This window comes from Ferrimicrobium sp. (genome assembly GCF_027364955.1).
GTDB lineage: Bacteria > Actinomycetota > Acidimicrobiia > Acidimicrobiales > Acidimicrobiaceae > Ferrimicrobium.
Genome location: NZ_DAHXOI010000004.1, coordinates 57,672 through 115,342, shown reverse-complemented (window position 1 = coordinate 115,342; position 57,671 = coordinate 57,672). Strand labels below are relative to the sequence as shown.

Below are 57,671 nucleotides of genomic sequence, written 5' to 3'. Positions count from 1 at the left end.
CGAGTGATGCCTCCCTCCGCCTGGACCTCATAGACCACATCGGCCCCACTTAACCCACTCTGCGGTCGAGCACCAGGGTCATTACCCACTTTGATAGCAAGAGCAGGGCGCTGCGGAACTTGCCCATTGGGTGCCGGCAGATCCGTCAGTGGACATCGCGCGCTAGTGGAGGTCGTCGTCGCGGGCGGTGTTGATTGCACCGTCTTCGATGTCCTGACCGACTTATCCTTTGCAGGAACCCTTGCGTTTGGGCTGGTCCGCAACGAATCGAGGGTTACAGCGCCAATCACAATGACAACGATGGCAAGAACACCAAGAACCTTGATGAGTCTGACTCGTCTCTGTTGTCGCCCTTTTCGTCTTTTGGCACGCGCATGCTGAGCCATCCCACCTCCCCTAGTGGCACACCTCGTCGATGCCCGGCCTAACCACTCCGAGCGATGCCGACCAGGTCACCAAATTTCACCCAGCCTAGCTCGTAGCAGCCATCGGTGACCCTCGCGACGGCATCAAGAGATGCCACCCCATGTCGTAGCCACTGACTCAATGCATACGAAGCTGAATCCCCCACGTGAAGGACAAATGCCCCGCTGATCGGGATTGGCTGGTCGCGCAAGACTGCTCCGATCGAGTAACGTGAGCGCTCCACGAGCATGGGCTGCTCGAGGTACCCCTGCCAACCATCAATATCCTCTTCCATCAAGAGCTCGAGCTGCACCTCTTGCTCAACACCCACACCGATCACTCGCGCACCGACTCGATGCGCCATCATCGTCAAGTTTCTCACAATAGCGCGAACTGCACTCGAGGTCACCATCTCACTGACCAGGCGTCGATCCAACTTGACCCACTCGGGCTCGAGCGCTACGAGGAGCGAGAGTCCACCGTAACCAACGCCTGCATTGTCGAGCGCAATTTCGACACCGAGCCCTCGAAGCGGCCGGAGAGAATCGGCCAGTCCCTCTGGATCCCGGATGATACTCTCCTCAGAAATCTCGATGATCAGTCGGTCACTCCAAGGTGCGACGAGATCCTGCACCGCCGCAGTACCAACGATCGACGGAGATATGTTGACACTCAATCTCGCCTCTGTCTCTTCGGCGCCAAAGCGTTGAAGGAGCCGACTGAGCGTACAGAGCTCCAAGGTGACATCCAGCCCAAGGGCACCAGCACGAGCGAAAAGCTCCTTCGAGCCGACCCGCGGACTACGGGTCAGCCCCTCAATGGCCAGCAGCTGTGCCGAGTGGCAGGAGTTCACTGGCTCGAGCACTGTCGTCAGCTCCTCAGGTGCTGCCAACGTTCGACGAACCTCGGCCTCCCAGTCCCACTCACCAGTGCGGGCAATATCTATCTGCTTGACCATCACGACGCCTCCACGCCCTGTCGCTCTTGATCGCCACTAAGCAGGCGTTCAAGCCGCACAACACCAAGGACACGCCTGGTATGGTCGGTCACCACAAGGGGATCAAAGCGCGTCTCTACTCCCCTTGCCAAGCCCCTTCGCAGACACTCCCGGATGGATGAGCCACACGCAACCTCTGTGACATTCCTAACATGCTCGACTCCATCTGTTCCCCTCGACCAGAGGAATAGCGGTCGACCATAGTGATCGACGCCGATACCGTACGGCTGGTCAGGAAAACTCGTGCTACCGAGCGCTGTCGCAACTGACTCTGTGACCTCAGCGAGCTCTCGTCCAAGAGTGACGTTACGCTCCTTGCGGCTCGAGTGCGAAAGCTTCGCTGTGTTCACCCTTGGGAGTCCTGGCCCAGGTCGAGCAATCCAGTAACCCTGCCCAAGATCGATCCCCAGTCGGGAGGTTTCGTCGAACTCAGCCAGCGTTTCGATCCCCTCAGCGACAACCTTGATGCCCCTGGATCGTGCCGCAGCGACAAGAGTCGAGACGACGGCAGCCTTGGTTTCGGAGTGGTCGATATTCCCAATCAAGAATCGATCGATTTTGATCATATCGGGCTCAAGCTCATACATCAGCTCAAGACCTCCATATCCCGCCCCAGCATCGTCAAGGGCGATGCGGGCTCCGAGCGAACGATAGATCGCCAATTGTCGGCGGAGTTGCTTAGTTTCTGAGACGGGAATGTGTTCGGTGAGTTCAATGACGACTCGATGCAGCGGGGCACTGATGAGTGTGCGATGAATCTCCGCCATCCCTAAATAGATAGGTGAGACATTGACGTGGAGCACAAATCCGCGAGGCAAGAAACGCAATACCGCTAGCCCACGCTCGAGCGCAATCGCCTCCAACTCAGCTCCAAGTCCAAGCTCTGACGCCTCAACGAATAACTGTTCGGTAGAGATCGCCCCAGCAAAACGGGCAAGCGCCTCATAGCCAACGACACCACCATCGTCGAGAGAGACGATCGGTTGGGTGACGATCGCAAGGGTTGTCGGATCAGCAAGCGTTGACGTAATGACCTGAGCGAAGGGTATCTCAGCGAGATCGCTGACATCATTGCCTCGCCCCTCTAGCTCCTTCTCCATAACCCACACCTCATCCCATCCGTCATGCTGACCGCTTTTAGCCATTTCGGCAGAAAACACCGCGCCTTTAACATTCGACAAGGCCGTCCATGGGCGCTGTGGGCCAGCTCCCTCTCTGGGTTACCCAGAAACGGGAGACTCCGCGGGCCGTATCGAGCATTGCGGTCACTAGGATCTAGCTGTCGCGGGCGCTTAGCTCAGTTGGTTAGAGCGCAGCCTTCACACGGCTGAGGTCGGAGGTTCGAGTCCTCTAGCGCCCACCAAAAGTCCCTTACGACGATGAGTAGTCCTCATCTCCCAATCCCTACCAACACCAAAGTAGCTGGGCACGTTCGGGGACCTCGAGCACCATGACAGTGGGCCCCAAGGCTATGACGGTGGTCCTCAAGGCTATGACGGTAGCACCGCAACCGTCATACAGGTAGCGAGCCACCATCACACGATCCCGAACAGGTCAAGGGTGATCCGACACTCCTCGCGCCTACCACTAGGCGTCTCGGCACCCACTGGTGTTCGGCGGTGGCCCTAGTTATCAAAGCCCTTCGAGGGATATCCACCGCCATGGAACCTACTCTTGCACGTCCGTCTGGCCAAGGATACTTCACAACGACGAACTCTGGCGCGGCCACAATACTGGAACCTCGTCTGGACAGCAATCGCATCGGCACGCATGGTACGTCAAATCACCTGATCCAACACTCCAGCGATGTTCAGGGCAGAGATGCCGATGCCGTCAGCAATGGTGGATAGCAGCTCCACGGTGCTGACGGCATCGGCATAACCATCGGTCTTTCAGTCGCTGATCATCTCAGACTCTTGATCCTCAGATGGACGCTTGTTGCCGATCGCGAACCCCGTTACTGCCCCCAGAAGACTGACGGCGATGGCTACCACCATAGCAACATGAAGTCCCGACAGAAACGCAGCGTGGGATCCGTTGGTAATCGCCAGCTGCAGAGCAGGCGGAATGTGGGCGATACGTGGCACCGCGCCTTCGGCGACGAGTGGCTTGGCGGCCAGTATCTTCGGCGCTAGCGCACCCGGAACCCCAGCGTGGGTCAATTTTCCAACCAGTGTCGAGCCAACCCGATCAAGCAAGACCGAACCAAGAACAGAGGTCCCAATCACCCCGCCGATCTGGAGTGCCGTTGACTGGACCCCACCGGCAACACCTGCATCCTGTGAAGGAGCGTTGCCAACGATCGCGTCAGAGGTCGCCGTCAATACAAACCCAACACCGAGACCGAGAATGACGAACGGGATCGCCAACAGAAGATAGTTCGACGAGACCTCAAGACTCGTCAGCACCCAAAGCCCACCTGCCGATAGCAACATGCCAATCGTGACCGGAAATCTTGGACCAAAATGATGGTTAAGGACCGCACCAAGGGGAGCTGAGATAACGAACATCGCGGTAAGCGGTAGCAACCGTACTCCTGCCTCGATTGGCGTGTAGCCATGGACCTCTTGCAGATACAACGAGACAAAGAAGATCACGCCATAGAAGGCGAAGAAGTTCAAGATGACGCTGATGGTCGACATCGAGAGTGCGCGGCTCGCAAAGATCCGAAGTGGAACCAATGGGTTGGTGACTTTACCCTCCGCGAAGATAAAGAGCCCGGCGGCGACGATGGCCCCACCAAAGCAGGCAAGTGTCTTCGGATCTGCCCATCCCCAGGTCTGGGTCTTGATGAGCCCAAAAACCAGCAGGAACAACGAGGCAGCCAAGGTGACGATGCCCGGATAGTCCGGAGACTCGACATCGGTCTCTCTGCTTTCATGCAGCACGAGGACGCTGATAATGATGCCAATGATCGCGACCGGGACGTTCAAATAGAAAACAGATTGCCACGAAACATCCTGGACAAGCAGGCCGCCCACGATTGGGCCTCCTGCAATGGCGATGGCCGAGGTAGCACCCCACACCCCAATCGCAGTATTCAGCTTCTCCAATGGAAAAGTCTTACGCAAAATGGCCAAGGTATTTGGCATGATCAACGCACCGAAGGCACCCTGGAAGGCACGGAACGTGATCACCAGACCGATCGAGCCCGAAAGACCGACACCGGCGCTCGCGAGAGCAAACCCCGCCATGCCGATCAGATAAATTTTTCGACGACCAAGACGGTCACCGAGCTTTCCTGCCGGAATAAGCAAGACGGCGGTGACGAGTAGGTAGCCATTGGTCACCCATTGCAGATCCGCTAGGTTCGCGTGTAGGCCACGCGCGATGAATGGGTTTGCGATCGAGACGACCGTGGCATCGAGACCGACCATAATGACGCCAAAGGCGACCGCCACCAACGAAAACCACGGATTGCCTCGCAGTCGCCGCCTCCCAGGACCTTTCTCTACTACTTCCATCGTAACTCCTCTTTCCTACTCACTGTTCGCACGCATGGAACATCGTTTTTGCTAACACTGCCACCGTGGGAGTGATCCAACCATCCTTGATCGGATCCACACTTTTGTCAGTCACTGCCATTTCCAACCACCACCCTACCCGATTTGTTCCCACAGCTCGCCCCCTCTCAGTCCTACTGACGAGATTCGGGCAGCGCCATTGAGAAAAACCGTCGCGAGCTGGTTAAACGCTGTCATCCATTCGGTGGACAGACTCGCTACCAGGCAAACAATGGAGGCAATACACTGACCTATCATGTCACGCAACCCAAAACAATCAGCGCTCCAACCAGAGAGTATCGCTGCGGTTCGAGCCCGTCGGGCTCACTCAGTCAAGTGGCAACGCTATCCCCTCGACGTTGTGCCGGCCTGGGTCGCCGACATGGACTTCCCGCCGCCAGCACAAGCCCTTGAGTCAGGTATCGAACTGCTCCGCAACGGCGATACCGGCTATCCATCCTCAGATCTCGGTTCAAGCTATGAAGCGGCGTATCAGCATTGGTGCAAGGAGAGTTTTGGAACACAACCGCACCCACTGAAGACCGTCGCCGATGTCGTCGCCGCCCTACGCATCGTTGTGCTGGCTGTGACCGATCCAGGGGCTGGAGTCATCGTTTTGACGCCGAGCTATCCGCCCTTCTTCAATGTAGTCAAGGACGCACAACGGGAACTCATGGAAGTCCCAATGTCACAGGTTGACCAACAGTATCGCGTCGACCTCGAACGACTCGCCACGGCCGCCGCTGACCCGCGAGCACAGGCGATCATTCTGTGCAACCCACAGAATCCGACTGGGCGCATCTTCACAAAATCTGAGCTTGCTGACATCGCCACCATCGCTGACCGAGAGCACCTCACCGTCATCGCTGACGAGATCCACCAGGATCTCTTGAGCCACGGTAGCACCCACGTCCCCTTTGCATCACTGGAGAATGAGAGCGCCACCCGCGCGATCGTGCTCTCATCGCCATCCAAATCCTTCAACATTGCCGGGCTGAAGGTTGCACACATCGAACTGCCAAGTGATCGAGCGCAAAGGGCCCGCCTTGAAGCGAGCCCCCTCCTCGCACTCTCTCAGGCAACTCCGATAGGCCTCGCCGTTGGAGCCGAGGCGTACGAGACCCAGCGCAGTTGGTTGGATGAGGTTCGCCACCTCATCGATGACAACTTCACCATCATGGAAAAGAGCTACGCTAGCAATGAACTTGTATCCTTCACCCATCGCGAAGGCACCTATCTGCTCTGGGGAGAACTCCATCGATTACCGGAAGGCCAATCAGCCTATCAGTTCCTCCTTGATCGTGGGCGACTTGGAGTTGGAGCAGGAGAGGACTACTTGCCAGGCGCCCCCGAGTTCTTCCGTCTCAACCTCGCCGCCTGGCCATCAACTATCACTGCCATCATGGAAAGGATCAACGATGCGCTCGGTACCCTCTAGACCGTCAAAGTCCACACTCATCCAGGCACAGAGGGTGCTCGTACCTACCGAAGACATCCCTCATCTTGCCCGTTTCTTCTCCGCACTCGCCGACCCGACGCGCCTCAAGCTCCTCGTTGCCATCTATTCAGCTGGTCGCCTCGGAGCAACGGAGTGTGTGAAAGCATCGGGACTATCGCAAGGACGGACATCAGTACACTTGAGCTGCCTCACCGCCTGTGGGCTGATAGCGCAAGAACGTGTCGGACGCCGCAAGTATTACCGGATTGCGAGCCCTATCGTCCCTGAGATCCTCCAGTTGTCGCATACTGTAGTCGATGACAATATCGCGGCTATTCAAGGATGCCGAACCGCTCAACCAACCGCTTCCTAACACTGGGCCGCCGTGGAGCCAATTTGCGGTCTATCCATGATCGCCTCTGCATCGCGAAGCACTCGCATGACAACTCGACCGATCACCCTGGGCCAGCGCATGCCCCGTAGAGGCCGACGGCAGTTGTTCTTTGACGACTCTCGACACCCACCCCTTTGGCCACCCTCTCGCCACCCACCCCAGCGTCAAGGGGAAAGGGTATCGGCGTGGAACTAAGCGCAGGGCTTTGTGGCTCGTAATCCTCCAAGCAAGCTGACCTAGCCCTCAGTTCAGCGGCAAATCGCAGCCTTCCAACGTTGGGTTGATCGTCTGAACCCAGGTGCTTCTATCCACCCAACGTCCGCACACCCCTGGAGCCCACTTGGGTATCAAGCAGCAAAGGCGTATCTCAGGCGTACCGTAACCCCAGACCTATCCAGCCCAGCCCAAGGGCACCGCTTAGGACTCCTCGCCAACAATTGCCCAAGCTATGCTTTTGAGCCATTGCCTCAACACTGTTGTTGACGCTGATCCCCATAACGTGCCCTCTCGATCCCTACCGCCACCCGGGGTTCAGCACCGTTCCCACTGGACAGGCGCGACGGACCGCCTACGTAGGAGAATCCCCCAGCGAGAACACACCCCCCCGGTTGATGAGCACGAGGGCTGCAACCAACTCATCGACAAAGTCACCGCCCTCGACTGACCACCGATCGAGAACCGTCTCCGCTACCATGAAGAGGGTGTTCGCGATGAGCGCTACCCGCGGATGCGTCACCTCTGTTCCAAGTCGTTCAGCGATGATCGGACGTAGTCGAACCGCTGACTCCCATCCATCGATCAGCCAACGAGCGCGCAATGAGGGCGTGGTAGCGAGCAAACGTAGTAATTGGCGGTCGCGTTCGACATTACCATCGGCCTCGGATGAACGAAAGACCACCTGCACCGACTCGAGCAACTCTTCCTCCTTTGGCCGGACCGCGAGCGAACCCAACAACTTATCCACCTTCAACCAGAGGAAACTCATCACCACCTCATCCTTGGTGGCGAAGTAACGAAAGAAGGTTCGCGGTGAGATCCCGGCAGCTTGGGCGATCTCCTCCACCGTGGTCTGGTCGAAACCTTTCATTACAAAGAGTTCAGCAGCCGCTTCCGTCAACATCATGCGCGTGCGTTCCTTGCGCTCCTCAATCGTCATAGGGGAACTCTATTCCTACCCATCGCACAGCCAGGCCATCGACGAATCCTCCCTCCACCATGGTATGTCGGTGCAACTCCCACCAGCCGACAGCGGCGACCCCACCAGCTGCATCAACCCTGCGCTATCGCCCCCACCACAATGGGACTGGGGCCCAAGACCGGGAGGCACCAAGATCCCATCCCGCTAGGCTTGCCAGGGTATGGCCGCCCCACTCTCTAAACGCGAACGCCAGATAGGTTTCGGCATCGTAGCACTCACTGCGATCGCTTACATCGCCATCTGGACTCCTGTGATCATCGGCAAAGTGAAGCCAGCCAAGAACCCATCCTTTCTCGACAACCCAGCCGTAGCAATTACGGAAGGGCTTGCACTCATGGCCATTACCGCCTTCATGATCTACCGAAATCAACGCCGATTCGCTGGGGTCGGGGCCATCATTGTTGCATTGGGAGCAGGCTGGGGTAGTCTTGTCCTCCTCGCTTTCCCACTCATGGCTTGGGGAGTTTTTGCTGGCTTTAAGGTTGACCGCGCCCAGGTGGAACTGCGGCGCCAAGCGCGCCAAGCAAAAAAAGCGGGGCTGGCGCCACCCAGCGCCGCTGGCTCCAAAGGGGCCATCATGGCACCAAGGCCTCGACCAAGCGCCTCGAAGCGCTACACCCCACCGAAGCCACCCTCCAAGCGTGAGGCGAGGCGTAGGCGTAACAGCCGCCCGTAAGGCAACCTAAACTGGCAACTCACATGATGGGGATACAACGGTGCTCGAATCTGCGCTAAACGACAAGACGATCTTTCTTACCGGTTCAACCGGTTTTTTAGGGACGGCGCTCGTCGAGACCGTACTGCGGGCACTGCCCTCGACCAAGTTAGTCCTCCTCATACGCCCGGGGAGAAGTATCACCGCTCAGGCACGCGCAGAGAAGGATTTGTTCCGCAACAACTGTTTCGATCGTCTGCGTCAAGAGTGGGGCGTTGAGCGTTTTGATGAAGAGGTTCGCCGCCGCGTCCGGATCGCTGCAGGCGACGTTGGCAGAGACGGCCTTGGCCTCGATGAAGACGACCAACAACTCCTCGCCGGTAGTGACATCGTCGTCCACTCGGCGGCGACCGTCAGCTTTGATGCAATGTTTGACCAAGCAGTGGAGATCAACCTTCTCGGCCCGACGCGAGTCATGCATGCCTATCAAGCAGCGCGAGCGGACCTGCCCGACCCAGGACACTTCGTCTCCGTCTCTACCGCCTACGTGGCAGGCTCACGTAAGGGAGACGCACCGGAGCTCTCGTTGCGGGAACAACCACACTACCCCGAGATCCCATGGCGCCTCGAGGTCGATGCGGCCCGTGCTCAACGGACCGCAACCGAGGCCTCAAGTCGTGAGCCAGATACCCTCGCCTCGTTACGAACGATCGCTATGGCCGAACTTGGATCGGCAGGGGTCGCTCTCCTATCAGAAAAGATCGAACGTCTCCGCGCCGACTGGGTCAAAGACGAGATGGTCGCCAAGGGCCGAGCGCGAGCGCAGAGTCTCGGCTGGCCCGACGCGTACGCGATGACCAAGGCACTCGGGGAACGACTGCTCGAATCAGAGCGCGGCAACGTCCCTCTCTCCATCGTGCGACCCTCCATCATCGAGTCTGCACTCCGCGACCCGTATCCGGGTTGGATCCGCGGATTCCGCATGGCTGAGCCTATCATCATCTCTTTTGCCCGAGGGCTGCTGAAGGACTTTCCGGGTGTCCCCGAGGGAGTCGTCGATGTGATACCAGTGGATCTCGTCGTAGGAGCGATCCTTGCCGCTGCGGCCACCCCTCCTCAATCCACGAAGTACTACCATGCCGCTTCAGGATCGCTCAATCCTCTCAAATATCGCCAGCTTGTCGCTTTGATCCGACGTTACTTCAGCGATCATCCTCTCTATGATGAGATCGGTCAGGCAATCGCGGTACCGGAATGGACCTATCCTGCTCGTGGTCAAGTCGAAACAACGCTACGACGTTCACAGCGCATCGTCGACACCTCAACGAAAATCATCGCCAAGCTCCCGCTCCGATCCAACTTTGTCGACTACCAAGATCAGCTCGCGGAGACCCAGCAGGGCTTAGAACGCGCCGGCTCCTACGTGGAACTCTATGGTGCCTATGCCGAATGCGAGGCTATCTATCTCGCCGATAACCTGATGGAACTCGCGGCGCGCATTGGCGATGACGAACATGACAGGATCGCACTCGACCCCCATCTGATCAACTGGGAATCCTTCGTGCTCGAAACGCACCTTCCGTCAGTGGTTGAACACGCCCGGGCACGTACTCGACCCAAGAGCAGCGCCCCCAAACGTACCTCCCGAGAGGATCGACTCCGTGCATCGTTGCTCACTGGCCACCGCTTAGCGGCCTTCGACCTTGAGAACACGATTCTGGCGGCCAACGTCGTCGACTCCTTCTCTTGGTTGGCAACGGCGAGTGTCGATGGTGGTCACAAGCTCGCGATCGCGGCGAGCCTGTTAGCTGAGGCTCCCCAACTCCTCAAGCTCGATAATCATGATCGATCCGACTTCCTCCGCTACTTCTATCGCCGCTATCGCGGCGCCGAACTCGAAGAGCTCGAGCGCAAAGCGCCGGAGTTCCTCACCGGTTATCTACTGCGCAAGTCCTTCCCACTCGGGCTCGCCCGTGTGCGTGCCCACCGGCGAGCGGGGCACTTCACCCTCTGTATTACCGGCGCACTCTCCTTTGCGGTCGCTCCGATGGCGCCGCTCTTTGACCAGATGCTCTCGCTGGAGATGACCACCGATGCAGACGGACGCCTCACGGGCGAGGTTCCAGGTGCTCTTCCCATCGGAGAGGCGAGAGGTGACGTACTCAGAAAGGTCGCCAAGGCAAACGGTTATGCCATTGAGGAGACCGTCGCCTACGCCGACTCGACCAGCGATCTTCCCATGCTCGAAGCAGCAGGTGCCGCCGTGGCGGTCAACCCCGACACCAAACTACGCCAACTCGCACGACGCCGTGGTTGGTTGATCGAGGAGTGGTCACGCTCCAAAGGATATGGCAACCTCTTTTTGCCGATCGGACGAACGTTATGAAAGCCTTAGTGATCAACCGCTCTCCAGCAAGATTCCTGACTGCACGTATTCTCAAAGATCGATTAACCGACAAGGCAATCGAATCTGGTCCCTTGAACTTGAAAGACGTCGACCCTCCAAAGGCCCCGACCAACGAATGGGTGCGAGTCCGACCACTGTTGTCTGGTATCTGTGGCTCCGACATCGCCACCGTCTTCTTCCAGTCATCACGCTACTTTGAGGCGTTGACCTCGTTGCCCTTCACCCCAGGTCATGAGATCGTTGGCGAACGCCTTGACCGCCCCGGCGAGCGTGTCGTCGTAGAACCCGCTCTTACCTGTGCTATCAGAGGACTCGCTCCGTGCCGGTTCTGTGCCAGCGGACAGACCCAACTCTGTGAATCCACGACAATTGGCGATCTCAAAGAGGGAATACAACTCGGCTACTGCGCATCAACCGGAGGCGGATGGTCCAACGAGTTCATCGCCCACGAGCGTGCACTCCATAGCGTACCTGAGGACCTCTCTCTCGAGGATGCCGTCATGGTCGAACCCCTCGCCTGCGCCATCCACGTCAGCTTGCGGCCGACCCATCAGCAGGGCCACCTCGCGATCATCGGGGCGGGTACGGTGGGATTGTCCACATTGGCCGCTTCGACCACGCTCGGTGACTACGACTCCATCACGGTCGTCGCGAAGCATCCTCTTCAGCGAGAACTCGCCAAGCGCTTAGGAGCGACCACGGTGCTCTATCCAGAGGATCTCCTTGGCGCGGCTCGTCGACTACACGCCAGCCAGCGAGTCGGTCACTACGTCAGCAACGGTTACGACATCGTCATCGACGCCGTTGGATCGAGCTCGAGCATCGAGTCCGCAATCGCAGCGGTTCGCCCAGGTGGCGAAGTGATCGTCGCCGGCATGCCCCCACGTCAATCGCTAGATCTTGCCCCGCTCTGGCATCGCGAAGTCCAGCTCAAGGGCGCCTACGCCTACGGCGAGGAGGATCTTACGCCTGCCGTCGCCCAGCGAATCGGTCTCACCATTCCAACTGGCCAGCGACCCCGCACCTTCGCGATCGCTCTCCATCTTGCTGGTCGCCTCCAACTCGGCCAGTTGGTAACCCACCGCTATCGCCTCGGCGAATACGTTCCCGCACTCCGCAAGGCCTATCATGGCGGCCGCGAGGATGCGATTAAAGTTGTCTTCGATCTCACGAAAAGAAAGTCGGTACACGATGGCTAGACCTGGATTTGTTCTCGAGGTTGACCGCGCGACCCCTCCCACGCTCTTCTGGCACGGAGAGTCCTTCCGGCTTGAACGCCTCCCTCGGGGCTCACGCATTCTCTATCCCCCAGAGCCATTGAGCGCCATTGGGGATGTCCGCTCTGCCATCGAAGAGGCGCTCGAACACCCCGTCGGTGATGCACAGCCCCTCTCCAGTCTTCTCAATCCAAATATGAGCCTGACGATCGCCTTCGATGATGTCTCATTGCCGTTGCCGCAGATGACGGCGCCTGATATTCGTTCCCTCGTCATTGAGGCGGTGCTCGAACGCGCTGCTGCAGCGGGAGTCACCGATGTGGTGCTCATCGCAGCCCTCGCACTCCATCGACGAATGACCGAGAGCGAGCTGCGCCATGCGCTGGGCAATCGCGTCTACAACGCACTTGCTCCTCGCGGTCAACTCACCCAACACGACGCCGAGGACAAGGCAAACATGACGGTTGTCGGTGAGACCGACCGTGGTGAACTCGTCGAACTCAATCGCCGTGCGGTGGAGAGCGATCTCCTGGTCTATGTCAACATCAACCTCGTCTCCATGGACGGTGGTCACAAATCCGTAGCGACCGGGCTAGCGAGTTACGACTCCATCAAGTTTCATCACAACGTTAACACAATGGTGCACTCTCGGTCTTTCATGGACCGTCACAACTCAGAGCTGCACTCCTCAAACTGGCGTATGGGTCACGTCATTAAAGAAGCTGGAGTGAAGATCTTTCAGATCGAGACTACGCTCAATACCGCGACATTTCCCGACAGCTTTCGCTTCCTCTCTAAACGAGAGTGGGAATGGAACCTTCGCGACCGGGCCAGTTTTATCGCCGCCAGCGAGGCGCTGAAGAAGACTCCACCCCACCTAGCGCGCCAGATCTTTCAGTCCGTACGTTCCCCCTACGGGGTAACCGGCATCACCGCCGGCGAGGTAGAGGCGGTCCATGAGCGCACGCTTGAACGTGTCTATCAACAACAGCTGGTACGCGTTGATGGTCAATCCGACATCCTCACCCTCGGGCTCCCCTTCATCGGCCCCTACAACGTGAATTCCATCATGAATCCGATTCTGGTCTACTGCCTTGGCCTCGGGTACTTCTTCAACATGTACCGCAACAAGCCGTTGGTGCGCAAGGGCGGTGTCGTGATCCTCTCACACCCCAACCGTCCAGAGTTCGATCCAGCCTTCCATCCAAGCTACGTCGACTTCTTCGACCAAGTCCTCACCGAGACGACGGACCCACTCGTGATCGAATCGAAGTACGAGGAGTCTTTTGCTCGCGACCCGTGGTACATCCACCTCTACCGAACTGGCAACGCCTACCATGGCGTCCACCCCTTCTACATGTGGTATTGGGGAGCCCATGCCCTCGACCACCTCGGTGGTGTCATCATCCTCGGCGGCGATCCAAAGACAACACGTCGGTTAGGCTTTCAGTCCGCCTCCACCATGGCTGATGCGTTGGAGATGGCCCGTTCGATCGTTGGGCCAGACCCCAGCATCATGCACCTGCATTCCCCACCGTTGGTGATGGCTGATGTCTACTAAACAACCCTCCCCTCACTCACCTGCTCGATTCGTACTGCGCCGTCCGACGCCACCGGGATCGATGATCCCACCGCGAACCCATGCCACCGGTACCAACTACGACACAAGCTTCTCCCGCAAAGAATCCGTGCGGCGGGTACGTGCATTCCTCCTCGATTCGGCTATCGCACCACTCACCCGTCGAGTTACTCGACCCACCGTCATCAACACCTCTGTCCTCGACACACTCGAGCGGCCGATCATCTTCGTCGCCAATCACCAGAGTCATCTCGACACTCCATTGATTCTCGCCGTTCTGCCGCCAAAGCTTCGGCATCATACGGTCGTTGGAGCAGGAGCCGACTTCTTCTTCGACCGACGGACCAAAGGCTTCTTCTCGTCAACGTTGCTTGGGGCGATCCCAATCGATCGCGTACGTCCTTCACGTGCCTCGGCAGAGTTGGCGACCCAGCTACTAGAAGAGGAGTGGAATCTCGTACTCTTCCCAGAAGGTGGCAGAACACCTGATGGCCTTGCCCAAGAGCTCAAGTCCGGTGCCGCCCAGATGGCGATCAAAACCGGCCGGCCGGTCGTGCCACTCTTTATCGATGGCACGTATGAGATCTATGGGAAAGCCTCTGATCGCATTCACCCTGGCTCAACGACCGTCATCATCGGCGAACCCCTCGTCCCACGTGAGGCAGAACGCGTCTCCGCTCTCAATGATCGCATCACCCAGGCTCTCGGCGTACTGGGCCGCGAAGCAGCGACGGATTTCTTCACCGCGCGCCAACCCGGCCGAGCACTCTCCTTCCCTGCCCCCTCGCGGAGCTGGGTTGAGGCCTGGCAAACGAGCGAGCACCGCCACCAGCATGAGGAACCGCGTAAGTGGCCAAAGATGTTTGGTTCGCGGCACTCAGGCAAATAGCCACTCATCCAACATTTCAGGTTTCCGGCCTCTCAGTCTCGGGTGTCGCCCATCCCCTGCGACGTAACGATCGCTACGTCTTATTCGAGACCAAAGAAAGCATCCCTAAGGGCGGTATCATCGGAGAAGGAGTCTTTGGTGCCTGAGAAGCGAATCCTTCCACCTTCGAGGACGGAGACCGTATCAGCGATCTCCAAGAATGAGACATTTTGCTCTGCCACTAGGAGAGTGGTGCTCCCACGCAACTCCGCCAATCGATCCACGACCTCTGACACATAGCGCGGAGAGAGACCGGCAGAGGGTTCGTCCAGCAATAGCACCTTTGGCTGCGACACGAGCCCTCTGGCAATGGCGACGAGTTTACGCTGACCACCTGAGAGCCCACCGGCAAGCGCACGCCGACGTCCCCGCAACTCGGCAAACCTACTGTAGGCGAATTCGATGGCTTCTTTTCTCTTGCCGGCAGGAACCACCAATGCGCTCAATCGCAGGTTCTCCTCCACGGTGAGGTCCGGGAAAATGCCAACCTCGCTAGTGAAACCAAGGCCAATCTTCGTCCGCTGCGGTGCAGACAATCTTGTGATGTCACTGCCATCGATATGGATGCCGCCCGCCCAACAGGGTAACAGACCAACAAGAACCTTGAGAAGCGTTGACTTGCCTGCCCCGTTCGCACCGAGAAGAACGTGAACCTCATTCTCTTGAACGCTGAGATCAAGACCCCACAAAATCTGCACGCTTCCGTAGCCAGACTCGACACCTTCAGCTCGTAGCACTGTCGTTCCTTCCAAGGAAGACCTCTTGAACTCGATTATCTGCGAGTGCATCGCGCAGCGATCCCTGAAAGATCACTTGACCCGCCGTAAGTACATAGACGCCATCTACCACCTGTTCAAGAAAGCCCATCAGGTGCTCGACCACCACCAACGAGATGCCTTCGTCCACGAGATTTCGGAGCATGGTCGCTACATCCTGGAGTTCATTGGGGGTTAAACCAGCGGCAAGCTCATCGATAAACAAGAGACGCGGCGACATCACCAGCGCCCGCGCCAGGTCCAGACGTTTCTGTTGTGCCGCCGTCAGGTCGCTCGCTGAGGCTCGTGACTCGCGCAGTAAATTCGTCGTCTCGAGCACTTCATCAACACCTCTCGGATGATGGGCGTGATGCGCAGCCACCTCCACATTCTCGCGCACCGTCAAACTGGCGAATGGCTTCGAGATCTGAAAGGTACGGTTGATGCCCGCCCGAGCGATGAGATCAGCCCGTTTTCCGGTAAGGTTCGCACCTGCGAAGTGTATCGACCCTGCCGCTGGTGGGTACAGTCCACAGACGGTGTTGACCAATGTCGTCTTCCCAGAGCCATTCGGCCCAACCAGCCCGATCGCCTGCGCGGCTCCCACCTCGATCGAGACGCCGTCGAGCGCACGAAACTTTCCGAACCGGGTCACGAGGTCCGCGACCTGGAGCAGGGGGGAGTTTGGCGTCACCGTATCGACCATCAGCGAGAACTCCGCATAAACGGTCGGTGTTCGTGCAGGTAGCGCGCGATACCGGCGAGACCCCGTGGGGCAAACAAGACCAAGAGCACGATCACGAGGCCATAGATCAACTGGAAGTATTGCGGGTTGGAGACACCCACCACGTTATACACCGCGTACAGCACCGCTGCGCCAAGTGTCGGTCCCCAAATCGTACCAATGCCCCCAAACAACGCAAAGACGATAGCAAAAACCGATACCGTCACATCAAAGACGTCCTGCGGGTAAAACACGCTGATCGCCCAACCGTAGATCGCGCCTCCGACCCCAGCGATCGCGGCAGCGATCAGCCACGCGTAGAACCGATCACGTGCGACATTGATGCCCGCCATTGCGGCCGAGTATGGATCGTCGCGAATCGCCTTGAGGGTCATCCCATAACGGGAGTTCTTGATCAACACCACCGCGAGGATCGAGACCCCAGCGAGACCAACCGCCATACCAAATGACCATCCAGAGGAGTAGACCGCTGCTAAATTCAATCCATACGGTCCATTGGTTATCTTCGTCAGCGATGGATTGGAAACGATTGCGTAGAGCGCCTCCCCCACCGCGAGCGTCGTTAAGGCGAAATAGGCGCCCTTGAGTCGAAACAAAGGCAGCATCACCGCCCCAACGACAACGCCACCGACACCACCAAAGAGGGCCGCAACCGGCCCAGAGAGGCCAAGGTGCACGATCCCATATCCGGCAACATAGGCCCCGATACCAAAGAAACCGAAGTATCCAAAGGGAAGGTAACCAGTAAACCCATAGATAATGTTGATCCCCTGCGCTAACGCAATGTAGATCGCCATATCGACCAAGAGTAGCTCATTGGAATAGACATGAACCGCGACGAGAAAGGCCAGTACCGGTATCGCCACTGCCAGGCCAGGCGAAAGAGACCGCCGCCACCTTGGCCCCTGCTTACCTTCCCCTATCACGGGTACCTGACGTGCGCTAAGCGACACGTTGCCTCCTTCCCAGTAGACCCTGTGGCCGAAGGAGCATGGTAAGAATAACCAATGCGTAGGGGACCAAGTTTGACCAGCTCGGTGCATAGACCTGTGCTAATTGGGTCACCACACCAAAGATCAGTGCCGCGATCACCGTACCAACTGGGTTACCCAAGGAACCAAAGACGATAATCGCAAAGGCCGTGATCGTCAAGGCTACTCCATCCGTGGGGGCGATACCACCAAAGATGAAGATGCCCATCGTTCCAGCGGCCGCGGCCAGACCAAAGCCGATACCAAAGAACAGGCCCGACACCAGCCTCGACTCAATGCCTGCTGTCGCCGCCTCGCTCGCAGAGGACATGACTGCCCGCACACGCAGGCCAAACGGAGTGCGGTAAAGGAGCCACAGAAACACTCCGAGGATCGGAATGCTCACGAGCGCAGCAACCCACCATATCCCAGGGTACGACTCGCCCAGCAGATGCAGCGATGAAACCGGAAGGGCACTCGTAGGCAACGAGTGTTCATTTGGTCCGAAGATGAGCGATGCGGCCGCCTCAAACACTTGGGACAAGCCAAAGAAGAGGATTAGCGAGAGGGTCTCGGGATCAGCGGATTTCGTCAACCGCGGCGTCAGATAGCGATGGACTGCGAATCCCAGTGCAATAGCGAATGGCAGTACGACCACCGCCGCGACGATCGGGGACAGGTGGGCGGTCTCGTAGAGCTCCCAAGCCGCATAACCACCGAGCACCACGATATCGCCATGAGCGAGGTTGATAATTCGCTGTGCTCCGAAGACGACATTAAGGCCCATCGCAAACAGCGCATAATAGATACCAAGGAGAACACCCCCGACGACGGCAAACTCAAAAAGCACGCCTGCCCCCGGAAGGTACCCCAAGGACTTGTAGACCCACCCAAGCGGGTGGGTCTAGAGACTCCGCTTCGATCATGGAGCAGGATATGCAGCGGTGGCTGTTGCCTGCGATGCCGGGTAAACCGCATGGAGCGTGACTCCTGCACTCGACGGGAAAAGTTGGGCTAGTGGAAGCAATTCACCGACTTGCGCACCCTCAGAATCGAGCACGAACTTACCATCGACCGTCGTCATCTTGCCAGAGAGCGCCTGAGCACCTGCTCGAATCGCCGACTGACTCAGCGACTTCGCATTCCTCAACGCACCCTCTACCACCAAGCCAGTATTGTAGCCGAGCAGGGAGAGCGTGTTGAGCTGCCCCGGATAGGCCGCAGCAAACTGGGTCTTAAAGGCAGTCGAGTTCAACCCCTCCGTAACGTTAGGATAGTTGACATAGAGATTGGTGCCATAGGTATAGGTATATTTCAGTCCAGCCGTACCAACTTCACTCTTGAAGAGACTGAGCAGCTGTCCTGGAAAAACCGTGAAGGTCATCTTCGGATGTAGGCCTGCTGACTCAACATTTTGCAAGAAGGCGGTGTCGTTGGGCTGGTAGCCCAACTCGAGGATCGCATCTGGATGCTTTGCCTCAACCGACTGGAGAATCGTGGTATAACTCGTGGTGCTGGTGGGAACCCCCTCGTAGACCACTGGCGTGATACCCGCAGTCGCTAACTTGCTCTTGAGGGTAATCGCCTGCGATTGATCAAAGTCATTCGTCGCATACACAATGGCGACCTTCTTGATCTTCTTAGCGATAAGAAACTGTGCCAACGGATCTGGCCAGATATCAGACTCAGGCAGGTCGCAGAGAACAATGTACTTATTCGAGGGGCTGAAGAAGGGGATCCCAGTCCCTGACTGGTCAAACAACACCACCTTGTGCGCCTCAGCGAGCGAGACGGCGGGTGCGGTGAGGACGGATCCAAAATCCGCTACCAAGATATTCACCTTGTCCTGGGTGATCAACTGATTGTAGAGCGTGGCCGCCGTCGAAGCCGAGCTCAGATCATTGTAGGCCACCAGCTTGACAGGGATGCGCTTCTTATAGGCGCCGACGTAGACCCCGCCCTTCTTATTCTCCTGAGTGATCCAGAACTTTAGGCCATCGAGCTCAGGAAGCGAGGAGGTCGCAAAGGATCCAGAGCCGGAATAGGCGGTACCGATGGTGATATCAGCTGGTGCCTTCGACGTCGATGACGCGGTAGACGATGACGAAGAACCACAAGCGGCCAGAACCATGCTCGCGGCAGCCGCTAACCCAACAAAAGAACGAATTTTCACAATTTCCCCCAAACCGTACCATGCACGAAATGTGCCGAAGGCCACAATAGTAACGGGAATGCGACAGAATCACCCCTCATTGCCATTCATTTGCCTCGCTTCTCAGCTAAATCTCAGGATCCAACCTTTCGCCCTCCTTCTGCTCCATGGCTGAAGAGGGAATCCGACGGTAACTTACCGCCGGCCATCGCCCCATGTTGGTGTGGCTCAATGGTCATGGATCGGTCGCCTGGGCCCACGCAAAAAGGATTGAGGCATCCTCGATCGGACGAGACTCCTCGGTTCCCGGTAGCCTAAAGAACGGTGCCAATGGCGGATCGCAACACAATCGACCTTGTCGTGCATGCCGTAGACATTGGAGTCATCCCCAGCACCGATGTTATGAGTGGCCGATAACGATCACCCTTCGATGCGAGGTGAGCGTCCCACCCGAAGATATGGTCGGTCGGTCATGGCAAGTGTGTCTGAAGCTAGCAGGCAAGGGATCAACGGCGCACACAGTCTAATTGAGCGCAATCACTCAATAACAATCAGATTGGTTAACACTGTTCATCATGCAAACCGCAGCCTTGTTCCTGTGAGCCTTCACGCTACCCTCATCGAGCATACAAGGAGGCTCGACCCCGTTACTGCCACCTCGCCGGCGACGCAACGGGGGCCAGACTCAACTCGACTCCATCAGGCGCAACCCAGTTGGTGTCACGGAGTCCAGTGCAGGGGTGAGCTCAATCTCAAAGACTGCCATCGAGGCCGGAAACAACGAGCGAGAGAAGAGGACAGGATGATCGCCTTCGTCAAAGGTGATCCGTTCACATAAAAGCCCTGGCACCCCAGAGGCTACACCCAACAGATCGGCATCGGCATCGGCGATCGTGACGCCGGCAATCGTTTGAACGGCCCGCTTGAGTGGGCGCTTGAGCAGATGGGATGCACTCAACAACTCATAGAAGGAGCGATGTTCAAGATCGGCGATCGAAAGTCCCTTACCAAGAAAGGACGGCACCCACACCGTTACCTTCGCGAAAGGTGAACCATCAGCGAGGTTGACCCTCGTCACCTCCAACAGCTCACCGCCGCCAAGCACCTCCTCAAGGCGTCCGGTAGCCGTGATCACGCGAGAAGCAACAATACGCCGACGAGGCACGACCCCAATCTCTTCGAGCTGATGCTCAATCGTGGCAAACTCCCCAAGGACCTGTCGAAGGGGTGCGCGAGTCACCACCCATCCCCTCCCCTGTTGGGACTCCACCAGCCCCTCTCCGCGAAGAATCTCTAAGGCCTTACGCACGGTGATACGTGAAACGCCGAACCGAGAGCCGAGATCGGCTTCGGAGGGCAGGAGGTCACCGGTACGAAAATCGGCGGAGGAGATCTCCGCTCGAATCGCCTCGGCGACACTCGAATAACGGGGTACGCGAACATGTCTTATACTTGTATCCTACTACGCCAATCTGCCTCACACCAAACCGTCCTTTCGGATCCTTGTCGGTAGCGACTCAGAGCTCCTCACTGGGCGCTAGACAAGGCACGCTTCGTAGCGCCTCTCCCGCTTGTGCGTCCCCTTCTACGCTCTCTTGCGTGTCCGTGGTGTATGGGAAAGCGTCGACTCCGCGCTCCGACACGTCATCACTTGGCATCCGGAGGAAGTGTTCAGCGGGCAGTGCCAGAGCGACTGCATGGTAGATACGTGGTCGTCAATGCATGTCTGACAAAGCGTTCACGGCGACATCATCGCAATCCTAGAAGACTCCAATCCCCCGATGCTCCTCAGTACCGCGACGATCACGTGTGTCCCCTCGCTACCACGGGCATCGATGCATCGGATGTTGCACCTGTCTTAAACTTGTATTATACTTATGGCTACCGACGAAAGGACGACCATGACCACTGTAGATGCATCGACACCGGCCGCTAGTGTCACGAAACTCTATGACCGACTCGCTGAGACCACTCCCATCGGACGCCAACGCCTCGGCCGACCACTCACCTACGCCGAGAAGGTACTGTTTGCCCACTTCCTCCATCCGGAGACAACGGACCTTCAGCGAGGGGTCAGCTATGTCGAGCTCATGCCTGATCGGGTCGCTATGCAAGATGCCACTGCCCAGATGGCTCTACTCCAATTCATGACCGCTGGTTTGCCCCAGGTTGCGGTACCTTCAACCGTCCATTGTGACCATCTCATCCAGGCCCAGTTCGGGGCCACGGCTGATCTTGAAACCGCTGAGGTGACCAACAAAGAGGTCTACGATTTTCTGCGTTCAGTCTCAGCCAAATACGGTCTCGGGTTCTGGGAGCCAGGCTCAGGAATCATCCATCAGGTTGTGCTCGAACAGTATGCCTTCCCGGGTGCCATGATGATCGGGACCGATTCACACACTCCGAATGCCGGGGGCCTGAGCATGGTCGCGATCGGTGTCGGCGGAGCTGACGCAGTCGATGTCATGGTCGGCATGCCCTTCAATGTCCGCTTGCCAAAGCTTATCGGTGTCCACCTGACCGGCAAACCCTCCGGCTGGACCTCTGCCAAGGATGTCATCCTTCGAGTCGCTGAGATCCTCACGGTCAAGGGCGGCACCGGAGCCATCTTGGAGTACTTCGGCGAGGGAGCCAGAGCGCTCTCCACGACCGGCAAAGCCACGATCTGTAACATGGGTGCTGAGATTGGAGCGACATGCTCGCTCTTCCCTGCCGATGACAACTCTGTCGCCTATCTTCGATCCACGGGACGAGAAGCCATTGCTGATCTGGTCGCCGCTCACTTGGGCGAACTCACTGACGACCCCGAGGTCGAACAGGATCCGGGTCCCTACTTCGATCAGTTGATCGAGATCGACCTTAACACCCTCGAGCCCCAAATCGTTGGCCCTGGTACACCTGATCTCGGACGAGGCGTGGGCGCTATCGGCGACGAAGCGCGAGAGAAGGGGTGGCCCGAACAGCTCTCGTATACTTTGGTTGGCTCCTGCACCAACTCCTCCTATGAGGACATCGCACGGGCTGCCTCGGTCGCTCGCTGGGCGAACGCGCGTGGTCTCACCGTCAAGAGCCCGCTCCTCGTAACCCCTGGTTCTGAGCGCGTGCGTGCCACCGTAGAGCGTGACGGTCTTCTCGATGACCTACGCGCAATCGGAGCCACTGAATTGGCGAACGCGTGTGGTCCCTGCATCGGCCAGTGGAAACGCACCGATGCGGCCGCCGAGGGAGTCAACTCGATTCTCACCTCCTACAACCGCAACTTCCCCAAGCGTAACGACGGTAGCGCCAACACCCTGGCCTTCATCGCATCGCCAGAGATCGTCGTGGCCTATGCACTCGTGGGGCACTTGAACTTCAACCCATTGACTGACCCGATCGAGGGCGAACTGATCCCACAGCCAAGCGGCGAGATGCTCCCCTCGCTTGGCTTTGCAAAGGAGCAGTCAGGATTCCAAGCACCTCCGGTCGACACCACCGACATCGTGGTCAAAGTCGACCCCTCCTCCGAGCGTCTCCAACTCCTCAGTCCCTTCGCCCCTTGGGATGGACAGGACTTCCTGGCGATGCCTGTGCTTATGAAGGCCGTCGGCAAATGCACCACTGACCATATCTCCGCAGCTGGGCCTTGGCTTCGCTATCGAGGACACCTCGACAACATCTCCAACAACCTCTTCCTCGGCGTCAACAACGCCTTCGGATCGCAGGCGGGGAAGGGCTGGTGCAGCATTCATCACGCCGAGGAGTCGCTCCCAGAGATTGCACGCCACTACAAGGCGGCAGGCATCGGCTGGATCGCCATCGGCGACGAGAACTATGGTGAGGGTTCATCACGCGAACACGCAGCGATGGAGCCCCGTTTCCTTGGAGCAAAAGCCATCATCGCGCGATCGTTCGCTCGCATCGCTGAGACGAATCTCAAAAAACAGGGGTTACTCCCGCTCGTCTTCGCTGATAGCGGTACCTACGACCTCATCGAGAGGGATGACACGATTGACATCCTCGACCTTGCGTCCCTCGCCCCGAATCGTCCTGTTCAGGGGCGAATCCATCACACCAACGGCGAAACAATCGACTTTACGATGACCCATACCCTCTCTCCCACCCACATCGAATGGTTCCGCGCTGGGAGCGCCCTCAATATCATTCGTGATCGGGCCCGCTAGGGGTATCAATAATAAAGTCCTCTACGACCCCATGGCCTTCCGGCCATGGGGTTACTCTCGCTCAATCAAGCGGAGCTCAGATCAGCAAACTGGCTTGCCCAAGGGAACCTCACGCCCCATGACGGCTCCACAGCGCACCTTCGCTGGCATGAACTCGCTCCTCGTACAGTGTCCAATGGTGATGCGACAGTTCGAGGGTCTCGACTCCAATACGCGAAAGCAACCACCGCGCGAGCCCTGGGTTACGGGCAAGGATTGGACCATGCAGGTAACTGCCGACAATGGACCCGTGGATGATACCGTCGCAGCCATCACCACCGTTACCCACCCCTCGATAGACCCTACCCAGGGGCTGCGCATCATCATCGAGGATCGTTTGGCCACCATGATTCTCAAACCCGGTCATCAATGACTGGCCGATCGGCACAAAAGGAGTTAGGAGCACTTCACCAACCATACGTGCTGATCCTCGGACGCTCTCGACCGGCAAGAGACCAAGACCTGCTCGTGTCGTTCCCTCTGCCACAAAACTGCGGCCGAGCAACTGGTAACCAGCACAGATCGCCAGGATTGGACGACCACGTTCGACAACTCGGTGCAACGGCGACCCTTCGGCGAGGCGCCGTGCAGCGAGGGCCTGCGGGCCGTCCTCGCCACCGCCTAGCAAGTAGAGGTCACCGTCGGTGGGAACGGGATCATTGATGCCAACCGTGATCAGTTCATAGCTCCTGCCGGAAAGATGGAGAAGATGCGCAAGAATCCGGGCATTGCCATGGTCACCATAGGTGCCGAGTACATCTGGAAAGAGCGAGATAATCTTCACCGTCATGATACGGCCTCACCGGTCAACGCGACAACCGCCCCGAGCTCTGTCCTGGAGGCGATGAGCGACTGAAAAGCGGTGTAGTTCCCAAGGTAGACGATGCGCGAGTGGCCATTGGTGGAGGCTCGCTTGGCGGCCAAGCGAATGGCTAGCGTCTGTGCGGGTTCAACTGCTACAACCTCAAATCCAGCCACCTCGAGGCGTAGGGCCAGATCGGTCGCGCGTTCTCCTGTCACGATGACCGGGGTTCGCACAAGCCGCTCGAACTCGACGTCGAAGATCCATGAGGTGTCACGTCCATCAGCGATCCGCGCATTCAGTCCTAGGACGAGCTCGCTCGCCTCAGTGTCGATCATCGACAAATTCGCATGCCATCCTGCAGGATTTTTGGCGAGATAGGTCACCAGCGCCGGCGTACCCTCGCAACCCGTCAGCCACCACGTGGTAAAGCGCCCCTCAACCCCTGAGGAACGTCGAAGCCGCGAGGCGACCATCTGCACAGGCTCGTGCTGAACCAGCGCCACCCCAACACAAGCCATGAGCGCGTTAAGGAGGTTGAACTTTCCCGGCAGTCCTGGGTGGACGTGTCCAAGAACGACTCCCTCCTGCCAGAGCTGACCCGCCTCATCGACCTCATAGGCCGCCACAGGCTCTGAGAGCCCGCAGGAAGAACAACTCCACGTCTCGGCATGAACGAGCTCGCCGGTGCACCTCGGACAAGCCTGCGCATCACCCTGCCACTCAACCGGTCCCTTCACCCACACACATTGACGAAACTGCGTCGCGTTAGCCACGATCAGCGGATCAGAGGCGTTCGCGACTAACGTAGCCACCGAGGAGGACGACTCCCCGACACGGGCTGCCAAACGCCGCACCTCCAGACTGCGATCGAGCTGATCCCGGGACATATTTAACCACACCAGCACCGAGGGCTGAAGGCTAGTCGCCACAGCAGGCACGTACGCCTCATCCACCTCGAAGACCGCATAGGCGGCCTCCCTAGGACGTTGTGCCAACACACTGGCGATACCCCACGGGAGGTTGGAGCCACGATTCGAGACGACCGCCGGTCCGAGCAGTGATCGTGCAAAGGCGGTGGTGGTGGTCTTCCCGTTGGTACCCGTCACCAGTATGGTTGGCACCTGACTCAGGCTCATCTCTCGGGCGTGCGTGAGGAAATCGGGATCGACACGAAGAGCGATGCGCCCTGGCAACGTCTCTCCTCGAAAACGAGGTGTTACCTTGAGGCCACGAGCGACCAGCCGTGCCGTCTGCCTCGCCAGTCGGGAGCGAAGGGGGAGGTCCATGAGCCAGTATCCTAACCGAACACGATCCACACAGGGTCTGCTCACCCGCAGCGAAAAAGTGAAAGGAGCCGACAGGGGGGTGTCGGCTCCTTTATAGGAGCAACGGGTTTGGGGGGGGAACCATTTCCGTTGCTGTATTACATACTACTCATCAATACCCTCAAGACCAAAGCTTTTTTATGATAGTTCATATCAGTTTTCGCGATAGGCTGGCCGCATGGAGCTCCGCCAACTACGTTCGCTGCTCGCGGTCGAAGAGGCTGGGAGCTTTTCCGCTGCTGCCGAGGCGCTCGACACCGTTCAATCCAACATCTCAGGGCACATCTCTCGCCTCGAGCGCGAGCTCAACACGCTCCTGATCGACCGGCGGACGGGTACGCTCACCGAGGAGGGGGAGATTGTAGCCCGCCGATCACGAAGGTTACTCGAGGAACTCGAAGAGATCTACACCGACTTAGACGGCCTCAAGGCCGACATCACCGGTCGTGTGCGTCTTGGCATCATCGCAACGACGGCGGGTTGGTTGTTGCCACTCCTCCTTGATCGACTCAGGACCACCCATCCCCGGCTTGAGATCGAGATCGCCGAGGGAACCGCCGCCTCACTCCAACGACGACTCCACTCAGGTAACATCGATCTCGCTCTCCTCACCACTCCGCTCACCATCGATGGTCTCACCTTTGAATCACTCTTCACTGAGACCTACGTGCTCGTCGTGGGCGATGATCACCCGCTCGCCGCCCGAAGCTCGATCTCGCTGTACGAGGCGGTTCAGTACCCACTGATTGTCCCCCCCAACCACGTCGCTTTTCGCGAGGAACTCGAGGCGATGGCCGCCACCCGTGGCCTCACCCTGCATCACACCGCCGAGATCGATGGTCTGCATGTCGTCGCCATGCTTGCCCTCGCGGGATATGGCTCGGCTATCCTGCCCTCGAGTGCGATCCTTCACCTCACACAGGTGGTACCACGAGTCGCCATCCCAATCTCTGACCTTAACCCACGCCGCGTTGGCGTTGGTCGCTACCGCAATCGCATCCAATCGGCTGCCTCAAAGGCGGTAGTAGAGTCACTACTCCTTGTCGTTCGCGGGCCCTCAACGATCTTACCTGATGGCATCACCGCCGCTATAAGAAATCCCGATCGTACCCACGCTTGATATAACTAGACCGAACAAGAAATCGAATCGGCTGCCTTTTAATGTCTCCACTTCAGTCATAGAATAGATTCAGAACGACAAGGAGGAAAGATGGCAAAGTTTTGCGACCAACGGGTGGTAATCGTCACAGGAGCGGGGCGAGGCATCGGACGGGCTCACGCTCTTCTCTTTGCTCAGCACGGGGCGAAAGTCATCGTCAATGACCTCGGTGCGGAGGTGGATGGCTCCGGCTCGAGCACCGGCCCTGCTGGCGAAGTCGTCGACACCATCCGAGCCGCCGGAGGGGAAGCCGTCGCCAACGGAGATGATGTGGCCTCATGGGAGGGTGCCCAGCGGATCATCAACACCGCCATCGACACCTACGGCGCGCTTGATGTGGTGGTCAACAACGCCGGGATCCTGCGTGATCGGATGATCGTCAACATGACCGAAGACGAGTGGGACCTCGTCGTCGGAGTGCATCTCAAGGGCACCTTCAATATGGTACACTGGGCGGCGAGTTACTGGCGTGAACTCTCCAAGGCGGGCACGCCACGCGATGCGCGCATCATCAACACGACATCCGCCTCGGGGATCTATGGAAATGTTGGTCAGGCCAACTATGGTGCAGCAAAGGCTGGCATCGCTTCGCTAACCAATATCGCCGCGATGGAGCTAGGTCGTTACGGTGTGACCGTCAACGCCGTAGCACCGGTCGCCCTGACGCGTATGACCGAAAATCTTGGCATCGTCGCTGACGACGACCTCAAAGCCAAGGAACAACTCGCCCCAGAGAACATCTCACCGCTCGTGGTGTGGCTAGGGTCCGAACGCTCGCGGCCAATCACTGGAAGGGTCTTCGATGTCGCAGGCAATCATGTCGATGTCGCCGAAGGATGGCATGCCGGACCAGGTGTCGATGCCGAAGGAGTTCGCTTCACCGTCGAGGAGCTTGATCCGCTGATGATCGACCTCGTCGCGAAGGCACGTAAGAACGCGGACATGTCCGGCCACGAACCAGCCTGACCTTCTTCGCGCCTGTCCCCCTCGCACCCATGTGCGATCGCGTGGATACGATCGTATGGATACGGTTCTGTGGGTGCGGGTGTATGGGCCTTCCAGGGGCACCGCGGCTGCCGAAGGCACAGACCCCAGACTGAGCTACGTAGCCTGCCTTCAGGCGCTTTAGCTACGCCTACGCCAAGACGAACCCACTGAGGAGGTCGATCTGTACCGCGACATGAGGACGGACCGCCATAACGAGGAGACCGCTCTTCGAGCGGCCTCTAGACTAGGTCTACCATGACTATCGTGCACCACTATCGTAATACATCGATAGATCAGCGTGTCCTCGAGCTTTTTGCCCTCGTTGGTGATAGCTTTGTCGGCGCAAAGGAGGCACTACTCCACAGCGACACCTCCATCGCCACCCGGCTGGTCGATCGGGAACGTCGCATCGACGAGCTCTACAGCACCCTCCAGGGCGAGGTGAGCCAGCGCCTCATGGATGACGACCATCATCCAGGCGAGTTGCACTACCTCGTTGGCATCGTACGCATTATCCCCGAACTCGAGCGCAGTGGTGATCTTGCAGAGCACATCGCTCGTAAGGCAGCGCTGGATCTCACCCGAGATCTCCGACCTCGTTGTCGTGGCATCATGGAACAGATGGCTGAACTCGGCGCTTCCATGTGGACGCAGGCATCGTTAGCCTTCGACGTTCAGGATCCAACCGTGGCCACCCACCTCGATCAACTCGACGAGAACCTTGACGACCTCCATGTCTCCTTTATGACCGAGGTAGCTTCCTCTACTCCCCCGATCGCCATCGCGATGGAGCTCGCCCTCGTCGGGCGCTTCCTCGAGCGCTTTGGAGATCATGCGGTCAATCTCGCACGGACAACCGCCAGCCTCATCACCCAGGTCGACCCCTACCCAAAGGCCAGTTCAGAGGACTAACCAGCGGCCTCGACACCGACGAGCTCACCGTCAGCGAGGCTCAAGCTGGTCGTCGCATACTCGGTAATCGTCTGGTCATGAGCAGCCACCAGCACGAGGTTACCGGCCTTGGCATGACCTAACAGGAGCTCCATCACCCGCTCCCGGTTGCCGGCATCAAGCTCAGAGGTAGGTTCGTCGGCGACTAAGATCCGGGGACCGACCGCCAGCGCCCGCGCTACCGCCACCCGCTGTTGCTGACCGCCTGACAACTCGCGCACCAACCGGTTGGCAAGTCCATCGAGTCCAACCACCTCGAGGAACTCCTCCACTGGACGCAGATCCCCTCCACCCTTCCAAAGCTTTCGGCCTAGTTCGACGTTCTCTGCGACCGTTAACGCCGCCACCAGGCCAAAAGCCTGCGGCACCAGTGCACTGTCATGGAGATCGGCCTCCCGACGGCGTTGATCGGATTCGATCAGTTGCACGTGCCCTTGATCGGGGCGCACCAACCCACAGATGGTGTGCAGCAGGGTCGTCTTGCCTGATCCCGATGGCCCGATCAACGCGACCAGCTCACCGACGACGAGATCGAGCTCGCGAATCGCAAGGATCTGCGTCGCACCCCGCCTTACCACCAGGTCCCTGATCTCGACCCCAATCACCTCACCCATGAGCATCCTCCTCGACCAGCAGCAACTCCAGCCCTCCGTCGATCTGATTGACCTTGACGAGCGAGTCTGGAGGCAAGACGTGTCGAAGGTGCGGGGGTAGTTGGAGCGTGCCGTCCTGGCCAACCACCGCGAACTCCTCGCCAAAGCGTCCCTCGGCACCCACCCTGCCATCGCGAATGGTGATGGTACGTGGCATGGCTTGGGCGATATGGGGATCGTGGGTGACGATCACCACCGTCGTATGGTACTCGGCGTTAATGCGCATAAGTAGATCAACCACCAGATCGCGGCTCGCGTGATCGAGCTGACTCGTCGGCTCATCTACCAATAACACGCTTGGATCATGGACCATGCCGACCGCCAAAGCACACATCTGTTGCTGACCACCTGACAGAGAACGCACCACACGCTGCGCGATCGGGGCGAGGCCCAACGTTACCAAGAGTTCCTCTGCTCGTAAGCGAGACTCCTTCGTGTCCGCCGCAAAAACAAGGTTTTCTCGAACGGTACCATAGCCGAGCAGATTGTTGGCAGCACCCTGGAGCACCAACGAGACCTCCCGCCCACGCAGACGAGCGAGCTCACGAGCTCGGTATTGACTGATATCCTTGTCACCAAGAAAGATACGACCTGCAGACGGGTTGAAGAGGCCTGCGATGAGCCGAAGAAGGGTTGACTTCCCCATTCCCGAGGGACCGAGGAGCGCGACCACTTCGCCAGGAGCGATCTCGAGATCGACCCCCCGGAGGGCGACGACGTCACCCTCTGGGATCGGGTAGAGGTGGACGAGTCCCATCACCCTGATGCCCAACTGCTGTGTCGTTGTAGTCATCGATCACCTGCCCGTAGTTCATCAAAACTCGCTCGCCCCACGACCCGTGTGGCTGCAAGGGCACCGACGGCGAGGGCTGCGATCACCACCAACACAATCACCAAGATCTCGCTTACCACGGGTAATGCATATCCAAAGTGCAGATGGTCGAGACCCGAGTCGATCTCAGGGAGCACCGGCAAGGCCAAACGGGCTCCAAGTACTCCCGCCACCACTCCAGCAATAGCCGCCGATATCACCAAGATCACGGCCTCGAGAATGTAGGCAACGATCAGACGAGGTCGACTCAGTCCTAAGACTCGCATCGCAGCAAACTCCGGGATCCTCCCGCGCCCCTCGACCAGGAGTTCAAAGGCCAAACCCAACAACACCACAACGATGCCAGCAGCGGCGGCGATCGGGAACAGTCGCTCCGCCAGCCCGAGTGGCTGGTTGGCGTAGCTCGCAGCGAGGGCCTTGGCAGAGGTGACACTCTCGACCACTACCCCTTCACGCTCGAGGCGCTGGAGGACGCTACTCGGTGCCCCTTTGGCGAGCCACACCTCGTCGCTCGCCAAGGAGGCCGACTCCTGCACGAGCTGCGCCTGGGTGAGGTCGACGATACTCGCATCGCCACCCACCGAGGGCAGGGACGCCAAGGTGAGGAAGGGACGAATATTGATCTGATTGCCATCGAGCCCGTTGATCACGCCCGTGCCCACCGCTGAGACCACATTGGCCGACAGCGTCGATCGCACGCTTTGGCTCACGATCGCTGGTAGATAGGTCGGGTAACTCCGAGGCACAACGGCGATCGTGGATCCACCCGAGGCCGAATAGGCAGTGAAGTCGAGCTGACTGGGTGAGGAGTGCACGCTTGTGGACACACCGGTAGCCCCCCTCCATGGCCCACGGAGGGCTTCAGTAGAGCGACCAGCCCCGGGCGAGACACCACCGAGCTCCGAGACCTCAATCGTGAAGTGTGCACCTGGAGCCACATAGCCACCATTGGTGATCACCGAGTAACCAATGCCGGAGAAGAGGCATCCGTCTTGTGCGCAGCCAGTGGCGATACGCATGGTCTGATTCGCAGTGGTCAACGGTACATAGATGCTATCAGGGACATCCTGGGCCTCATTGAGTAGGGTGACCTCAAGGTCGACCTGGGCGCCAGTCGGCACCGATCCCTTGGTGCGGGCACGAATGGTGAGGGTATTTGCGGTGACGCGATAGGCTTTAGCTCCAAAGGGTCCCAGTTCAGTGGCGATCTTGGCGACTGGCCCAGTACCGACCGCAGGTGGCCAGCTGACAACCCGTCCGAAACGGGCCGCCTGCACCGCCAACGTGGTGCCACTCGGCGCGCGATAGAGCTGCGCCGCCATGGCCGCATCACCCGTCGGGTCAGCGCGATCAACAGCGGCAACTAGCCCCAGATGCTTGGGCAATGCGACCGTGAGCACCTTTCCGGCGCCCACCTCGTAGTTGGCGACCTCACTGCGATGACGCGCGATCACCGACTGCGCCCCGAAGCCAAAGACCACCAGCGCGAGCGCAATACCAAAGGGAATAATCTGGCGCAGCATGCCTGAACGGGCCCGAAGCTGCCGGACGCTCAGATACCAAGCGATATGCCGCCCCCCGCGCGTGAGACGACGAGCAAAACGCAGTGCCAACGACGTGAGCGCAATGGTCACGATAGCGATACCGGCCCCGAGGAACGCAGGCGCCGCACCTGCGAGAGGATCCACGCTGTTGCCATTCGTTGGCGCGATCACCAACTGTGCCGTCAATACACCCGCTACCACAACAATCAACACATCGACCAGTGCACGGAACCGCCCTCGGTTGCGCAGCGCTGAACGGCTCGCCTCAAGGACCCCACGGCGTAGCGCTGTCGCCGCCGCAACGACGGTGACGACCAACGCGGCGACGACCACTGCGAGACCCGCGATATAGGTCGACCCCAAGATATAGAGCTGGGTGCCAGCAGCAAAGTACGCATGGCCAGCGATCATCACCGTCACATAGGCCCCAAGAAACCCGAGTGGACTCGCGATCACCAACACCACCAATGGCTCACCGATAGCGCGCAGAACGATGCTTCGCGAACGCACCCCACGAAGTTGGGCGAGCCGAAACTCCCCCATTCTCGACTGCACCATACGCCAAATTAAGGTGCCAAAGACGATCAGGCCCAACAGGACCAACTCCAAGATAATGACCGTCACCAATGTCGTCATCGAATTCTGTGAGGCGATAATCGAGCCAATGACACCAAAAAGACCGGAGCTCGCACTCGCATCATCGCGGGTGGCCACCCGCTCTGCGTAGCGATCGACCACCGCACCAGTGCCGCGATAGTTACGGATGTTAACTACTGCGGGGTTGAGTGGCATCTGGAGTAAGCGATCCACTCCCAGGTAGGAGTTGAAGTTGCTCGAGCGAACGACGCCGAACTGCGCCGCACCGCCAAAGAAGCCCGGAGCGACAATCAGTGGATCTAAGTTCACCGTCGAACCCGAGCCTGAGCCGAAAGCGAAGTAATTGTCACCCCACCAGTAGTTCGTGTTGGTATCGGGAATCGCGTAGGTCCCAACGACGAGGTAGCGCTCGCTCGTTCCCGCCCCCGGCACACCCGCCGGGATCAGCCCGGCCGCGACCTTCACCGTTGATCCTGTCTTGACGTGGAGGTACTGAGCAGAGCGCGCGCTGAGGAGAAGTTGATGATCGTTGAGGGGACAGTGTCCGCTATCGAGCTGGAGGTGCGCACAGAGCGCGGTACGCTCAAAGAAGCTCGATACAATGGCGGCACCCCGGAGCTGTGGTCCCGGGGTGATGGCAGCCGGAACCAGCGCGGTCAGCAACGGATGGGCAAACAGCGGACGGCCATCGAGCCGTGGCGCCTGGGTGATGGCCGCCAAGAGCTTTGCACGATCCAAGGCGCCGGTGGAGGTCACCTGCAGGCCGGTCTTAGATACGGGGGCGGCACGCAAACCACCGATCAGCACCGAGTTCTGTGCTGAACCGAGGTAGATCGGACCAATGGTCGCCCCAAGGATTGCCACCACCGCCGCAACTAGCAGGAAGACAAGAGCCCCTAGACGGAAACGGATTCCCCGAACAAACAGTCCAAATCTAGTCCAACCCATCGACTAACGAAGGATCCATCGCTTGAAGGCACACCCTGACACTCAGAAGAGCCTAGCCGGGTGGCGAGACCGTGTCAAGAACAGAAGGAAACTTGATACCTACAATTGCTCATGATCGAATCGCTTGCGTTCTGCGAGGCGTGCCCCAAGGGCCGCGGCCTCACTGCGATGGCGAACACCGAGCTTGGCAAGCAGGTTGGAGACATAGTTCTTTACCGTTTTTTCGGCCAAATAGACCTCAGCCGCAATCTCACGGTTCGTCTTACCCTCGACGATGAGATCAAAGATCTTGCGCTCCTGTTCAGTCAGACTCGCCAGGGGATCATCGGCACCCTCGCGAAGACGCTCCAGCAACCTGGTGGTCAACCCGGGATCGATAAGACTCTCTCCGGCTGCAATCCTCTTGATAGAGTGTACGAGTTCATCGACCTTGATCTTCTTAAGGAGGTATCCTGACGCACCCGCCATAATCGCGGAAAACAGTGCCTCATCATCGGAGAATGAGGTCAACATCACGCACCGGAGCTCTGGCGCCATCGATCGGAGGTCGCGACAGAGACTAATGCCGTCGCCATCGCCGAGCCTGACATCTAAGAGTGCCACGTCGGCCTCAACGAGCGCAAAGCGCTCCAATGCCTCCTTGACCCCTCCGGCCTCTCCGACCACCTCGATATCTGGATCATTAGAGAGAAGAGCCACGATACCACGCCGTACCACTTCGTGGTCTTCAACGATGAAGAGCCGTATCATCGTCATACCCTACTCACCATGTAGCGACCTGGCATCACCATGTAGCGACCTGGCATCTCCGTGCATCGTCTAACTGCGAACGATGACAACGGGCACCGGACAGTGATGGACCAGTTGATCACTGACACTGCCAAGCATCAGGGCCTGAAAACCACCATGACCGCGGGCACCCACGACCACCAGATCGGCCTTGTCGGCATGCTCAATAATCCGAGAAGCGGCGTTGCCGCTCTCCAGGGCAGTCTTTACCTTCACCCCGGGATGTGTCTTAGCGGCAACCTCAGCCGCCTCAGCCAAGAGCGCGTTGCCCGTCGCCTCAAATTCACCGATGACCGACTCTGAGAGCCCAAAACCGTAGTCCGGCTCAGTCCACGCATAAACGATTACCAGCTCAGCCCCACGCAGCTCTGCTTCGGCGAGCGCAAACTCCAATGCCGGTTTTGCCATGGTAGAACCGTCATAACCCAATACCACCCGATCATAACTCTGCCCAGACATCTCTCTCCTTCACGTCCCAACGACCATATCACACCCGCACCCACTGCTCAACCTGTCGGCAACAGCGCTCTGCGGCAGAACATAACCACTAGCACCAATACTAAGCGACACTCTAGTAACGAAGAACATCCTGTTTCTAGGGCCATAGGTCACTGATTCCCCTGACAATACTCCTTAACCCCTGGCTATTTTCGACCGAGAGTGGAGAAAGGCTCACCAATGAATCAGCGTGGAATCTAGGTGAGCCGAACTCCTACTCCACCCCACGACCCAGATGGCGCCCACCACGCGCCATCTGGGTCTCGCAATCCAAGCGAATCACTACCCTCCTCGTTCTCGAGTAACGCAGCTACGTGGGAATCGTCTTGCCACCTCGCCTCACGACTGCGCCAGGACACGCTGCATCTCCTGTTAGCCGCCATCACAGAGCAACTGCTGACCATCTATGAACCACGTATCCGCTTCAGCCGCGGGCCCTTCAGCTCGAATGCTCACTCACGAGCAGACAATCCACTGCAGTCAACCAGGCCAGCCGGTCGCGTGCCTAGGAGACGTCGTGCACTCGATCATAATCCCACCATGCTCGCTAGCATGGTGGGGGTGCAGCCACACTCCCACCGACGAGTCACCGAACGGTCCAAGGTGTGGCTCACAAACTACTTTGACGCCAGCTCCCCGCTCGGCATACTCCGTCGCATCCATGCACTCTCGATTTCATCGGATACCCTCATGACCGTCGCCCTCGCGGGTTCACTCTTCTTCTCGATCTCACCTGATGAAGCTCGCTCGAAGGTAACCCTCTACCTCCTTTTCACGATGGCGCCATTTGCGGTATTAGCACCGTTAATCTCCCCTCTCATCGATCGGGGTCCAAGAGTCCGGCGCATCGTCGTCATCGTCTCGGGTATCGTCCGCTTCGTCGGCGTCTTTCTCATGATCTTCGAGCTACGATCGCTCCTCCTTTTCCCACTCGCACTCATGAATCTGGTCGCCTCGAAGGCCTACCTTGTCTCCAAGTCATCGCTGATCCCTGAGCTCCTCGACTCTGATTCACGATCCCAGCTCGGGAGTCTGGTCAAGACCAACGCCAATATCACCCTGCTAGCGGCCATCGCTGGTGCCATCGCCGGCGTGATAGGTGCGGGAATCTTAAAGACTCCCTTTCTCGGGGCGCAGTACGACCTCATTGTCGAACTCATCCCCCTCAGCCTGTTCATCTATGAATCTCGTGCACTGATCAAACACTTACCGGTTCGCACGCCAGACCAACCACGAAATAGAAGTTCCAAGAGACGCCGTCCCAGCGGGCCCGCCTATGCACAGACACTGACGCTCTCGCTGCTTATGAGCGTTCTACGCGGACAGGTAGGCTTCTTCGTCTTTCTCTTGGCGTTCGCACTCAAAGGGGCGCACAGCCCAACCTGGCTCTACGGAGCTGCCTTAGCCGCGAGCGCACTCGGTTCAGCCCTCGCGACCCAGTTGACACCCCTTGTTCGACGCAAACTCGGTGAGACCACCATCGTGATACTGGGAACCATCGCCATTGTGGCCGTTGCATTTGTCGCAGCAACCCTCCACATCGGTATCGCAGGAGCGATTCTGATCGCATTTGTCCTCGGCGTCGCCGCGGGCGGCGCGAAGATCGCCTTCGATGCCAGCGTCCAAACCTCGATGGCGAAACATGAATATGGGAGACTCTTTGCCCGCTACGAGTCCTACTTTCAACTCTCCTGGGTGCTCGGTGCCTTCGTTGCCACGCTGGCGGATCTCACACTCGGCGATGGAGAGGCATTCCTCGGCGCAACAGCGATTTTAGCCCTTGCTTCTTACATCATCGCGATCTCCGCCCTTCGACACTCTGGAGAAGAGCCAAGTGCCGAGGATCCTGAGTGGCAGTGATCAAAGGTTTTGCGAGCTAACCAGTCCCAGTAAACTACTCGCCCATGGACGCACAAGCTCCACCCACCGATCATCGTTGGGCACCACGCCCGACGCTGGTAACCACCATCGACGAACTTGACCAGCACGCACGTCCCCATCATGGGAACACCGCGACGGCCCGAGAGAAGCGACAAGCTGCCAGCGCACTCCGCACCCAGTGCACCTTAACCGAGGTCGAGTGGTTAGTAGCTCATCCGAGCCCGAATGCACGAGAACTCGCCGCACAACTCGCACCAGACCTGGCAACAGCACATCTCGCTGTAGTCATGGCATTGCTCCGTAGGCTCGCTGATGATGAGAACTGGGAGGTCAGGGAGTGGGCGGCTGAAGGCATCGCCACCGCGCTCGACGGTTTCGTCGCGGAGACCCGTAGGTTTGAACTTACCAAACTCCTCGGTGACACCAATCCCTGCATCTTACGAGCTGGTATTGTTGCAAGTGGTTACCTTGCCGCGCGACTCACCTGCGAAGAGGCTCGGCCCATTCTCGCACTGCTCTTCGATCACGACCGTGAGCCTGATCGCTACGTCCGCAAAAACCTCTTTCCCTTCGCCATTGGCTCATACTTTGTACCTGCTCATCCAGAATGCGCAATCGCGACCGTCAAAGAGCGACTATCAACGGCCGACCCAAGCCAGATCGCCTCCTGGCAGCTCATTCTCAAAGCAAAGGCAGCTCAATCGTTACCAGAGCTTCGAGTGCTCCTTGATAGCGCCAAACAGCATTAAGGGGAAGAACCGAAGTTCTTCCCCTTAATGCCTGTAGCAGGAGTTCGTACCCTACGACGGGAAGACGAAGCCAGTCACCATTGGCTTGGCAAGCTTAAGGCTTGCATCTGAACCCTCGTACGGGGCCGAGCCAAAGTTGAAGACTCCACCGTCGGCGGCGAAGAGGTAGTACCCCTGTTTGCCATTCACCGTTGGCCCAAAGGCTCCGCCGATGATCGGGGCATTCAGCGGGTGATCTCCCGTCAGACCAGTAATACCGTAGGTGTAGGTGCTTCCCTGGAACTGGGCCGAACCAAGGTTGAAGACACCACCATCAGCGGCTATGAGTAGGTAACCCGTTCCCTCTGGATCAACCGCAATACCAACGATTGGCGCATTGAGTGGACGTGAACCAGTCAAGCCCGTCAGCCCCAACGAGTACGTGGTGCCATAGAGACCAGCTGACCCGAAGTTAAAGACTCCACCATCAGCGGCCACCAGGTACAGCCCGTTGCCATTAGGCAAAGCAGCAATGCCTACGATTGGCGCATTGAGTGGACGTGAACCAGTCAAGCCCGTGATGCCGTACTTCGAGACTCCGACATAGTCGGCCGCGTTACCAAAGGCGTAGATGTTACCCGTGTTTGTCGCAACCCAATAGCCACCACCATCTGGGGTCGAGGCCATGCCAATGACCTTGCCGGAGAGATTGGTGACGTTCCCGAAGGAGTGCGCCGAACCAAAGTCGTACACCGTGCCATTGGATGTCACCATCCAGTACCCGTTCGTACCTGCTGGGGCACCTCCGACAATGTCACTTGTCGCTATGTTCTCCCCAGGGAGCGAGTTGTCATACGGTGCGCCATGGTTGAAATACCCACCGTCCGCCGCTACCATCGCATACGGGACCGAGTCTACGACCGAAGATGAGGTCGAAGGGGTGACCGACAACGATGAAGTCGACGGTTCAACCACTGTAATGGTACGAGTGATCGTGGTCACCCCACCAGGACTAGTGCTCGGTGGAACCACTGCAGCAGGGGCCGTCGGAGTCGCATCCACCGTCGGATAGGCGCTCGCCACCGTCCCTGAGAGAGCTCGGACCTCGAACGAGTACTCAGTACCATTCGTTAGACCCGTCACGTCGGTGACAATCGGGTTCGTGCCGGTCTCCGTCGAGGGGACCTGGATCCAACCGCTGTCAAAGCCAACGTTTGTCGGACCATACTGGTACTCATAGCCGGTGATCGCGCTCGACGAATTCCCTTCAGTCGCCTGAGGGATCGAAAGCGAGACCGAGGCGTTCCCTGCCGTCGGAGTGACCACGAGATTCGTCACCTTCGGTGCCGCTGACTCTGGAATGACCGAGAGGGTGGTCGTTGGACCATTCCCGACTTCATTCATGGCATAGATGCTCACTGTATAGTCAGTCCCGTTGGTCAAGTTACTCAGACTCAAGCTCGTCGAGGTAGTCGTGCCACTATCGGCGACACCCGTACTCGTTGAAACGGTGTAGCTATAGCCGGTAATCGAAGTACCTCCATCAGCAGGCGCTGACCATCCCATGGAAAAGCCGTCGCTCACCGTCGTCAGCGAGCTCACTACGACTGACCCTGGAAGCCCGTAGGGAGTAGCAGTCGCGCTACCTTCGGTAAGGCTTCCATTCGCACCAGAGTTGTTGACAAAGCCGGCATAGGCCGTAACCGTGAAGGTGTAGCTATCCCCGTTGGTCAAACCCGTAACCGGGACGGTGTAGAGTCCACCCGAAGGTGTCGTCGTTGACGGAACGACCATGGTCTCGATGGTTCCTCCACTCGTATGGTAGCTGATCACATACTGCGGGTTGTACACAGTCGGTAGCGCGGTAAATCCTACATTGACGGTTCCGCTACGCACGGGTGTGGCACTGACAACCGTGGTCGGGGCGGTACTCGGGAACGGCGTATATGGAGTGAGGCTCGTTCCGGTGGTGGCCACGTCCGTTGCCTGGCCAGCCTGACCTATCTCACCATCCTGGTTGCCAAAGGCTACCCACACCTGATAAGACTCACCGTTCGTAAGGCCACTGAGCGTGTAGCTCCAGACCCCCTGCTGAGACACGGTGGGGTGCGCCACATTTACCACATGAACGATCCCATCGGATCCCTCGTAGTAGATTACAAGGCTCGTTGGCGTCGCCCCATTGTCTGTCAACGGAGCGTTGACCTGCAGAGAGATCTCATGGCTTCCTGGCGTAGCGTTGATCGCGCTGGGCGCCCCAAGACGGCCCACGACAGCTATGGAGTCCGTTTGCGAGCTCACCGAGTCATTGGCACCCGTATTCGCCGAAACATTCGCAAAGACGGTAGTCCCATCGGGGACATCCGCAAAGGTCTGGGAATAAATCTCACCGTTGAGACCCTGGAGCACTGCAGATATCGGAACGGTAACGGTCCCGATCGGACTCGGTGAGTTCCCCTGGATCCCGTTTAAGGAGTACAGCGTAATAGTATACGAGCTCACCTCAGCACTCCCAATCGTCGTTGGAGCAGTGAAGCTGACAGCGACGTCATGGGTCGTCGCCGGCGGAGTGATCGATGGGTACGTCGAACCTACTTGCGTGTTCGGCCCGACCTCGGCAATACTTGGCATCACCGGGCCAGAAGCGACGAACTCGGTCACCTCGTTCGGAGCTCCTTGAGCCTCGCCGTTCATGGCAAAGACCTCGACGGTGTACTCCTGGCCAGCCGTGGCCGCGAAGGCGTACGCGTTGGCATCATTGGTCGAGACAGGAGCTGCCCCATCGACACTCACTCGGTAGTCAGTAGCCCCAGAGACCCGGTTCCAGGTAACAAGAACCTGACCACCCGAGACTAGCGCGTGCAATCCAGTGACGGCGTTAGGAGCAACGACTGGGGTTGTTGCAGTATCAGCACCGAGCGTCGCGGCACTGGACCAGAAGTCATTCCCAGTCGTAGCGCTGACGACCTGGGCACGCACCGAGACCGTGTAGGGATCACCATCGGTCAGACCGCTGACCTGATAGCTGTCGGTTGAGACGTCAAAGGTCTGGGAACCCTTGGTCACGGTGTTTGTCAGGGTCACCTGATAGGCCGGAGGGCTACCAAGGGAGTTCCCCCCGAGTTCACTGCTCGTGGGCGCATCCCAGGACAGCGAGAGACCATTGGTGATGGGGGTCGAGGTTAAGTTCAGGGGCCCGGAGACCGTTCCGGCGGCTGGCGTAGCACCGACGATGGAAGGGCTTGAACTAAAGCCACTATTGTTAAGCGCCACCACCTCAAAGGAATAGGCGGTACCAGGAGTAAGGGAAGTGATGGTAGCAGCCAGATCACTAGTGGTGGTGGAACCAACCTTGGCGCCACCTGCGTACCAAGTCACCTGATAGCTCGTGACCGCACCTGAGGCAGTCTGGCTCGCAGAACTCGGTGCCTCCCAGGTCAGGCTTACAGCGGTAGAACCGATATCGGTCGGCTCAAGGTTCCTCACAGGATTCGGCGCCCCGTAGGCGACAAAGGGAGCGGCAAAGGTCGTACCTGACGCACCGGAAGAGGCCACTGGCGTGATCTCAACGAAGAGCGTCTGGCCCTCATAGCTTTGGGGAATCGAGAGATTTGCACTGTAAGTGCTACCTGACTCGCCCGCCTGCTCTGTGCCTACAACCAAATTGCCAAGGGCGTCCGAGACCGAGACCTGGTACTGTGTTGATCCCGGACCGGTGAAGCTCACCTTGACGTCGCCAGGCGCATAGTTGGTCACCGATGCGTTGCTCACCTCCGTTGAGTACGGAGTCGCTCCAGCGGGTGAGGTGCCTGGCATGCCAGCCACACCTGTACCACCAACTCCAGAGTAGGGAACCACCGTGGCACTGTAGAGATCCGCTGGATTAAGATCGGTCAGGGTGTCGGTATAGGTGGTCACCCCACCGGCGGTGGTTGACGCTAAGGCGCCTACCGCGACCGTCGTAGATCCAGCCGCGTACGAGCCTGCGGTGAGCTTGATCACAAAGCTCTCGGGCTTTGCGTACCCGTCACCGGCTTGCACCTGCCAGCTGATGTTAAGAGCGCCGGTCTCAGAGTCAGTAGCCTGCAGGTTCACATTCTCGACGGGAGCCGTCGCTAAGTTCTGTGCCTCAGCCTCATTTCCCGAGTAGACCGTCGGCCCATAGATGACCGCGCCATTGGCACCCTTCAAGAGGGTCGTAACACCAATCGAATAGGTATCTGCCTCGTTCAGGTCAGTGAAGAAAGTACTCGTGGTCGTCACTGTTACCGGAGCACCGACTGCAACGTTGGTTGTGGTGCCGTCCTTATACAGCTGGACCTGATACCCCGTTACGCTCAAGCCGCTGGTTGACCCTGCGCCAGGGGGTTCCCAGCTCGCGCTCATCGACGGCATAGAACTCGTCGACCCTGGGGAGAGCACAATGTTGGAAACACCGGTGCTCAGACCTTGGTTCATGGTCAGGTTTCCCGCCAAGGTGGCACTGGCACCTAGTGCATCGTTGGAGCCATTGACATAGACAGGCATCACCGTGATGCCGTAGGTATAGCTAGCGATCAACCCATCAACCAACACCGAGCAGTTACCCTGTGTGCAGTCGAAGGCGGCGACGTTCGAAGACGCTCCGGTGGTCCCAGAGGCAGGGAAGTACGCGGTAGCTGCGGGAACACCGTTGGTTCCTGTGGCGACCACATCATAGCCCTTGATGGTCCATCCTGGTGAGGTAGAGCCTGTCGGCGCTTCGAAGCTCAGGTTCGCCATCGTTGGATTACCGTTTTGATCATTCACAACAGTCGCCGCGATGTTGCTCACACCAGGCAGCTCAAGCGCGGAGTCGGTCACCGAATCCTGCTTGGGGGATGAGCTCACACTACCAACAGCGCTACCATTTAACGAGTAGCTCGCGATTACGGTGACGTTGAGGTTCTGGCCGACTCCAAAGAGTAGTGACTTACTCGAGCTCTGCAACGTCTCGCTAAACGTGCTCTTCGAGTTGGCAAAGGGTCCATAGGTGTAGCTCATCCCGGTCGCCTGATTCGATACCTTGATCGAGTAGGTTGCGCTGAGACCCGATGGGTTGGTAGCCTGAGGCGTCTGCCCCGCAACAGTGAGATCGAGTGAGCCACCCGTGCTCGAGAAGCCCAACGAGCTGATCGAGGGTTGTGGTAACGCCGCATAGGTAGTGGCAAGACCGGGCAACGTCGCTGATCCAACAAAGGTGCCAGAGGTGGCCTCGTAAAGTGGGTATCGCGCAAGGACGATGACTCCATACTCGGTTCCTGGTGTTAAGCCAGTCAGCGTTGTCGAGGTAACTCCTCCGTGGGCCCCTGGCGCAATCCCAACGACGGTCTTGAGGCTGCTCAGCGCCAGCACCGGGTTATTAGCGGTCGACGTGAGCGTATCCAGTGGAGCGTAGAGCAGCGTATAGGAGCTCGGAGTGATCGAACCGGTACCATCCGAGAGCGGAATCGACGGCGACGCATTCCAACTGACGTTTAAGGCGGGGGCGCCATTTGCGTACTCCGTCTCCATACTCGGAGCGGTGAGCGATAGGAGCGACTGAGTGGGCATATACAGCGAGTCACTCGCCGATGCACCAACGGTCGTCTGACTCGCCTCGGCGGTGTCAGTGTAATTGGCATAGACGAGGGCTTCGTAGGTGGTGGAACTTGCGAAACCACTCGTGATGCCTGCTGGGATGGCGAGGTTGTATGCCGTTGAGGTCGCGGAGGCACCGACATTGTTGTCGACCCAGTAGACCTGGCCATTGTTGTCAGGGTTCACGATCTCTACCGTGAAGCCATTCAACGCATAACCTGAGGGGACATCCTTCGTCGTTGGGCCAGTCCAGCTGACGGTCCCACCGAGATCCTGGGACATCGCAAAGACGACATTTTGTGGCCCAGGGAGCTGGGCTTGATTGGTGATCGTGATCGTTGAGGGGTTGGAGTTCGAGATCCCGACCTCGCTAGCGCCGTCGTAGAAGGTGGCCTCGACGGTTGCGGTGACGGTGTCACCGACGGCCATGGGGAACTCATTGGAACTCACGGAAAAGTCAAGACTCTGGCCCCAACCGAGGCTAACTGGCGTCTGGTAGTAACTATAAGTTCTAGAACCATCGGTGAGCACGATCTGGTACTGAGCATTGATCCCAGCAGCGCCTTGACTTGGCATAGCTGGAGTGTTAAAAGACCCGCTCACCTGCAAAGTGGAGGCACCGGTCTCAGCCGACGAGAGACTCGTCAGGGTCGGAGCACCCAGAGAGCTATTCGCGAGGAAGGTGCCGGTCTGTGGAGCGCCCGTGAAGGTACCATTGCCGTTCGACCAGATGACAGAGACCGAGTAGTTGTAGGTAAGCCCCTGGCTTACGTCAAAGGCGGCACTCTGGGTTGTATCACTACCGACGTAGGCTACCGTCTGGGTCGTTGGCGTACCAGCGGTAGAGGCATAGCTTACCTGGTACCCAACAGGCGTGTAGCCTTCCTCCTTGGCGGTCGTTGCCGCCACGCTGTCCCAACTGATCGTCTCCTGCGGGTTCGCAAAGGTGCTTTGATCTTTATAGGTGGGAGTGGCTGTCATACCCTGGACCTGGGGCAGTTGAGGAGTGAGATCCTTGGCCGACGGTAAGGTCGACACATAGGTCGTGGTCAATGGGACTGGGGCCGCGGTGGAGTCCGTCGTCGAGCTATAGTCGGCGCTCACCAGATAGCTGTACTCCTGCCCCGGGGTAAGGCCTGAGAAGTTGGTCGAATAGCTGCCTGTACCTTTAGGCGACACTGTGTTGGGCCCACCAACGACAGCACCACTTTTGTTAAGTACCGTCACTGTGAAACCGTCGAGCTTCGCACCCACATTTGAATCTGTATAGCCACTCTCCGGCCCTGAGAAGGAGACGACCGCATTAGCGAGCTGATCGGTGGCGTTAAGGGAGTACTGAGGGGGGACGGTAACCGATGGGTAATCCGTGGAGGCAAAGGCGCTGGTATTGACCGGCACAAGTGTTGCATTTGCGTTCAGCGTCCACACCGAGTTACCAAGATCGGTAAGCGCGGGGCTTGAAAGCGGTCCATTTGGTGGATACTGGATGAAATCGACAGTGGCCCCAGATTCAAGAGGGCCAGGCAGGGTTGCCACCGCCGAATCGGAACTGGGTGTGGTGACGAGGTCTACGACATAGGAAGTTCCCCCGCTTGGTGGGAAAACCTGAAGTGCATAACCTCCCACACCGGCCGGAGCTGGCGCCAGGGTCCCATTGGCCGTGACGGTGATCGTGTATAACGGGGTGGGGGTGGTAGTGGCGGTGTAGACCATCTTGGTGATTGCCGTAGCAGGGTTCGAAGTATTTTGTGCAAACGCCGGTGCCGCCCCGACTGCAACCACTCCAACGGTGGTCAGTCCTAGAGCCGCTCCTACGCGAAGTGCGGCCGATCCATGGTGCTTAAGTGAACGCTTCATCTGTTGTCATCCTTTCGACACGAGCTGGTCTCCCAGCCACTGCTTTTGGTCCTCTGGACCGATTTTGATAAGAAACCAAACTTTTCCTAAAGTTCCGAGCGGCTCATGTCGATGGCTCAATTGTTGAAAGAACATCGTCTTTACCGTGTGGAAACTTTTACCACAGGGTCTACTTGTGGTGTCCCCTGAAATCCCTCCCTGATACTACTTGCCCAATCGACCTTGAGCATCCGCTATCTTACTACCCCACTGAGGGTGCTGCGTCAGTTTTGCGATATTTTTCTCAAGTTCTGCGCTTTTAGTGCCGATAAAGGCCACAAACCTGCATATCCACCACATTTTGGCGTCCGGACCGCGACTTTACCACTCTCCCAAGTCGACCGGCCATGCGATCTGCTGAGAATACGGTTTACGCGTTACGCACAATCTCTGTAAGGCTAGTCCCATGGGATCACAACCACCTCAAAATACCCCGCCTCAGAATACCGGCAGACGTGTTGGGCGTCGAGTCTTTCTTTCCGTACTCGGTGCCGGAGTCGTCACTACGCTCTTTGGACACGATATCGCCCAAACCATCAGTGGTCTTGCCAACTCCGGTGGATTTAGTCTCGGCGGCTTCGAGATCTATACCGTGACTGGTTCGATCCCAGCCATCAAACCTGCCACTTATCGTCTCCGGATCGACGGACACATCGCACACCCCCTGGAGCTAACCTATGGAGACCTACGGTCGATGACCAACCACGAGGTCACCTTCACTTTTACCTGCGTGACAGGCTGGACCGTGCCCAATACCCACTGGCGAGGAGTGAGGCTCGCGGACCTGATCGAACAGGTGCGGCCTCACGCCGATGTCCACGGCCTTGAGTTCTACAGTGCAGACGGTGTCTACACCGATTCCCTCAGTCTCCACGAGGCACAACAGTCCAACGTGCTCCTCGCTATGGACCTCGATGGCAAACCCATCTCTGCCGACCATGGTGCCCCAGTCCGACTCCTGGTACCAGACATGTACGGCTATAAATCCGTGAAGTGGCTCAACAGAATTAGTTTTGTCTCTCATCAGGTACCGGGTTACTGGGAACAGCGGGGCTATCCAGTCAATGCCACCATCTCCTGAACGCCACGAAACAATTCGACCAGCTGGCAAGGGAGCACGTTTCGCAGCTTTCGAGAAGCTGATCCACTGGTTCATCGCGGCCGCCATGCTGACCTTGCTTGCCACTGGCTTGATCCTGTGGGTGCCCGCCCTCTCTGCGCACCTCCCACGACCACTCATCAACCGTATCCATATCGATACCGGTATCACCGCGACCATCGTCATGCTCCTCTCGTTGGTTGGACCATGGGGTAGCACCCTTCGTAAAGATCTCCATGAACTGATGATCGCGCCGATCGATCAACTTAACTCCTGGACAGGGGTTATCGGCGATTGGCTGCATCAGGCCGCGCCGTCCAAAGAGGGTGACCGACCGGAGAAGTTCAACGTTGGGCAACGCCTCTTTACTGCAGCGATAGGTGCACTTGCGGTTCTCGCGGTTCTCACAGGATTTGCCCTGCGCACACCCGGCCGGATCCCATTATCCATCCAAGGGGGTGCTGAGTTCACGCACGAGATCGTCTTCTTCATTATCGCGATATTGGTGATCGGCCACATCATCAAAGCGCTCATGAGCCTCCGAAAAAACCAGCGCATCAAAGCCAACCGTCGACAACGGTAACGCTTCGCCATAGCGAGGGGGTCCCCAATCACACGACTCGTCCCCCGCTAATGGCGGCGTTACCACAATCAGCGGACAAGCACCTCGATCACACAGAAGTAGCCGCCTGTCTTGTTGAAATCTCGTTCACTCAACAGCATCGGCAGTGACCTCTCGTCCCCTGTCTCCAATGCATTGCGACACCAACGCCAATAGGCTTGCCACCGCCGTTGGTATCGACTCTGGCGCCATGCACCACTCTGGCCGCGCGCACTCTGGCTCCATGCACTCTGGCTGGGCGCAGAGAAACTCAACCCGTAGAGCACCACAGCGAGTCCGATCACCTCCACTGCTTGGGGTTGGACTCAGCCATATCTGGACAAGTCCCCTTTTAGGCGAGTCACCTTTTGGGCAAGTCACCTCTGGTACGATGGCGATCACCACTCATCGATGCGTTGATGACACCCATTTTTATGCACAGCAAACCCAAAGGTTTCGTCCTGTCTCACAGGCTTGGGCACACCTTCACCACCAACCATATCCGGACCTCTTGCCGAGGACAACCAGTGATCGGGGTAGGCCAAGCACCCCAGGAGCCTCAGATTTCAATCCTCTACTGGCCCACATCCAGCCAGGAGCGAACCTAGATCTCTGCAGTCTTAGAGGACGGTCACCATCGTCCCGATGTGCAACATCGGATACACCACAGCTGCCGTGGGAATCGGGAGTTCCACGCAGCCATCGCTCTGTGGGAAACCATAGGCCGCACGAGGATAACCATGAACAGCGACTGACCCGTGGAAATAGTTGATCCAGTGGACGAGCACGTGGTAATGGGTGCCATTCAAGTTTGTACCGCTCATGTAACCTTGCTTCTCGCGCAAGAAGATCGGCCAAGTTCCAGCATGGGTGTCATCTGCACCCGCTCCCGTGTTACAGATGCTGGTCAACACAACCTTGCCATCGATCCAGACCTTGAGAGTCTCAGGTAGTGGGGACTTGGCGACATAGACATATGAGTAGGGGTTCGGATCCAACTGATGTTGGGCGGCCGCAGCCAGTAGCGCCGACCATACCGCCGCCGAGGGCTCCCCGTTAATCGGCAAATTGCTGACGTTTTCAAAGGCCATGATTGCGGCCTGGGTCGCTACCCCCCACGAGCCAGGGTAAAACGTCGCCTGCAACGACGACGGCTCATCGGACCAACGCAGATTGAAGTTGCCTTTTTGGACGAGGGCCAGATCAGCGTTGGATGCGAGTCGACTGGAGGGTTTGAAGCTATAGGGCAGATAATTCAGCTGGGCGAGCAACTGCTGCATGCGCAACAAAGACCCTTGAGCGATCGAGAAGGAGACCTGCTCAGGATTCTGCATTCGCTGACCAGAGGTAGCGAGAATTCCCGTTGGCCCTCCAGGGATAGTGACACTCTCCGTGCCTCCCGGGGTGTAGCTTCCATCAGGAACAAACTCAATAGTGGTTGGATTCTCTAAGAACCAGGAGCCGGCAACCGGAGGACTCAAGGTAGGCATTGGGGTATGTGAACTGATCGAGGTCGAGAAACCGATCGTAATCGGTTGGTTAGGACGCACCTTTGTGGCTCCGGGGCCCGGTGACACCGAGGCGACAACCACATTTGCGCTGTTGCCTGAGCTGGCAGAATCATTCGAGGTGAGGCTCGCAGACGAGGAGCCATGGAGACTGGGTACCACCACAATACCGACAGCCACTAGGAGCACCACCAGGACGCCGACACCAAGAAGCATTATTTTTTTGGAGAAATCCACCTACATCACCCTTCCTCCAGTATAGCAATGCAGCTGAAGGTAGTCTGAACGATCGCCGCCGATCTCGACACGCACCCAACCTCATTTGGCACATTCGCCTGATCGGATACGTGGTTTGCTACGATAGTTGGGTGCATCAAGCCACAACTTCAGGCTCCACGAGGGCTCCCCGCGTCGCTGCACTGACCATTTTTCTTGCCTACTTGCTCTACCTCACCGAACGCACCATCGTCGTCGCCAAGGGCAACATCTCGAGCTTGGCCCTGATCGGAACGACTTTTGCGGATCGTAAGCAACTACCCTCCTACCTCTACCAGCATCAGGGGAACGGCTACGACGGCCAGTTCTTTCTCCGACTCGCCCTTGACCCGTTCGACCTACGGATGCACGCCTTTGGCATCACCATGAATGGAGCCTTTCGCGACCAGCGAATCGTCTATCCCTTCCTCGCCTGGGCTCTGGCGTTCGGTCATGATCACTGGGTTCCCTTCACCTTGGTCATCGTCAACCTCTTGGCGGTTACTGCCATCGCCTACCTCGGCGCAAAGCTCGCACACGACACCGCTCATCCTGCGATGGTCGGTCTCCTTCTGGGGGGCTACTTCGGCTACACCATGAGCACCGGACGTGATCTCACAGAGCCTACCGCGGCGGCCTTCTTATTGCTAGCTATGTACCTCTTTGAACACGACCACCCCGCATTCGCAGGCATCTCCTTTGCACTCGCTGGCCTCGCGATTGAGACTGAATTGATCATGCCCATCGCCATCGGCCTGATCTGGCTGATCGTGCTCGTGCGTAAGCGACGATCGGCCTTCAATCCTCTCGTCTTTCTCATTCCGGGTCTGGTCGCACTCGCCTTCCAGGGGCTCCTCCGCATCCTGCTCGGCAAAGTCGCCCTCAGCGGTGATATCCGCGGCAACATCGGCATCCCGATCTACTCCGTCATCGTTGGAGTCATTCACCATACCCACAAGATCAACCTCACCAACCTGATCTGGTTTGGGCAACTCGTGATCATTTGCCTCTTTGTGGTCCTGGCAGCGATGAACCTGAAGAGTCCAGACGTCCCTCAGTACCTGAAAGTGACCTGGGCCATGATGCTCGTCCTCACCCTGTCACTCTCGGGTGAGATCTGGAATCATTCCTCCTACTTCAGAGCAACCGATATCCTCTGGCTCACTTCGGTGTTGATCTGGAGCCGTTCGCGCCCCACCCAATGGTGGCCAGCCTATCTGGGCTACATCGCGACCTTTGTGTCGGTCGCCCCATTGCTCCTGTTCTTCTAATCGTTGCACACAACCAAAGGCTGCATCGCACCTCACAACCAGTGATGAATCCGGCGATCCGAGTCCCCTTGGCACGCGTTCTGGTCCCAAACGTCAGCACAAAATCTGCTACGGCTCCGTAGCGATCTCTGCAACCACGATGAAGGGTCGATGCTCTCTGCTGCGCCGTTCCAGCGCTGCGGCAAGTTCATCTGCTGTGGTGGCTCGCTCACCATCCACCCCGAAGGCTGCCGCTAACGCGATGTAGTCAATCAATGGATCCTCAAAGGTTGTGAGCTGGGTAGCGACGGGCTTGATGTCACGGGCCATCATCTCCATCCGCAGGATCCGATAACCACCGTTAGCCGCGATCACGATTCCGATGTCGAGCCCAAGATGGGCCATGCTCCAAAGCGCCTGAGGTGAATAGAGTGCCCCTCCATCGGCCACGAGGGCGCGCACGCGCCGTTGAGTGGCGATGGCAGCCCCAAGTGCCAACCCCAGACCTCCACCGATAGCGCCACCAGGATGGCCCACGTACCAATGGGGTGGAGCGTCTCCACTATGGGTAAACATCGGACCTGAACTCGTCCGACCCTCATCGATCACGACATCACCACTTCGCAATGAGCGAGCAAAAATCAACCCCAAGGTCTCAACGGTCAAGGCCCCCTCGGCCGCTGCCGGCCCCACCTTGTTCGGCTCCGACCCATGCGACCTTGACGAGAGCTCACCGTCGGTGAAGCGCTGTTCCAGGATCACCCCTACAGCGTCACCGACAACCTGCATCTGGACTCGTGGAGTAGCGAGTGCATCGCTAGCGGTCGCGTCTGGGACAGTACGGCGCCCTATAGCGTCGTCACCATGCTCAGTGTCGGCGACACCGAGAGATTGTGCCCAGTTTGCAAGCGTCGCTTCCGCCGGAGCACCCGGCAGCACAAGCGCAACGACCGGAGTCTGATCCTCGATGAGCTGGGGTCGTCGATGTTCCTCGGCAAAATAGGCGATTGGCTCCTGCGCTCCGACCAGGATCACCATGGTCGGTTTTCCAATCAGGGTCCGTGCCTGATCGGGGAAGTACGGTAGTTTAGGGATGAATGGCACATGCCTCCCTCGCTCCATCAACGCCGGGAAGACCTCCGCATAAACCCGACCGCCGAGGTGATCTGCAATCCTCCGAGCCCACCGCTGGCCAGTCGCATTGAGTGCACTCGACCCCAAGAGCAGAACTGGGTTCACACCTACCTGTTGGGCGGTGAGTGCGAGAGGGGCACGCTCCTCCTCTGTGCCCTCAGACCCAACGGTATCTCTGGGTTTGGCAGGCGCTGGCATCGTCTGGGATGCTCTGCCTGCAAGACCTATCTCGTCATCACGACGGTCTGGCCAGCTCGGTCCCTCACCATCGCTCGCCATGACGTCTTGAGGGGCGATGATGCCGACGGGGCCACGGAGCGATCTCGCGAGTTCTCCAGCGTGCTTGGTGACAAGTCCAACGGTCCGAGGATGATCAGCGACTACAAGTGCGACGCAGAACGGTGCCATGATCGCAACGAGGTCAGTGTTGAGTGGTGCATCAACAGCCAAGTGTGCCTTGGGATGTTCCCCGACGATCACGATCATCGGACTGCGGGCATGCTTCGCATCATGGACGAATGCTGCCCCGTTGGAGAACCCAGGACCCAGGTGCAAAAGCACAGCACCAAGTCCGTGAAACCGCGCATAACCATCCGCTGCTGCGGTGGCGACAAGCTCCTGTGGAACCAGCACTGGCTCGATCTGGTGGCGATCTTCGAGGGCTCTGAGAAGTTCGAGCTCTGTCGTGCCAGGGTTCATAAATATATGGGAGATACCCTGTTCCTCAAGCGAGGCGACGAGTCTGTCAGCCCCGCGCACCGCCACCACCGTTCACGACGACGTTGACCAATTCCACACCAGTTCTTCTACCATCGTGGCTCACGTTGATCTCATTGCTCCCCTCAATGTGATGGCTCTCACTTGGACCGGTCAACAACACAGACCTCCAGGTGTGCTCCTGAGCTGGTGTTCTGGCTTTCTTGACGGCATTCATTGCAGACGCCATAGACATCGACTTGGTGATAGAGAGCCTCGCCAGGCATCGCTGTCTCGTCGAGCTCCGCACCCGGTGTCACCTCATATCCGATCACCCGTTGACAGCTCAAGCAATGAAAGTGATGATGATGTGGTGCAAACGGCGGCAGAAGTTCGTAGCCGACATCACCGCTCAAGGAGATTGCTTGTACGATCTGCGCCGCCACAAAGGCATCGATGGTGCGATACAGCGTTGGAGGGTGAATCCCTTCATTGGTGAGTTCAGCCAACAGATATGACCGGGTAACAGGATGCTCCTGGCGCAATAACGCCTCAAACACTCGCTGGCGCTCTCTCGTGATCTTGAAACCCTGACGGTGGCACTTCTCCTCAAAGGCCTGTTGCAGACGATCAGCCACCATCAAGAGCTTCACCTTCGGTACTCGCTTTACTGATCACCACAACACCTCTCTTGGCCCAGGCAATGGGCATCCCTGCGGGTCCATCAGGTCTTCGCCGCAACGGTATCCAACTCGGTGACCGAACCACAAAAATCAGTACCCTCCATAGTACCCCCGTCGGCGCTATCGCCGAATCAAGACCTCCGACTGTTAACCCAGATGGGGGCCACGGTCGATGGTGACCCCATGCATTGACCTTCTCTGTCTTGCCATCGTTCTCCCCTGGTGCAACAGCCCAGACACTCTCACCTGTCACCCCGATTCATCTCGCAGCACCGCTACAACGCCATCCGACCGTTACGGCGCCAATCGGTTGGGCACACTAGAGCACGGTCCTCCTTCGCACTACGTCGCGTCGTTATTCTGGAACAAGTTTGTTTTGGAACAAGTTGAGTAGCGATCATGACACCAAAGCATGTTTAGACCGCTGGGAACCACCTATCGACGCGCGGTTGACACCTCTCCCACCCAGTCTCGGTTGCGACCGCCGGAAACCACCACGACACTAGATCCTGCACCCGCACAGCGACTGAGGACTGAACGATTCCACACAAAGGTGAAAACTTGTGGTCAGGCACGGTGCGGCTCAAACCGCCGGCGATGAGTCTGGACGCCCAGGGTGTCCAAGGACGACGATAGTTCAGCCTCTTCTCAAGCCCTTCCGCCCTCGCGCATGCCACTGCACAATGGACCGAAACCAGTTCCTGAAGATAGGCCGGATAGAATGGAGTCCCAAACAAACGAAAGGTATATCGTGAATTATCGACGTCTAGGCCGTGCAGGAATCAAGGTTTCAGAACTCTCGTTCGGTTCATGGGTCACTTTTGGCCCACAGATTGGAGTAGGCGAAGCAACAGAGATACTCGGTTACGCGTACGAACAGGGTATCAACTTCTTCGACAACGCCGAAGCCTACTCAAGTGGCGAGTCCGAACGAATCATGGGAGCCGCCATCGCGCAACTCGGCTGGCCACGACACAGCTACCTTGTCTCGTCAAAATTCTACTGGGGCATCCATGACACCGTCAACGCCAAGTTCACCCTCAACCGCAAGTACCTCATCGAAGCCGTGAATGCATCTCTCGAACGATTCGGCCTCGATCACCTCGACCTGATCTACTGCCACCGTCCCGACGCTGAGACACCCATTGAGGAGACCGTCTTTGCCATGCATGAGCTCGTCTCCGAACATAAGGCTCACTACTGGGGCACATCCGAGTGGTCGGCTGACGAGATCCGTGCAGCGATCGCGGTAGCACGACAACATCATCTCCATGCACCAGTTGTCGAACAACCCCAATACAACATGCTTGAGCGGACCAAAGTAGAGGTCGAGTACAAGCGTCTCCTCGACGAGGAGGGCATCGGCCTTACCACCTGGAGTCCTCTGGCCTCAGGTCTTTTGACGGGAAAATATGCGAACGGTATTCCCGCAGGTTCACGCGCATCGTTGCCGGGCTACGAGTGGCTCCGGGAGATGCTGACCGACCCAAAGAGCGCTGCCATGGTCAAACAACTCGAACCGATTGCCAAGCGACTCGATGTCACCCTCTCCCAACTCGCTATCGGCTGGTGTCTGGCAAACCCGCAGGTTTCCACCGTGATCCTCGGCGCATCGAACCAGGCACAGCTCAAGGAGAACCTGGGTGCTCAGGCAGCCTACGAACGGCTCACGCCTGAGATCCTCACCGATATCCGTACCATCCTCGAGGCTCAGTAAGCTAGGGAGCCTCGACTAACAGCGCAACGCTGCTTGTGCGGACGATACGAGCCGCACTTGCAGCGCTTTGCACAGGAATCAACACATCACTTGCTGCAGGCAGGCCCGTTCGCCAACCGATGGGTTGGCTGCGCCGCGCCGTGCACCCGATGAAGGCCGTCCACTCGATCAAGGCCGTGCACCCGATGAAGACTGCCAATCGAGGATCACACTTCCCTAACCTTGTCGCTCATCCTTGCCAATGATTCATCCTTGCCAACAAGCAGCAGCGGTGAATCGTCCTCGTCAACTTGCACCATGTACACGTCGGGCGATTTGCTCACACTGTGGTGGGGACGACGAGAAACTCCGACACTGCGCGATGCGGGGGTTTCGCGGGTAGTTGTACTTGGACTATGACAACGGTGTACACACGCTCCTCAGCGTGACCATCGTCGCAAAAACAGGACGTGTTAGATGCATCACGTCACCCGATTCCAGTTCGAACAACCCAAGATCGAACGTGCATGAATCATCGCTGACCAAACTGATTCGCCCTCTCTTGCACTAACGTTATTGACTATGGCCAAATTTGTCGCCAGTACCAGCATGTCGGTCTCTGCGGCCGTCGCCGAGATTACCGGCGCGATGGAATCGGCGGGCATGATGCTCTTTGCAACCATTGACCATGGTGAAAATGCGGTCAACGTCGGCCTCGACCTACCCGCCACCGTCGTCATCACGACTGGCAATCCAAAAGTTGGCACCGACCTGATCAGCAGCTATCCTGATCTTGCGTTAGAGTTACCACCAAGACTGCTGGTCCGCGAAACACCGCAAGGCACTGAGGTGTGGTTGGCGAGCGTCGTCGAAAGTCTCGCGCGATTGGCGGGAGCTCCAAGCGATCCCGCTGCCGAGAAGATTGACGGTCGCCTGTCAAGTATCGTCGCTACCGCCCTCCACCTCGATTCTTAACGCTCTCGGACTCGTTGATCCAGAACGACAAACTCTTCGATCCTCTCGGGATCGTGTTCCTGTCGTGTCGGAGCTTGGAGGCGAAGTGGAGCTGTGGCTTGACCATATTCGATACCGGCATCAGAAACTCACAAGGCACGATGCGCCTCGAACGTCTCCCCCGAATACGATCGCAGCCCGCATGCTGCACTCCCCAACCTGTGCGTAGCCAAGACAACGCTGATAACGGGGTGTTCAGTTTGGCAGCAAGAGACCGCCGACATCAAGGCTGTCCTTACCCAACCGTCAAGGTATCAGCAACGAATCGCCAGGTACCCAAGGGTCAGGTACTCCACCTCAACCGTTGCATCGCCAAGACAAGCACCCAGTCGGTCCAGCACGTGGTCACGGTCCTCAGAGCTCAGCGCGAGCACCTCGGACATGGTTGACATCAGTGCTACAAAATCACCGGGCTCGTAGGTCAGCGAGGAGACAAAATGCAGAGCTTCTGGAGGGGCAAATCCAAGATCCCCCTGCAGCAAACGTGCGAGGTTGCCGATCGTTGCCGTTAGGTCGGGGCGACGAAACAGTACTGGCAATCGGTGACTTGTCTCCTGGAAGATGACAGCGAGCTCCCTAGCTAGCTGAGCGTCGGTAATGGTACCCACATTCCACCACGCGGCGAACACACCATTGCGGCTGAGGAGGCGCCGGACTCGTCGGAGGGCTAAGGGACCTGCGAACCAATGCCAAGCCTGCGCACAGACAACGCCATCGAATGCTCGGCGTGGCCCTCGATAGTGTTCGAAGTCATTGGTCACCACGTCAACCTCACCGGCACTACGTGCAATCAGCTGACGGGCCATGTCGCCATCTGGTTCAAGAGCGGTTACCCGCAGGCCACGACGCAATAGCTCGCGTGTTGCGATACCGGTGCCAGCGCCAACGTCGAGAACCGAGCCTCCCGCAGGAATGGCTTGCGCAAGCATCTCAAACAGCGCGTCGGGATACCCTGGACGCACCCGATCATAAGTCGCTGCTGTTACCCCGAATTGCCTTCCAAAGCTGGTCACCGGATCACTTTAGCGCAGCAGCAGTTGCTAAGGTGAACCAGGTGAACGAACTTCGTACCATCCAGGATTTCTTGAACCGTCCCGATAGCACGAACTGGGGATCTGAGCTGATCGACGCACTAGCGGGCCGCCAACAGAACGACGGGCTCTGCGCACTCATCAGTCTTGCAGATCCGGACCAGACCTTTGCCCGCACTGGAGTCTTGGCAGGGCTCCCAATACTGGTCAAAGACAATATCGACACCAAGGACCTTCCCACCACCGTTGGCTCCTTGGCCCTTTCGCTGGATCCACCGCGCCGCGATGCCACTGTGATCGCCAAACTGCGGGCCGCAGGAGCAAACATCGTCGGCAAGACCAACCTCTCAGAATGGGCTAACTTCCGAGGTTTCGCCTCGGTATCGGGATGGAGCGGTCGCGGCGGCATCACTCGCAACCCTTACGATCTAGCACGATCCACCGGAGGGTCAAGTTCAGGCTCCGCCGTCGCCGTCGCTGCGGGATATGTGCCTGTCGCCATTGGCACAGAGACTGACGGTTCCATCCTCTGTCCTGCCGCCATGAATGGTGTGGTCGGCTACAAATCGACGGCGGGTGCCATCGACCGAGCCGGCGTGGCTCCACTCTCACGAAGCCAAGATTCGGTAGGCATCTTCGCCAATCGCGTCGCCGACGCTCGTCAGATCGCTCACCTGATCGTCGATCCACCCCACCAAGCACTCCGGCCGAACTTCGTCATCGTCGACTCGATGCTCGCCCAATACAATCCAAAGGTCCTCGCCAATTTCGAAGAAGTCATCGCTCTCCTCATCAAGAATGGGTATGCCATCTCGAGACTCAGCGCCGTTGGGGAAGGAACGCTGGAACCTGATGAGGATGCAGAGCTGATCGTCCTCGCGTACGAAATGACCGAGGATCTCGACCGATACCTTCGGGACCGCCATGACCCACTCACCAAGTCTCTCGCCGAACTCATCGCCTTCAATGCTGCCCACCCTGCAGAAGAACTCACCCTCTTCGGTCAGGAACTCCTCACCATGGGACTGTCGCATCCATGGGACGAGGCCACCTATCACCAGGCGTTAACCACCAACCGAGAACAGACGCGTATGGGGCTGCGGGCAGCCATGAGCACAGCAGATGCCGACATCATCCTGGCACCGACGATGGGGGCGGCCTGGCTCATCGACACCATCAACGGTGATCCCCCCATCCCTGGATCTTGGTCTGCCGCCGCGGTGGCGGGTTACCCATCACTGACGCTCCCCATCGGCCTTCTCGGCCACCTACCGATTGGCATGACGATGATCAGCCAAGCTCACACCGATCTGGCGCTGCTTGCGCAGGCGCAAGCCATCCAAGAGACTCTCGAGCGCGATCGAGAGGTGATCGCTCCTCCCTCACCCTAAGTCAATGCCCCATCGGCTACAACATGGACTTAGCGGGATCCTGCGACACGAGGCCCCAACGAGCAGCGTCTTTGGCTGAACACCGTCTTTGGCTGACAACGGGGCCAAACGACACGTTGGCGGAACACGGGCCAAACGACACTCCGCCGGAAGGATTGTTCCCCCGCGCGGTTGTAACGAGCATGACTAGCATCAACGTCGTCCGCAGCCTCTCGGTTCCCCTTTCCGTCGCATGGGAGGAGCTTGCCGCCATCGACCACCATGTCGAATGGATGGCTGATGCCGTTCGTATCGACTTTGTGACCGACCAGCATCAAGGAGCAGGCACGCGATTCACCTGTCTCACCAAAGTTGGGCCGCTTAAGACTAACGACCTAATGGAGATCACGCGTTGGGATGAGGGGCGCGCCATTGGGGTGCACCACAAAGGTCTGATCACTGGCGAAGGTCTCTTAGAACTTCGCGAAGCCACCAACACAACCTGTCTACTCTCCTGGAACGAAACCCTCCACTTTCCTAAAGCGATTGGTGGGGCCCTTACGGCCAACCTCGCCCAACCAATTCTCACCAAAATTT

General features: G+C 58.2%; 45 protein-coding genes and 1 tRNA gene (2 of these 46 cut by a window edge). 21 read left to right on the top strand and 25 right to left on the bottom strand.

Annotated elements, in window-relative coordinates; translation table 11 throughout:
* The 3 genes in view from M7Q83_RS04275 to M7Q83_RS04265 are tightly spaced (at most 38 nt apart) and all read right to left on the bottom strand, a layout consistent with a single transcriptional unit that may run on beyond the window.
* Window positions 1–386, bottom strand: the beginning of a protein-coding gene (locus M7Q83_RS04275) for a DUF3048 domain-containing protein (protein ID WP_298335724.1). It extends 745 nt beyond the left edge of the window; 386 of the gene's 1,131 nt are visible here — the first part of the coding sequence; its start codon is at window positions 384–386; the stop codon falls past the left edge of the window.
* A gap of 38 nt (window positions 387–424) precedes the next feature.
* Window positions 425–1,363 carry an EAL domain-containing protein gene (locus M7Q83_RS04270; protein WP_298335721.1) on the bottom strand — a complete coding sequence of 313 codons (939 nt, stop codon included), beginning with the start codon at window positions 1,361–1,363 and terminating at the stop codon, window positions 425–427.
* Window positions 1,363–2,502, bottom strand: a complete 1,140-nt coding sequence (locus M7Q83_RS04265) for an EAL domain-containing protein (protein WP_298335719.1) — start codon at window positions 2,500–2,502, stop codon at window positions 1,363–1,365. The genes M7Q83_RS04270 and M7Q83_RS04265 overlap by 1 nt, the downstream gene beginning before the upstream one ends.
* A 186-nt stretch (window positions 2,503–2,688) precedes the next feature.
* Here M7Q83_RS04265 and M7Q83_RS04260 point away from each other — a divergent pair.
* Window positions 2,689–2,765, top strand: a tRNA-Val gene (locus M7Q83_RS04260).
* A gap of 529 nt (window positions 2,766–3,294) precedes the next feature.
* Here M7Q83_RS04260 and M7Q83_RS04255 read toward each other — a convergent pair.
* Entirely contained in the window at window positions 3,295–4,866 is a 1,572-nt protein-coding gene (locus M7Q83_RS04255) for an MFS transporter (protein ID WP_298335717.1), read from the bottom strand.
* A 295-nt stretch (window positions 4,867–5,161) separates the two neighbouring features.
* Here M7Q83_RS04255 and M7Q83_RS04250 point away from each other — a divergent pair, with 295 nt between their 5' ends.
* Together M7Q83_RS04250 and M7Q83_RS04245 are read left to right on the top strand one after the other, a co-directional pair.
* Window positions 5,162–6,343: an aminotransferase class I/II-fold pyridoxal phosphate-dependent enzyme gene (locus M7Q83_RS04250; RefSeq protein ID WP_298335716.1), complete on the top strand. Its 1,182-nt coding sequence runs from the start codon at window positions 5,162–5,164 to the stop codon at window positions 6,341–6,343.
* Window positions 6,324–6,716, top strand: a complete 393-nt coding sequence (locus tag M7Q83_RS04245) for a metalloregulator ArsR/SmtB family transcription factor (protein ID WP_298335714.1) — start codon at window positions 6,324–6,326, stop codon at window positions 6,714–6,716. Before M7Q83_RS04250 ends, M7Q83_RS04245 begins: the two co-directional genes overlap by 20 nt.
* A 589-nt stretch (window positions 6,717–7,305) precedes the next feature.
* On the opposite strand, the gene M7Q83_RS04240 is transcribed toward M7Q83_RS04245, so the two are convergent.
* The gene (locus M7Q83_RS04240; protein ID WP_298335712.1) at window positions 7,306–7,893 is read right to left on the bottom strand and encodes a TetR family transcriptional regulator; all 588 of its coding nucleotides are present in this window, start codon (window positions 7,891–7,893) and stop codon (window positions 7,306–7,308) included.
* Between the two features lie 202 nt (window positions 7,894–8,095).
* Here M7Q83_RS04240 and M7Q83_RS04235 point away from each other — a divergent pair, with 202 nt between their 5' ends.
* From M7Q83_RS04235 to M7Q83_RS04215, 5 genes are read left to right on the top strand one after another with little or no spacing between them, the layout of a single operon-like run.
* Window positions 8,096–8,611, top strand: a complete 516-nt coding sequence (locus M7Q83_RS04235; RefSeq protein WP_298335710.1) for a hypothetical protein — start codon at window positions 8,096–8,098, stop codon at window positions 8,609–8,611.
* A 40-nt stretch (window positions 8,612–8,651) separates the two neighbouring features.
* Window positions 8,652–10,976, top strand: coding sequence for an HAD-IB family phosphatase (locus M7Q83_RS04230; protein ID WP_298335708.1), 2,325 nt, complete (start codon window positions 8,652–8,654; stop codon window positions 10,974–10,976).
* The gene (locus M7Q83_RS04225) at window positions 10,973–12,196 is read left to right on the top strand and encodes a zinc-binding dehydrogenase (RefSeq protein WP_298335706.1); all 1,224 of its coding nucleotides are present in this window, start codon (window positions 10,973–10,975) and stop codon (window positions 12,194–12,196) included. The genes M7Q83_RS04230 and M7Q83_RS04225 overlap by 4 nt, the downstream gene beginning before the upstream one ends.
* On the top strand, window positions 12,189–13,775 hold the full coding sequence (locus tag M7Q83_RS04220; protein WP_298335704.1) for a lactate racemase domain-containing protein: 1,587 nt from the start codon (window positions 12,189–12,191) through the stop codon (window positions 13,773–13,775). The genes M7Q83_RS04225 and M7Q83_RS04220 overlap by 8 nt, the downstream gene beginning before the upstream one ends.
* A complete protein-coding gene (locus M7Q83_RS04215) occupies window positions 13,765–14,682 on the top strand; it encodes a lysophospholipid acyltransferase family protein (RefSeq protein ID WP_298335702.1) in 918 nt (305 codons plus the stop codon). The genes M7Q83_RS04220 and M7Q83_RS04215 overlap by 11 nt, the downstream gene beginning before the upstream one ends.
* Window positions 14,683–14,762: 80 nt before the next feature.
* Here M7Q83_RS04215 and M7Q83_RS04210 read toward each other — a convergent pair whose 3' ends face one another.
* The 6 genes from M7Q83_RS04210 to M7Q83_RS04185 form a co-directional block, all read right to left on the bottom strand.
* Window positions 14,763–15,458 (bottom strand): ABC transporter ATP-binding protein, encoded by a 696-nt coding sequence (locus M7Q83_RS04210; RefSeq protein ID WP_298335700.1) that lies wholly within the window; start codon window positions 15,456–15,458, stop codon window positions 14,763–14,765.
* Window positions 15,445–16,170 carry an ATP-binding cassette domain-containing protein gene (locus M7Q83_RS04205; protein WP_298335698.1) on the bottom strand — a complete coding sequence of 242 codons (726 nt, stop codon included), beginning with the start codon at window positions 16,168–16,170 and terminating at the stop codon, window positions 15,445–15,447. The genes M7Q83_RS04210 and M7Q83_RS04205 overlap by 14 nt, the downstream gene beginning before the upstream one ends.
* Before the next feature lie 11 nt (window positions 16,171–16,181).
* Window positions 16,182–17,174 (bottom strand): branched-chain amino acid ABC transporter permease, encoded by a 993-nt coding sequence (locus M7Q83_RS04200; protein ID WP_298335696.1) that lies wholly within the window; start codon window positions 17,172–17,174, stop codon window positions 16,182–16,184.
* On the bottom strand, window positions 17,164–18,066 hold the full coding sequence (locus M7Q83_RS04195) for a branched-chain amino acid ABC transporter permease (RefSeq protein WP_298335694.1): 903 nt from the start codon (window positions 18,064–18,066) through the stop codon (window positions 17,164–17,166). The genes M7Q83_RS04200 and M7Q83_RS04195 overlap by 11 nt, the downstream gene beginning before the upstream one ends.
* 48 nt (window positions 18,067–18,114) lie before the next feature.
* On the bottom strand, window positions 18,115–19,365 hold the full coding sequence (locus tag M7Q83_RS04190; RefSeq protein WP_298335692.1) for an ABC transporter substrate-binding protein: 1,251 nt from the start codon (window positions 19,363–19,365) through the stop codon (window positions 18,115–18,117).
* A gap of 664 nt (window positions 19,366–20,029) precedes the next feature.
* Window positions 20,030–20,794, bottom strand: a complete 765-nt coding sequence (locus tag M7Q83_RS04185; RefSeq protein WP_298335870.1) for a GntR family transcriptional regulator — start codon at window positions 20,792–20,794, stop codon at window positions 20,030–20,032.
* Window positions 20,795–21,245: 451 nt separating this feature from the next.
* Here M7Q83_RS04185 and M7Q83_RS04180 point away from each other — a divergent pair, with 451 nt between their 5' ends.
* Entirely contained in the window at window positions 21,246–23,507 is a 2,262-nt protein-coding gene (locus M7Q83_RS04180) for an aconitate hydratase (protein ID WP_298335690.1), read from the top strand.
* 109 nt (window positions 23,508–23,616) lie between these two features.
* Here M7Q83_RS04180 and M7Q83_RS04175 read toward each other — a convergent pair whose 3' ends face one another.
* Together M7Q83_RS04175 and M7Q83_RS04170 are read right to left on the bottom strand one after the other, a co-directional pair.
* Window positions 23,617–24,336 (bottom strand): hypothetical protein, encoded by a 720-nt coding sequence (locus M7Q83_RS04175; protein WP_298335688.1) that lies wholly within the window; start codon window positions 24,334–24,336, stop codon window positions 23,617–23,619.
* Entirely contained in the window at window positions 24,333–25,637 is a 1,305-nt protein-coding gene (locus tag M7Q83_RS04170) for a Mur ligase family protein (protein WP_298335686.1), read from the bottom strand. Before M7Q83_RS04170 ends, M7Q83_RS04175 begins: the two co-directional genes overlap by 4 nt.
* 217 nt (window positions 25,638–25,854) lie before the next feature.
* On the opposite strand from M7Q83_RS04170, the gene M7Q83_RS04165 reads away from it, so the two are divergent.
* The 3 genes from M7Q83_RS04165 to M7Q83_RS04155 all read left to right on the top strand — a co-directional run bounded on the left by M7Q83_RS04165 (window position 25,855) and on the right by M7Q83_RS04155 (window position 28,734).
* Window positions 25,855–26,796: a LysR family transcriptional regulator gene (locus M7Q83_RS04165; RefSeq protein WP_298335685.1), complete on the top strand. Its 942-nt coding sequence runs from the start codon at window positions 25,855–25,857 to the stop codon at window positions 26,794–26,796.
* Window positions 26,797–26,886: 90 nt separating this feature from the next.
* Entirely contained in the window at window positions 26,887–27,801 is a 915-nt protein-coding gene (locus tag M7Q83_RS04160) for an SDR family oxidoreductase (RefSeq protein WP_298335683.1), read from the top strand.
* A gap of 276 nt (window positions 27,802–28,077) precedes the next feature.
* Window positions 28,078–28,734 carry a phosphate uptake regulator PhoU gene (locus tag M7Q83_RS04155; RefSeq protein ID WP_298335682.1) on the top strand — a complete coding sequence of 219 codons (657 nt, stop codon included), beginning with the start codon at window positions 28,078–28,080 and terminating at the stop codon, window positions 28,732–28,734.
* Here the strand turns inward: M7Q83_RS04155 and M7Q83_RS04150 are convergent.
* From M7Q83_RS04150 to M7Q83_RS04130, 5 genes are all read right to left on the bottom strand, one after another.
* Window positions 28,731–29,387, bottom strand: a complete 657-nt coding sequence (locus tag M7Q83_RS04150) for an ATP-binding cassette domain-containing protein (RefSeq protein WP_298335680.1) — start codon at window positions 29,385–29,387, stop codon at window positions 28,731–28,733. The two genes, M7Q83_RS04155 and M7Q83_RS04150, sit on opposite strands and share 4 nt — an antisense overlap.
* Window positions 29,380–30,219, bottom strand: coding sequence for an ATP-binding cassette domain-containing protein (locus M7Q83_RS04145; protein WP_298335678.1), 840 nt, complete (start codon window positions 30,217–30,219; stop codon window positions 29,380–29,382). Before M7Q83_RS04145 ends, M7Q83_RS04150 begins: the two co-directional genes overlap by 8 nt.
* On the bottom strand, window positions 30,216–33,347 hold the full coding sequence (locus tag M7Q83_RS04140; protein ID WP_298335676.1) for an FtsX-like permease family protein: 3,132 nt from the start codon (window positions 33,345–33,347) through the stop codon (window positions 30,216–30,218). Before M7Q83_RS04140 ends, M7Q83_RS04145 begins: the two co-directional genes overlap by 4 nt.
* 99 nt (window positions 33,348–33,446) lie before the next feature.
* Window positions 33,447–34,097 (bottom strand): response regulator transcription factor, encoded by a 651-nt coding sequence (locus M7Q83_RS04135; protein WP_366526370.1) that lies wholly within the window; start codon window positions 34,095–34,097, stop codon window positions 33,447–33,449.
* Between the two features lie 69 nt (window positions 34,098–34,166).
* Window positions 34,167–34,595, bottom strand: a complete 429-nt coding sequence (locus tag M7Q83_RS04130) for a universal stress protein (protein WP_298335673.1) — start codon at window positions 34,593–34,595, stop codon at window positions 34,167–34,169.
* A 600-nt stretch (window positions 34,596–35,195) separates the two neighbouring features.
* Between M7Q83_RS04130 and M7Q83_RS04125 the strand changes: the two genes are divergently transcribed.
* The gene (locus tag M7Q83_RS04125) at window positions 35,196–36,494 is read left to right on the top strand and encodes an MFS transporter (protein ID WP_298335671.1); all 1,299 of its coding nucleotides are present in this window, start codon (window positions 35,196–35,198) and stop codon (window positions 36,492–36,494) included.
* 44 nt (window positions 36,495–36,538) lie between these two features.
* On the top strand, window positions 36,539–37,264 hold the full coding sequence (locus M7Q83_RS04120) for a hypothetical protein (RefSeq protein WP_298335670.1): 726 nt from the start codon (window positions 36,539–36,541) through the stop codon (window positions 37,262–37,264).
* Between the two features lie 51 nt (window positions 37,265–37,315).
* Here the strand turns inward: M7Q83_RS04120 and M7Q83_RS04115 are convergent, their stop codons facing one another.
* Complete coding sequence (locus tag M7Q83_RS04115; protein ID WP_298335668.1) at window positions 37,316–44,698, bottom strand: fibronectin type III domain-containing protein; 7,383 nt, start codon at window positions 44,696–44,698, stop codon at window positions 37,316–37,318.
* A 445-nt stretch (window positions 44,699–45,143) separates the two neighbouring features.
* Between M7Q83_RS04115 and M7Q83_RS04110 the strand changes: the two genes are divergently transcribed.
* Window positions 45,144–45,818, top strand: coding sequence for a molybdopterin-dependent oxidoreductase (locus tag M7Q83_RS04110; protein WP_298335666.1), 675 nt, complete (start codon window positions 45,144–45,146; stop codon window positions 45,816–45,818).
* Window positions 45,802–46,419, top strand: a complete 618-nt coding sequence (locus M7Q83_RS04105) for a cytochrome b/b6 domain-containing protein (protein ID WP_298335664.1) — start codon at window positions 45,802–45,804, stop codon at window positions 46,417–46,419. The genes M7Q83_RS04110 and M7Q83_RS04105 overlap by 17 nt, the downstream gene beginning before the upstream one ends.
* Window positions 46,420–46,487: 68 nt before the next feature.
* On the opposite strand, the gene M7Q83_RS04100 is transcribed toward M7Q83_RS04105, so the two are convergent.
* Both M7Q83_RS04100 and M7Q83_RS04095 read right to left on the bottom strand, forming a co-directional pair.
* A complete protein-coding gene (locus M7Q83_RS04100) occupies window positions 46,488–46,742 on the bottom strand; it encodes a hypothetical protein (RefSeq protein ID WP_298335662.1) in 255 nt (84 codons plus the stop codon).
* A gap of 315 nt (window positions 46,743–47,057) precedes the next feature.
* Window positions 47,058–48,182, bottom strand: a complete 1,125-nt coding sequence (locus M7Q83_RS04095) for a L,D-transpeptidase family protein (protein ID WP_298335660.1) — start codon at window positions 48,180–48,182, stop codon at window positions 47,058–47,060.
* Window positions 48,183–48,313: 131 nt separating this feature from the next.
* On the opposite strand from M7Q83_RS04095, the gene M7Q83_RS04090 reads away from it, so the two are divergent.
* Window positions 48,314–49,471: a hypothetical protein gene (locus tag M7Q83_RS04090; protein ID WP_298335658.1), complete on the top strand. Its 1,158-nt coding sequence runs from the start codon at window positions 48,314–48,316 to the stop codon at window positions 49,469–49,471.
* Window positions 49,472–49,579: 108 nt separating this feature from the next.
* Here M7Q83_RS04090 and M7Q83_RS04085 read toward each other — a convergent pair whose 3' ends face one another.
* From M7Q83_RS04085 to M7Q83_RS04075, 3 genes are all read right to left on the bottom strand, one after another.
* Window positions 49,580–51,343 (bottom strand): thiamine pyrophosphate-binding protein, encoded by a 1,764-nt coding sequence (locus M7Q83_RS04085; RefSeq protein WP_298335656.1) that lies wholly within the window; start codon window positions 51,341–51,343, stop codon window positions 49,580–49,582.
* A 98-nt stretch (window positions 51,344–51,441) separates the two neighbouring features.
* Window positions 51,442–51,921: a transcriptional repressor gene (locus M7Q83_RS04080; protein ID WP_298335654.1), complete on the bottom strand. Its 480-nt coding sequence runs from the start codon at window positions 51,919–51,921 to the stop codon at window positions 51,442–51,444.
* On the bottom strand, window positions 51,911–52,216 hold the full coding sequence (locus tag M7Q83_RS04075; RefSeq protein WP_298335652.1) for a hypothetical protein: 306 nt from the start codon (window positions 52,214–52,216) through the stop codon (window positions 51,911–51,913). The genes M7Q83_RS04080 and M7Q83_RS04075 overlap by 11 nt, the downstream gene beginning before the upstream one ends.
* Window positions 52,217–52,714: 498 nt before the next feature.
* Between M7Q83_RS04075 and M7Q83_RS04070 the strand changes: the two genes are divergently transcribed.
* Window positions 52,715–53,680 (top strand): aldo/keto reductase, encoded by a 966-nt coding sequence (locus M7Q83_RS04070; protein WP_298335650.1) that lies wholly within the window; start codon window positions 52,715–52,717, stop codon window positions 53,678–53,680.
* 561 nt (window positions 53,681–54,241) lie between these two features.
* The gene (locus M7Q83_RS04065) at window positions 54,242–54,634 is read left to right on the top strand and encodes a DUF302 domain-containing protein (RefSeq protein WP_298335648.1); all 393 of its coding nucleotides are present in this window, start codon (window positions 54,242–54,244) and stop codon (window positions 54,632–54,634) included.
* A gap of 293 nt (window positions 54,635–54,927) precedes the next feature.
* On the opposite strand, the gene M7Q83_RS04060 is transcribed toward M7Q83_RS04065, so the two are convergent.
* Window positions 54,928–55,686, bottom strand: coding sequence for a class I SAM-dependent methyltransferase (locus M7Q83_RS04060; protein ID WP_298335646.1), 759 nt, complete (start codon window positions 55,684–55,686; stop codon window positions 54,928–54,930).
* Between the two features lie 41 nt (window positions 55,687–55,727).
* Between M7Q83_RS04060 and M7Q83_RS04055 the strand changes: the two genes are divergently transcribed.
* Together M7Q83_RS04055 and M7Q83_RS04050 are read left to right on the top strand one after the other, a co-directional pair.
* Window positions 55,728–57,095, top strand: a complete 1,368-nt coding sequence (locus M7Q83_RS04055; protein ID WP_298335643.1) for an amidase family protein — start codon at window positions 55,728–55,730, stop codon at window positions 57,093–57,095.
* Between the two features lie 182 nt (window positions 57,096–57,277).
* Window positions 57,278–57,671: the 5' portion of an SRPBCC family protein gene (locus tag M7Q83_RS04050; protein WP_298335641.1), read on the top strand. It continues 65 nt past the right edge of the window; the window shows 394 of its 459 coding nt (coding positions 1–394); the start codon lies at window positions 57,278–57,280; its stop codon lies beyond the right edge, outside the window.

Excerpts from the sequence above, each read along its gene's own strand:
- M7Q83_RS04105 (WP_298335664.1), top strand. The coding sequence starts at position 45,802 with ATGCCACCATCTCCTGAACGCCACGAAACAATTCGACCAGCTGGCAAG.
- M7Q83_RS04235 (WP_298335710.1), top strand. The coding sequence starts at position 8,096 with ATGGCCGCCCCACTCTCTAAACGCGAACGCCAGATAGGTTTCGGCATC.
- M7Q83_RS04175 (WP_298335688.1), bottom strand. The coding sequence starts at position 24,336 with ATGACGGTGAAGATTATCTCGCTCTTTCCAGATGTACTCGGCACCTAT.
- M7Q83_RS04215 (WP_298335702.1), top strand. The coding sequence starts at position 13,765 with ATGTCTACTAAACAACCCTCCCCTCACTCACCTGCTCGATTCGTACTG.
- M7Q83_RS04145 (WP_298335678.1), bottom strand. The coding sequence starts at position 30,219 with ATGACTACAACGACACAGCAGTTGGGCATCAGGGTGATGGGACTCGTC.
- M7Q83_RS04065 (WP_298335648.1), top strand. The coding sequence starts at position 54,242 with ATGGCCAAATTTGTCGCCAGTACCAGCATGTCGGTCTCTGCGGCCGTC.
- M7Q83_RS04255 (WP_298335717.1), bottom strand. The coding sequence starts at position 4,866 with ATGGAAGTAGTAGAGAAAGGTCCTGGGAGGCGGCGACTGCGAGGCAAT.
- M7Q83_RS04135 (WP_366526370.1), bottom strand. The coding sequence starts at position 34,097 with ATGATACGGCTCTTCATCGTTGAAGACCACGAAGTGGTACGGCGTGGT.
- M7Q83_RS04120 (WP_298335670.1), top strand. The coding sequence starts at position 36,539 with ATGGACGCACAAGCTCCACCCACCGATCATCGTTGGGCACCACGCCCG.
- M7Q83_RS04165 (WP_298335685.1), top strand. The coding sequence starts at position 25,855 with ATGGAGCTCCGCCAACTACGTTCGCTGCTCGCGGTCGAAGAGGCTGGG.
- M7Q83_RS04155 (WP_298335682.1), top strand. The coding sequence starts at position 28,078 with ATGACTATCGTGCACCACTATCGTAATACATCGATAGATCAGCGTGTC.
- M7Q83_RS04110 (WP_298335666.1), top strand. The coding sequence starts at position 45,144 with ATGGGATCACAACCACCTCAAAATACCCCGCCTCAGAATACCGGCAGA.
- M7Q83_RS04115 (WP_298335668.1), bottom strand. The coding sequence starts at position 44,698 with ATGAAGCGTTCACTTAAGCACCATGGATCGGCCGCACTTCGCGTAGGA.
- M7Q83_RS04140 (WP_298335676.1), bottom strand. The coding sequence starts at position 33,347 with ATGGGTTGGACTAGATTTGGACTGTTTGTTCGGGGAATCCGTTTCCGT.
- M7Q83_RS04160 (WP_298335683.1), top strand. The coding sequence starts at position 26,887 with ATGGCAAAGTTTTGCGACCAACGGGTGGTAATCGTCACAGGAGCGGGG.
- M7Q83_RS04080 (WP_298335654.1), bottom strand. The coding sequence starts at position 51,921 with ATGGTGGCTGATCGTCTGCAACAGGCCTTTGAGGAGAAGTGCCACCGT.
- M7Q83_RS04150 (WP_298335680.1), bottom strand. The coding sequence starts at position 29,387 with ATGGGTGAGGTGATTGGGGTCGAGATCAGGGACCTGGTGGTAAGGCGG.
- M7Q83_RS04220 (WP_298335704.1), top strand. The coding sequence starts at position 12,189 with ATGGCTAGACCTGGATTTGTTCTCGAGGTTGACCGCGCGACCCCTCCC.
- M7Q83_RS04130 (WP_298335673.1), bottom strand. The coding sequence starts at position 34,595 with ATGTCTGGGCAGAGTTATGATCGGGTGGTATTGGGTTATGACGGTTCT.
- M7Q83_RS04245 (WP_298335714.1), top strand. The coding sequence starts at position 6,324 with ATGCGCTCGGTACCCTCTAGACCGTCAAAGTCCACACTCATCCAGGCA.
- M7Q83_RS04180 (WP_298335690.1), top strand. The coding sequence starts at position 21,246 with ATGACCACTGTAGATGCATCGACACCGGCCGCTAGTGTCACGAAACTC.
- M7Q83_RS04170 (WP_298335686.1), bottom strand. The coding sequence starts at position 25,637 with ATGGACCTCCCCCTTCGCTCCCGACTGGCGAGGCAGACGGCACGGCTG.
- M7Q83_RS04225 (WP_298335706.1), top strand. The coding sequence starts at position 10,973 with ATGAAAGCCTTAGTGATCAACCGCTCTCCAGCAAGATTCCTGACTGCA.
- M7Q83_RS04240 (WP_298335712.1), bottom strand. The coding sequence starts at position 7,893 with ATGACGATTGAGGAGCGCAAGGAACGCACGCGCATGATGTTGACGGAA.
- M7Q83_RS04250 (WP_298335716.1), top strand. The coding sequence starts at position 5,162 with ATGTCACGCAACCCAAAACAATCAGCGCTCCAACCAGAGAGTATCGCT.
- M7Q83_RS04270 (WP_298335721.1), bottom strand. The coding sequence starts at position 1,363 with ATGGTCAAGCAGATAGATATTGCCCGCACTGGTGAGTGGGACTGGGAG.
- M7Q83_RS04265 (WP_298335719.1), bottom strand. The coding sequence starts at position 2,502 with ATGGAGAAGGAGCTAGAGGGGCGAGGCAATGATGTCAGCGATCTCGCT.